Here is a 45,014-nt window from a genome sequence, read left to right on the forward strand (position 1 = left end):
TCTTCATTTTGATAACGTGAATTCACAAAGCTTATTTGTAAGTGATTACGATTATTTGTCACAACATCAACCATATTACTACTCTTCTCTGCAATAATAGAGAGAATATTTTGTTTATCACTATGGCTTAATAAACGAAAATAATTATGAGCGAGTTCATTACTCAAAATAATCATACCATCGCGAATACGTAGAATGCTGATACCAACAGGTGCTGACGCAACTATTTTATGATTAAATTGTTCATGTTCTTCTAAACGTGAAGCATTATTTTCCGCTGGAGAGAATATTTTTCTCTCAAAAACCCAAACAAAAAGAAAAATGAAAATCGCAGAAATAATATTTAGGATAAGTGCATTAAATATTGTAAATTTAAACTCATTAAGAATTTGTTTTAATGGCAATGAATAAACCACACTAAAAGAAGAAGGCAATAATTTTCGCTTAGCGACTAAATCACTGAAATCTTCGTCAAAACCGAAATAAGGCGCGTTAACTTCAGGAACTTGTTTTGTAACGCGATAATTATTTTCAGCAGGATAGCTTAATACACTATTATTTTTGCTATTTAATAAATGGATAGAAATAACACGATCTTTTGCTGGTGTGATATATTCTAAGCGTATTGCTCTTTCGATACCGATTAATCCAATAAATTTACCTGAAGCATAAACTGGAGACATAACATACAGTATTCCGCTGTCGCCTTTCGCATCAGGCACTATCCAATATTGATTAACTTCTTTGCCTTGCGCCCTTTGATTAATATAATTACGTGTATTTTCATAAACCATCTTTTTTAGCAACTCGGTATCGATAGGAGATGCTCTTAAAGGGAAATTAATCATACACATACTATGATTACCAACCATAAATACCTGGTTGATACCTAGCAAAGCCGGTGTATTATCTTTCCAATAATATAAAATGCTATTAAATGAACGAAAGTAATTATCAGTTTGTCCTTTAAATAACTCGCAATCGGCCATGTCATTAAGTTTATGTAGGGAAAATGGTCCTTCATAAAATAATGCATTATTCATCTTAGGATTTAAATTAAGTTGTTCTTGATGGCGTTCAGCTAAATATTGGAGATCACGAATAGTGCTTGAAGTTTGCCGAAAAAAACTCTGCAAATTAGTATAGTTATTACTATATTCTTGTCTGATATCTGATTTGGTGTCATTAAAGATATTAATGAGGTAAAACATCGTTAGCAATGCACCCATCGCCCACAGCATTATGCCTAATATGCGAAATAGGTAGCGGGAAATCTTTAATGATGTTTTAAAAGACGAGAGATATCTCAAATAGCCACCTTAATCGGTATATCACAAAATAGTTATTCTAACAGATGTCATTGCATGTCTGAATGATATGTTTCGACCATTATCTCTGATTTATGGTTAGAACTCACACTAAAAGCCATAAAAAAAGCAGGCGAATTATGCCTGCTTTTATTATCTTATACAGCACAAAAATAAAATTTATTCTTCGTCTGTATCGTCGTCTTTTTCGTCTTCTGGTTCAGATTCGATAGCATCTGATGGTGTATTGTTCATTACTTCACTGATTTCATCATCATCTAATGCATCATCTTCATCTTCAACGCGTTGTAATCCAACAACAAGCTCACCTTCCGAAGTACGAATTAAGGTGACACCTTGTGTATTACGTCCAACAATGCTGACTTCTGAAACTCGTGTACGAACTAACGTTCCTGCATTAGTGATCATCATAATCTGATCAGTATCTTCAACTTGAATAGCGCCAACAACTTTACCATTGCGTTCACTCACTTTAATTGAGATAACGCCTTGTGTAGCACGGTTTTTCGTTGGGTATTCGCTTTCTACAGTACGCTTACCATAACCATTTTCGGTAACCGTTAAAATATCACCTTCATCACGAGGAATAATCAGTGAGACAACTTTATCATCACCACTTAATTTCATACCGCGAACACCTGTTGCAGTACGACCCATAGGACGAACACAATCTTCTGCAAAGCGAACAACTTTACCATCAGCCGAGAACAGCATAACTTCATTTGTGCTGTCAGTTAAATTAACACCAATTAATTCATCGCCTTCATTTAAGTTAACCGCAATAATACCGGCACTACGAGGACGACTAAAATCTTTTAATGGTGTCTTTTTAACAGTTCCGCTTGCGGTTGCCATAAAGACAAATTTACCTTCTTCATATTCTCTTACAGGTAAGATAGCCGTAATACGCTCATTTGGCTCAAGAGGTAATAAGTTGATAATTGGGCGACCACGTGCACCACGGCTGGCTTCAGGAAGTTGATACACTTTCATCCAATAGAGGCGGCCACGGCTTGAAAAGCAAAGAATTGTGTCATGAGTATTAGCAACTAAGAGACGATCAATAAAGTCTTCTTCTTTGATTCTCGCAGCTGACTTACCTTTACCACCACGACGTTGTGCTTCATAGTCGGTCAGCGGTTGATATTTAACGTAACCTTGGTGAGAAAGTGTAACAACAACATTTTCTTCATTAATCAGGTCTTCAATATTAATATCAGCCGTATTTTCAGTGATTTCTGTACGACGAGGATCGTTATATTGAACTTTTATCGCCGTTAGCTCTTCGCGAATAACTTCCATTAAACGTTCAGGGCTGGTTAGAATATGTAATAACTCACCAATTTGAATTAGCAACTCACGGTATTCGTCTAACAGTTTTTCATGCTCAAGACCCGTCAGTTTCTGCAAGCGCAGATCCAAAATAGCTTGTGCTTGTTGCTCTGTTAAATAGTATTTTCCGCCGTGTACGCCATATTGTGCCTCTAACCACTCAGGGCGAGCCACATTACTATCACCAGCACGTTCTAACATCGCAGAAACGCTACCTAAATCCCAAGGTTGCGCGATTAAAGAGGCTTTCGCTTCAGCAGGTGTGGGTGCTTGACGAATTAACTCAATAACAGGATCAATATTAGCGAGTGCTATAGCTAGTGCTTCTAAGATATGAGCACGATCACGCGCTTTGCGTAATTCAAAGATAGTACGGCGAGTAACAACTTCACGACGATGACGAATAAATGCAGAAATAATTTCTTTAAGATTTAACAGTTTTGGTTGGCCTTGATGTAACGCCACCATGTTAATCCCAAAAGAAACTTGCATTTGAGTTTGTGAGAAGAGATGGTTTAGTACAACCTCAGCCACTGCATCACGTTTAATCTCAACCACAATACGCATACCGTCTTTATCAGACTCATCACGTAATGCGCTGATGCCGTCAATGCGCTTATCCTTGACAAGCTCGGCAATTTTTTCAATTAAACGCGCTTTATTTACCTGATAAGGGATTTCTGTCACGATAATTGTTTCGCGATTCGTCTTCTCATCAGTTTCAATATCGGCTTGAGCACGGATATAGATTTTTCCACGCCCTGTTCGGTATGCATCTAAAATTCCTCTACGGCCATTAATAATGGCTGCCGTTGGAAAATCAGGTCCCGAAATATGTTCCATCAGCTCTTCAATAGTGATGTCTTCGTTATCAACATAAGCTAAACAGCCGTCGATAACTTCACCTAGATTATGCGGAGGAATATTCGTTGCCATCCCGACCGCAATCCCTGAAGAACCATTGACTAACAAGTTTGGAATACGGGTTGGCATAACTGCCGGAATATGCTCTGTTCCATCATAGTTAGGAACAAAATCAACCGTTTCTTTTTCCAAATCCGCCAGCAATTCATGGGCGATTTTCGCCATACGTACTTCGGTATAACGCATTGCAGCAGCGGAGTCACCATCAACTGACCCGAAGTTGCCCTGCCCGTCAACCAACATGTAACGCATAGAAAAAGGCTGTGCTAACCGAACTATTGTTTCATAGACAGCACTGTCACCGTGTGGGTGATATTTACCGATTACATCCCCTACAACACGGGCTGATTTTTTATAAGGCTTATTCCAATCGTTTCCTAGTACATTCATCGCAAAAAGAACACGGCGGTGTACTGGCTTCAGTCCGTCTCGAACATCGGGTAATGCGCGTCCTACAATAACAGACATCGCATAATCCAAATACGAGCTTTTCAGCTCTTCTTCGATATTGACTGGTGTGATTTCTCTGGCAATGTCGCTCATGGAGCCACTGTCCCTCATACTACGGATTCAAAGGTATAGAACTATACCACAAATCGCCAATTTTAGGAAAACTGAAACAACGAAATTCGTGACTCTTTTGCTATTCTCTTCGATTTCGCCGTCTAACGTTGGTAGAATCATAGCAATATGAAAATAGGAGTATTACTTTCTGATGAATGATAAAACAACCTCTTTACATGCTAACGTAGATCAGCATGAAATCGACAAATTCGAAAGTGTCGCATCACGGTGGTGGGATTTAGAAGGCGAATTTAAGCCTTTACATCGCATCAATCCGTTAAGACTTAACTATATCCAAGAGCGTGCTGACGGCCTTTTTGGTAAAAAAGTCCTTGATGTCGGATGTGGTGGTGGCATTTTATCTGAAAGTATGGCGTGTGTCGGTGCTGAAGTCACAGGGCTTGATATGGGCGCAGAACCGCTTGAAGTCGCTCGCTTACATTCCTTAGAATCGGGTATCGCAGTCAACTATATCCAAGATACCGTTGAAAATCATGCCCATGAAAATCCACAAACTTATGATGTTGTCACCTGCATGGAAATGCTAGAGCATGTGCCAGATCCGGCCTCAGTAGTAAGAGCATGTGCAAAATTGGTTAAACCAGGTGGTCATGTCTTCTTTTCTACGATAAATCGTAATAAAAAAGCCTGGTTTATGCTCATTTTAGGGGCTGAATATATTCTTAATATGGTGCCAAAAGGCACACATGATGTGAATAAATTTATTCGTCCTTCTGAATTGTTAAGTTGGGCAGATGAAGCTCAACTACGAACAAAAAATATGATTGGCTTACACTACAATCCAATCACAGATAAATTTCGATTAGCGCCAAATGTGGATGTTAATTATATGGTGCACACACAATCACCAGACGAATCTGATTTATGAAATAGAATGTTTGATTTGGTTTAATAAAACATCAAACGATCACATTTTTTAAAATTGACTTTGGAACATAATCGCCACTATTCGTGTTTCTTACTGCCTGTATTTATGCAGGATACAGGCAGTTGTTAAATTTTTTATCCCCCCTTTATCCACAGAAACAACTAAATTTGTGCACTTGATAAATCGTTCAATTACCTTTATCTTGTTATCACCATTTGAAACAACCCCTATATATTGTGTTTCCTGTTATTTTAAACCACAAGACTCCTTGACAACCATTGTCACCAGGAGTGTTTTTTTGCGGTATAAAAATTAAGGGAACCTTTAAAATCAAGGTGCATCGCTCATGAATCATAGCCTGCTCGTCACAAAACGTGATGGTCACAAAGAACGTATCGACTTAGACAAAATTCACCGTGTTATCACATGGGCCTCAGAAGGGTTAGAAAATGTCTCCGTTTCTCAAGTTGAGTTACGTTCTCAGATCCAGTTTTATGATGGCATCAAAACTGCCGATATTCATGAAACGTTGGTAAAAGCTGCCGCAGACTTAATTTCAGGAGAGACTCCTGATTATCAATATCTCGCTGCTCGTCTCGCTGTATTTAACTTGCGTAAAAAAGCGTATGGCCAATTTGAGCCACCAGCACTGTATGCCCACGTTAAGCACTTAGTCGAATTAGGCAAGTACGATCGCCATCTTCTTGAAGATTACACCAAAGAAGAATTTGAACTGATGGATAATTTTATTGTTCATCAACGTGATATGAACTTCTCTTATGCCGCAGTTAAGCAATTAGAAGGTAAATATTTCGTTCAAAACCGTATTACTGGCGATATTTATGAAAGCGCGCAATTTTTATATGTTCTTGTTGCAGCTTGTCTCTTCTCTCGTTATCCAAAAGAGACACGCATGGACTACATTGAGCGTTTCTATCACGCGATTTCGACCTTTAAAATTTCATTACCAACGCCAATAATGGCGGGGGTTAGAACACCAACTCGTCAATTTAGCTCCTGCGTACTGATTGAATGTGACGATAGTCTTGATTCTATCAATGCAACCTCAAGTGCCATTGTTAAGTACGTTTCTCAACGTGCAGGTATTGGTATCAATGCAGGTCGTATTCGTGCATTAGGAAGTGCTATTCGTAATGGTGAAGCCTTCCACACAGGGTGTATTCCATTCTACAAACACTTCCAAACAGCAGTAAAATCTTGCTCTCAAGGTGGTGTTCGTGGTGGTGCGGCAACCTTATTCTACCCATTATGGCACTTAGAAGTTGAAAGCTTGCTAGTACTTAAAAATAACCGTGGTGTTGAAGATAACCGTGTTCGTCATCTTGACTATGGTGTTCAGCTTAATAAATTGATGTATGAGCGTTTAATCAAAGGCCAAGATATCACACTATTTAGCCCTTCTGATGTACCAGGTCTATACGACGCTTTCTTTGCTGATCAAAACGAATTTGAGCGTTTATACGTACAATACGAAAAAGATAAAAGTATTCGCCAAAAACAAATTAAGGCGGTTGAGCTATTCTCATTAATGATGCAGGAACGAGCATCAACAGGCCGTATCTATATTCAAAATGTTGACCATTGTAATACACATAGTCCATTTGACCCGGCGATTGCACCAATTCGTCAATCTAACCTCTGTTTAGAAATTGCATTACCAACTAAACCATTAAACGACATTAAAGATCCTAATGGTGAAATTGCACTTTGCACATTATCTGCATTTAACTTAGGTGCGATTGAAAATTTAGATGAACTAGAAGAGCTAGCACGCTTAGCCGTACGTTCATTAGATGCGTTACTTGATTATCAAGATTATCCAATTCTTGCTGCGAAACAAGGAGCAACAGGCCGTCGTACTTTGGGTATTGGAGTTATCAACTTTGCTTATTACTTAGCTAAACATGGTGTTCGTTACTCAGATGGCAGTGCAAACAACTTAACGCACAAAGCTTTTGAAGCTATTCAATATTATTTATTGAAAGCATCTAATGAATTAGCAAAAGAGCAAGGGGCATGTCCTTGGTTTAATGAAACGACTTATGCTGATGGTGTTTTACCAATTGATACTTATAAAAAATCATTAGATGCGCTGACAAACGAGCCTTTACATTATGATTGGGAAGGCTTACGCAAAGAGATAAAAGAGTATGGATTACGTAACTCAACACTTTCTGCGTTAATGCCATCAGAAACATCATCACAGATATCAAATGCAACAAATGGTATTGAGCCACCACGTGGTTATATCAGTATTAAAGCCTCTAAAGATGGTATCTTGCGCCAAGTTGTTCCTGAATATGAGCGCTTGAAAGGGTCTTATGAACTTCTCTGGCAAATGCCAAGCATTGAAGGCTATTTGCAGTTAGTCGGTATCATGCAAAAATTTGTTGACCAAGCAATTTCTGCAAATACTAACTACGATCCTGCTCGTTTTACTAGCGGTAAAGTTCCAATGAACCAACTGCTAAAAGATTTACTACTCGCTTATAAATACGGTGTAAAAACACTGTACTACCACAATACCCGCGATGGTGCAGATGATGTACAGGGTGATCTTGAAGAAGTCGTTGAGACGGCAGATTCAGATTGTGAAGGCGGCGCGTGTAAAATTTAATTGAGGAAGCTATGTCTTATACTACTTTTTCACAAGTTAAAAATGATCAACTTCAGGAGCCCATGTTTTTTGGGCAGCCTGTTAACGTAGCGCGTTATGATCAGCAAAAATATCCTATTTTTGAAAAACTGATAGAGAAACAACTTTCCTTCTTCTGGCGTCCAGAAGAAGTCGATGTTTCCCGTGATCGCATCGACTACAATGCATTACCTGATCATGAAAAACATATTTTTATCAGTAATCTAAAATATCAAACTCTGCTTGATTCAATACAAGGTAGAAGCCCTAATGTTGCTTTCTTACCTTTAATTTCTATTCCAGAGTTAGAAACTTGGATTGAAACATGGTCTTTCTCTGAAACAATTCATTCTCGTTCTTATACACATATTATTCGTAATATTGTTAACGATCCTTCTGTTGTCTTTGATGATATCGTTGAGAACGAAGAAATTTTAAAACGAGCACGTGATATTTCATCTTATTATGATGAACTTATCAGGCTCACTAACCTTTATCACATGTATGGTGAAGGTACATATCAAGTCAAAGGCAAAAATGTTGAAGTGACTTTACGTAAGTTAAAGAAACAGTTGTACCTTTGTTTAATGAGCGTTAATGCATTAGAAGCCATTCGTTTCTATGTCAGCTTTGCATGCTCTTTTGCGTTTGCAGAACGTGAACTGATGGAAGGTAATGCCAAAATTATCCGCCTTATTGCGCGTGATGAAGCATTACATCTTACTGGTACACAACATATGCTTAATTTATTACGCTCAGGTCAGGATGATCCTGAAATGGCTGAAATTGCAGCTGAGTGTGAGCAAGAATGCTATGACCTTTTTGTTGAAGCCGCTGAACAAGAAAAAGAATGGGCTGAATACCTATTCTCTGAAGGTTCAATGATTGGTTTAAACAAAGAAATACTTTGCCAATATGTTGAATATATCACGAATATTCGCATGCAAGCCGTTGGCCTTAAATTACCGTTCAAAGCGCGTTCTAATCCGATTCCATGGATTAATGCATGGTTAGTTTCTGATAATGTTCAAGTCGCACCTCAAGAAGTTGAAGTGAGTTCTTATCTTGTCGGTCAAATTGATTCTCAAGTTGATGCTGACGATTTAAGCAGTTTTGAACTGTAATAAAGAGAAATATTTCTAATATATTATGGCTTCTCATAAAGTGACCCTGCATCAGCAGGGTCTTTCTACTCCGTTAGAGTTTTGCTCTGACTCACATCCTTCTCTATTAGATGCTTTAGAGCACAAAAAGATAGAGGTCGAATATCAATGTCGTGAAGGATATTGTGGTTCTTGTCGTCTGCGCCTAGTCAAAGGCAATGTATGCTATCGCAATGAACCTCTTGCGTTTATACAGCCTGATGAAATCTTACCTTGTAGTTGTCATCCCACTTGCGATATTGAAGTCGAAATATGTTCAAAATAAATCAAAAAGCTTCGTTCAAATAACGTTATAAATTATAACTGATATAAATAGATTAATTCTTCTTATATTGACTATTTTTTCCTATCAAGAATGCGTATCTTTAACTAAGGTTAAAGAACAAGATCAAATAGGAGAGCAGTATATTATGAAACTTAAATCAATTTTACCTCTTTGCGCTATTGCAACTTCATTAATTTTACTTGCGGGTTGTTCTTCACCTCAAAAAATTGAAACCGTTGATGGCCGAACTATTATTTCTCAAAGTAAACCAGAAATTGATAATGATACAGGTTTAGTCTCTTATAAAGATGCTGAAACGGGTAAAGTTGAACAAATCAATCGTGATCAAGTCAGAACTATCACTGAATTAAAAGATTAATGTTTACTGATCTCTATTTATACTCTTTGTTTATCAGCAGTTGGTTTTTTGATTGATATTTATTTTTTGATACCTTGTCTTACCCCATCGACACCTCAAAATAATTTTTATTTTGAGGTGTTTTTTTATCTATAACTTATGTGCGTAAAGATTTATTTACGAGTTACGTAATTAAAATTTGACAGAAATTTACCATTCTTATACTCTGCATTTAATAAATAAAACAGTCTGAAAAAACAGAGGATTTTGTGAAAAATCGCACTATTGGTAGTGTTTTTATTGTTGCAGGAACAACAATTGGCGCAGGTATGCTAGCAATGCCACTCGCCGCTGTTGGGATTGGTTTTACCACTATGTTACTATTGCTTGTTGGATTGTGGTTATTAATGAGCTACACCGCACTATTATTAGTCGAGGTTTATCAGCACAACGATGCGCACACAGGACTTGGTACCATTGCTAAGCGCTATCTAGGTATAGGAGGCCAAATAGTAACCGGGCTTTCCTTACTTTTACTCATGTATGCTTTAACAACCGCGTATATCAGTGGAGCTGGTGAATTACTCTCATCAACTGTCTCTTCTTGGATTGGCCACAATATCACTCACTCACAAGGTATTATTATCTTTACAGTGATAGGGGGTGCTGTTGTAGGAATTGGTACAACATCTGTTGATATGATAAATCGCTTACTCTTTACCGCTAAAGTGATTTTTCTTGTCTTTATGCTAGTCGTGATGATCTCACATGTTGAAACAGTAAACTTAACGACTATGCCAGTTAAATATGGGCTTATCCTTTCTGCTATCCCTGTTATTTTTACATCTTTTGGCTTTCACGGTAGCGTGCCAAGTATCGTAAGTTATATGAATGGCGATGTAAAAAAACTACGCATTATCTTTATCGTTGGTAGTGCCATTCCATTAGTTGCTTATATTTTATGGCAATTAGCCACATTAGGCGCAATTCCTACTGATACCTTCATGGGTATAATGGCTCAACAATCAGGTTTAAATGGATTACTCACTGCAATCCGTGATGTTGTTGCAACACCACGCGTTAATATTGCGGTAAATCTATTTGCTTCGTTAGCACTTGCAACATCTTTCTTAGGCGTCGCATTAGGCTTATTTGATTATTTAGCCGATTTATTCAAGCGCAGCAATCATGCTCGTGGGCGTCTACAATCCAGTCTTTTAACCTTTTTACCTCCTTTGGTCTGCGCCCTATTTTTCCCTAACTTTGTTCAGGCATTAGCGTATGCGGCAATTGCTCTTGCGGTATTAGCATTATTACTCCCTGCGCTATTAGTTTGGAAAGTAAGACAAGAACAACACTCTCAGCCACATTATCATGTGAAAGGCGGTATTCCCGCTTTAGTTATTGTCTTTATTTGCGGGCTTATTGTTATTGGTATTCAAGTTGCTATCACTTTTGGATTATTACCAAAAGTAGGCTAATTATTTCTAATTACATATAATAAAAAAGCAGATGTTAAATATTTCAACATCTGCTTTTTTTATTTATTCAGCGATTCGATTAAAAACTTAATCCAGCACCGACATAAAATCCATCAGCAAGTTTGTTATTGCTTCTATTATGTGCATTATCAATTTCAATCACACGATAACCCGCATTCACATGTAGCGGTTTAAATACCGTATATTTTGCACCAACATCGGCTTCATAATAAGACTTACTACCTGAAGTTAAACCTTCAGGAGAGGCATAAGCTTCACCATATACATTTAAAGATGAAAGTACATCCCAATTTAAACCTACACCACCAGCTAATGCCGCACCATCATCACCATCTTTAGGGGATAAATAGAGTGCTTTACCGCCGACACTTGCTGAAAAAGGTCCAAGAGGAAGTGCAAATTTAGTTCCTAAACTACCAATTTGACCGTCATGATCACTGCGAGCCCAGCCACCATTGAAAGATAAACCAGAATTAGGATCACCTAATCCAGCACGAACATCAGTGTAATGTTTACCTGCTTGAACATTCATTGATACCGCATGAGCAGCTGTTCCTACCATTAACAATGAGCATGCAATCCCGGTCAATAAATATTTTTTCATAATAATAACTCCAGCAAATAATTGTCCTAACATGTAATTATACTACAGATACATCAAGTCAATTTGCATTAATTTGAAAGAGTACATACAGAAACTTCAATATATGTAAATAAGTTATGTCTATTGATGTCATAGGTCTAACTGGTTTTATTTGAGATAAAAATATTGCTAAAGTGGAAATCTAAATAAAATTAACCATAATAATAATAAGGCTGTTCAGTTCGTTTTATTCACACAGGCTATTTTTTTAGATCGTAACTGTTTTTATAAACTGGAGAATGTGATGGAAAAGAAAAAGCTAACAACGGCAGCAGGTGCACCAGTTGTTGATAATAATAATGTGATTACAGCAGGTCCACGTGGCCCAATGTTGCTTCAAGATGTTTGGTTTTTAGAAAAATTAGCTCATTTTGACAGAGAAGTCATTCCAGAAAGACGTATGCATGCTAAAGGCTCTGGTGCTTTTGGTACATTTACCGTCACACACGATATTACAAAATATACTCGTGCTAAAATTTTCTCTGAAATTGGTAAAAAAACAGAAATGTTTGCACGTTTTTCAACAGTAGCAGGTGAAAGAGGCGCTGCTGATGCTGAACGTGATATTCGTGGTTTTGCACTAAAATTTTATACAGAAGAAGGTAACTGGGATATGGTAGGTAATAATACTCCCGTATTCTATCTGCGTGATCCACTCAAATTCCCTGACCTTAACCATATTGTAAAACGTGATCCTAAAACCAATATGCGTAACATGGCTTATAAATGGGATTTCTTCTCTCATTTGCCTGAGTCACTACATCAATTAACCATCGATATGAGTGACCGTGGTCTACCTCGTGGCTATCGTTTTGTTCATGGTTTTAGTAGCCATACCTATAGTCTTATCAATAAAGATAATGAACGCTTTTGGGTTAAACTTCATTTCCGTTGCCAACAAGGCATCCAAAATTTAATGGATGATGAAGCTGAAACGCTAGTGGGTAAAGACAGAGAAAGTTCACAACGTGATTTATTTGAAGCAATTGAACGAGGTGATTACCCTCGCTGGAATTTACAAATTCAAATAATGCCTGAAAAAGAAGCATCTCAAGTCCCTTACAACCCATTCGATTTAACAAAAGTATGGCCACATGGCGACTATCCGTTAATTGATGTTGGTTATTTTGAACTAAATCGTAATCCAGCCAACTATTTCTCAGATGTTGAACAAGCGGCATTTAATCCTGCTAATGTTGTGCCTGGTATTAGTTTTTCACCAGATAAAATGTTACAAGGTCGCTTATTCTCTTATGGTGATGCCCATCGTTATCGTTTAGGTGTAAACAATCATCAGATCCCTGTTAATGCGCCAAAATGCCCATTCCATAATTACCATCGTGATGGTGCAATGCGCGTGGATGGTAACAGTGGTAACGGTATTACATATGAACCAAATAGTGGTGGAGAATTCCAAGAACAACCTGATTTTAGAGAGCCACCGTTATCTATAGAGGGTGCAGCTGATCACTGGAATCAACGTGAAGATGGTGATTATTTTAGCCAGCCACGTGCACTTTATGAATTACTCAGTGATGAAGAACATCAGCGTATGTTCACTCGTATTGCTGGCGAATTATCGCAAGCAAGTGAAGAAACACAAAAACGCCAAATCGATTTATTCAGTAAAGTCCATCCTGAATATGGTGCTGGTGTTGCAAATGCCATAAAAGCATTAGCTAAGTAGTCAAAAAATAAAAAGAAGCCTTGTGAGCAACTCGGCAAAAACAAACCTCCCAATTACTAATAAATTGGTAATTGGGAGGTTTTCTTTATTGCTAAAGAATAATCTTATTATTATTAATAATAATAAAATATATAAAGCATAACTAATTAGGGTAGCGCTTACCCTAATTGTTTTTCACCCACTCTTGCACTTGTTGACGAGAAATTTTAATTCCACCATTCTTTAGGCTTTCGGGTAATTGCAAGCAAGCAATAGGTCGTTGAAATCCGGCTAAACGGGAATGATACCATTGTGGGAGTTGATTAATTATTTCAATATCAGCATCGACCACTGCGACAGGCCGTTGACCAAATTCTGTATCCTCGATAGGTATAATAAAAGATTGGCTTACCTTTGGGTGCATATTAAGTACTTTCTCAATATCCTCTGGTTGAATGCCTTCTCCACCACTAAAAAAGAGATTATCTAAACGACCTAAAACACACCATTCATCAGCGATAAAGCGACCTTTATCTCGTGTCGAGTACCAACCATCCGCAGTGAGTGATAACGGTTTTAATTCACTATCAAACCAGTAACCTAAAGCAATGCTATCTGATTTAATCTGTATTTCATCATCAAGAATTCTGATATGTTTACCTTTTAATGGTAATCCTACACCAGCTTTGTTATCAGCACGTTTAGCGCAAACCGTTGATGCCATTTCTGTCATACCATAACCACACCAACAATGAATACCTCTTTTTTCAGCTTCATTTACTAACTCAGTGGGAATTATGGCTCCTCCTAACAATACAGACTTTAATGTAATTGCCTGTTGAGCTTCTTGCTGTAAAAAACGCCAAAGCTGTGTTGGCACTAAAGAAGCATGAGTACAATCTTGTAGTGCATCAACAAAAGAATGATTTTCTCGCACTACAATACAAGCCCCCCTTAATAACCAACGCCAAAGTATTCCCTGCCCTGATACGTGAAATAATGGTAATGAGAGTAACCAGCGCTCAGTTTTTTCAAATGGCATTAATGATAAAACACCTTCTGCACTATGAAAGTGTGCATCAAAAGTGTGGACTGTCGCTTTAGGTAATCCAGAAGAACCTGATGTTAAAATCAGCGTTGCCATTCTAGATGGTTGCCATAAAACATCAGACTCATTGTTGATTTGATGATATTGCTGATTGAGTTCAAAAATAATTGCAGAAGTATCAAGCGCTGTAGCGTTGAAATCTAATGGCGATGATGAAAAATCAGCATAAAAATCAATATTAAGATGCGGTAGTAATTCATCTAATAAAGAAGAAGGTAACTGAGGATTTAAAGGAAGCACTTTAGCGCCACATTGAAATAAGGCTAATAAGGCAAATAATAAATGAAGATGATTTTTACTACGCAGTAAAACAGTACTTCCTTCTTTTACACCTTGCTGATAAAAATCATATGCTAATTGGCTAATATGTAAACTTAATTGTTGCCAAGTGATAGGTTGTAAATCATGAATAATGGCCGTTTCATTAGGGGATATCTCAGCCCAATGTTGCCACGGCCATTGTGTAAAATGCACTACTGTTGCCATACTGTTTCAAGTTGCTCTAGTGAAATAATAGGAATATCCACATTTGGCCAAGGACGAATAAGTTGTTGTTTGATTAAATCAACAGTATCAAGTCCAGGTATTGTGTTTGGTGTTAGCCAATGCGCTATTCTTGCTAATTGAGATAACCCAAAGCTACTTTCAATACTCGAACTGATAATAGCATCAAGTCCTAAGGCATGGGCTTGCTCAACTAAAGAGCGACAACGTTCAAGGCTTCCCACTAAAGTAGGTTTAATAACAATCGTGCTAACACCAGGTTGCGTTTTTATTTCAAATCCTTCATCACGCACCGTTTCATCCCACGCAATATTTATTCCTGTTGCTTGAGAAAAAGCGAGTGATTCTTCAGGTGTTTTGCATGGTTCTTCTAAAAATGCAATACGATCTCGCCATGCTGGATTAACATATTTTGCAAATCCTTCGGCTTTTGCTGGTGTCCAACTTCTATTAGCGTCTAATCGCAATTTTAGATCAGGAATAGCTTCAAGAAGTAGATTAACCACAATTCCATCACGAACAGCTTCATATAAGCCTACTTTGACTTTGGCAACTTTCTCACCAGACATCGCATTTAGACTTAATATAAGATCATCAGGATCACCATTGCATAAAGGTGCAGCTTGATAGTTTGCTTCTTTAGGGAGCTCATCGGCTAATTCAGCTAATGCGCAGCTCATTCCAAAAGCAACACTAGGCAATTCACTTTCTTGTGGCGTATCACCCTGACACCATGCTGTTAACCATGTTTGTGCTGAGGCTTGTGCTTCTGATAACGTTTCACGGCTAAATTCAGGAAGTGGGGATATTTCACCCCATCCTTGTTTGCCATTTTGCTCTAAACAGACAAGAAACCCATCACGCGTTTTAAGCCGTTGATAACGTAAAACAACACCTGCCTCCATTGGCAGGCTGAATGAATAGAGTTTGGCGTTTCGCATTATGGATTACGTTTAAATTTAGTGAAGTCAGGTTGGCGTTTTTCATTAAACGCATTACGGCCTTCTTGTCCTTCATCTGTCATATAAAACAGCATCGTTGCATTACCAGCAAGCTCTTGAAGCCCAGCTTGACCATCACAGTCTGCATTTAATGCGGCTTTCAAGCAACGTAACGCCATTGGGCTATTTTCTAGCATCTCACGACACCAACGTACTGTTTCTTTTTCAAGGTCAGCATAAGGAACAACAGTATTAACAAGCCCCATTTCCAATGCTTCTTTTGCATCATATTGGCGACATAAGAACCAAATTTCGCGTGCTTTCTTTTGCCCTACAATACGCGCCATGTAAGAAGCACCCCAACCACCATCAAATGATCCCACTTTAGGACCTGTTTGACCAAAAATAGCGTTTTCAGCGGCAATAGTTAAGTCACACATCATATGAAGCACGTGACCACCACCGATAGAATAACCCGCTACCATCGCAACAACCGGTTTAGGGCAAGTCCGAATTTGACGTTGAAAATCTAAGACATTCAGATGATGAGTACCGCTTTCATCACGGTATCCACCGTAATCACCACGGATCTTTTGGTCACCACCAGCACAGAATGCTTTTTCACCTGCACCTGTTAAAATAATGGTTCCAATAGCATCATCATAACGAGCATCGGCTAATGCTTGGATCATTTCTTTCACTGTCAAAGGACGGAAAGCATTACGCACTTGCGGGCGGTTAATCGTGATTTTAGCAATACCATCAACTGATTTATGGTAAAGAATATCTTCAAAATCTTCAGAACAATCTTGCCATTCAATTGGGGCATATAGCTTTTCTTCGCTCGGGTAAAGCATAATTAGGTTCCTTTAACCAAAGAGGGATAAAATATGGTTTATCACCACAGCATAAGCATCAGGCTGGGCTTGATGGGCATTATGACCAGCATGTGGGATAGTTGTAACAGGTAGCGAATATTGCTGCGCTATCATTTGAAATTTCTCATCGTTTTCGCCACATAGCCATATAAATGGCAATGTTAATTGCTGTAATTCTGTCACTAACCAAGGCTGGTGGCCTAAAGAGAGTGTTTCTAAACTTTCAGCGATGCAAAAACCTGCATTATGGCGACGTTTTTCAACCAATAATTGCCGTTTTTCATCGGTAAGATCTGAAAAAACAGATTGTTGATACCACTGCGTTAATACTTTTTCTATTGGCTCTTCACGAAAACGTTGTGCCCAGCGTTTATCATGATAAATACGATCTTGCCGTTCTTTGCCATCATATAAACCCGGATTACCGCCTTCAACAATTAATCCTAGTAATCCTGTTGTATCACCAAAACATGCGTGATACATCGCAATTCTGCCACCGAGTGAATATCCAATAAGCCAATATTGAGTGATATTTTGCGCTTTAAGCGTTTTTGTTAATAACGCGCTGATTTCAATGAAATTATTAACACTTATCGATGCAGAATTTCCATGACGGGGTAAATCAATCACTAAAGAAGGATATTCATGACAAGCTGTAATGACAGGTTCCCATTCATGCCCTTCACCTAATAATCCATGTAACCAAACTAGCCACGGCCCATCATTATGTGTGTTATAGCGCTGACATGCTAAAGTCATGAGCAGTTACCTGTTTTACAAGCTGATTTAAAGTATTTGCACCTTGTGTTTCATCAACAATTAATTCGATGAGTGTTGTTTTAGCATCACCTTGCCAGCACCTTTCAATAACTGATAATAAGGTGAGCCAGTCTGTAGGAGACTCATAGTTCAAACCAAACATAGTTGCAGCATGTTTAAAATGCAAATCATGAGGCATACAGTAAAATCTTTCTCGTTCTGCGACAGGCGTTGGTAGCATAGAGAAAATTTGCCCACCATTATTATTCACAATAATAATCACATTGGGTGCGTAAACTTGCTGATGTAATGCTAAACTATTTAAATCATAAAGCGCAGATAAATCACCCAATATCGTTAATGTTGGTTTTTGTGTAGCGCGATGTATACCCGCAGAAGTCGAAAGTAACCCATCAATACCACTGGCGCCTCGATTACTCATAACAGGATAACCTGGTGGTAAAACACCAAGCGCATCAATTAAACGTACAATAAGACTATTGCCAACAAATAACTGGCCATGTTTAGGAAGTAATGTATCTAATTGATGAGCAACTTGTGCTTCGCCAAAAGATTGCGTTAATTTGCTTACATATTGATAAGTTTGTTTTGCAATAGACGTTAAATTTTGTGCCCAAGGTACATTATCAACAGCAGGGTGTGCAGTTAACCAATGTATGGGTGATAAGGTGAACTTTTCACCTCGATGATGACCAGGATCTAAACGACCCGGTATTGCATCAATTATCCAATAAAATGTGGGATCACAGCTAACTTGCCACTGGAGTAAACGTTTTCCAGTTAAGCTTGAGCCAAATTGAATAATAATTTCAGCTTCATTCAATATTGTTTTAGCATGTGGATTATTTAACCATAAATCGGTACAAGGTAATGGTTGCCCTGTCTGAGATAAAATATCCCCTAATAAAGGCCAACCTAATTGGGATGCCCAATTTGCAACTTCAATACCTTCATTAGCACTTATACGCCCTGCTATCACCACACCTTTTTTTTGTCGTAATAAAGGCCATTGAGGGTGCATGGTAATAGAAGGTAACGAGGTTTCTTGTAACCAAGGTGTATCACTTTGCCACCATTGACCAAGTGCATCACTCCAAGGACAAGGTTGTAAATCATCTTTACCATAAAGCGGTTCAGCAAAGGGACAATTCACATGTAGTGTGCCATGATTAAGTGTATTCATGGCATTATCCAGCGTAGAGACTAACCAGCTTGCTTGAATATCAGCAGTAGGTCGTGGTAGAGCAAGTGTTTTTGATGGATGCGTTGCGAAAATGCCTTGTTGACGAATAGCTTGATTTGCACCGCAATCTATCAATTCAGGGGGTCTATCTGCGGTTAAAAAGATAATTCGCTCACCAGTTAACCCTGCTTCGATAAGTGCAGGATATAAGTTAGCAACCGCAGTACCTGACGTCACTATAACAGCTACAGGCTCTTTAGACGCTTTCGCTAACCCTAGTGCTAAATGCCCTAAACCACGTTCATCAAAATGAGTATGACAAATGAGTTTATCATTAGCAGCGGCTGCCAATGTTAAAGGCGTCGAGCGTGAACCTGGCGCAATACAGACATGGTGTAGGCCATGACGAGTCAACGTTTCAAGTATAACTTTAGCCCACTGACGATTAAACAAACTATTAGACATTCAACATTCCAAACAACGAAAACCTGTAATGACATTCATAATATCTATTCCTAGATATATTTTCTTAGCCTAGTTCAATGAACAGTTATTTTCGTTAAAAAAATCGTTAAAAAAGCACGAATTAACGTGCACTATTGAGACCCATTACCCATTCAATATAGATTAGCTGTATTTTTATCATGATATATGGGCACTATATTATTACATCAAAGAATAACACCAATAGGATGACAACTCGCGATGATTATTAAAAAGTAGCACTAATTGACGGGTTATTATTAACATGCCATGAGTACGACTTATCACTATTAGTAAATTAGTTACTCTATAACAAATTCTTTTTCAATAACGGACTGTTTTTCTTGAAGTAATGTACGCAAACCAGCCGCTTTATTTTCGATTTCAACCCACTCTTGTTCTGGATCAGAACCAGCCACAACACCTGCGCCAGCATAAAGTGTCAGTGTATTATCATGCAATTCACCACAACGTAAACTCACTGCAAATTCTGTTCTTGGCAGCCCCAAAAATCCTGCGGAACCTGCATACCAACGTCGTTCAAAAGGCTCATGTTGACGAATAAATTCACGCGCTATAGTGCGAGGTAAACCACATACTGCGGCAGTAGGTTGTAAACGACTTAAACAATCAACATCATTATTATCAATAAGCTTACCGTGAATATAACGGCGTAAATGTTGCACTTTGCGTAATCGAATAACATCAGCAGGTGAAACATCAATCCCTTCGATACCCCCTTGTAGGCGCTGACAAATATCATCAACAACAACTAAATTCTCATGCTGATTTTTTGTATCATTCATCAACCAATTGGCTAATTTTGTTGCTTGCTCGTCATTATCAGAGCTTGCTACTGTTCCTGCTAAAGCTTCTGTATAAAGCATAAAATTATCACGAAGATAAAGTCTTTCAGGTGATGATCCCATAAATGCATCCGTGGGTGAAAAAGCTAACATATAGTGATAGCACTTATGATTAACATCACGACTCGCATTCATAAATTGAATTGCTTTTAAAGGACTTTCTAGTGTTAAACAAGTAGCTCTTGCTGGTACGACTTTTTCAAATAAGCCTTGATTAATTTCATCTAATGCAATATTGAGATAATTTTTCCACTGCTCTTGAGACAATGAGTGTTCGACTGAAATAACAGAGCTAGAAAGAGGCTCTATATTAAATTCATTATTCAGTGTGTTCAGAAAATCTAGCACACTTTCCTTATCATCATTACCCAGTAAATTAAGATGCACAGTACAATGTTGTTGATGACGTCTTATTTCTATTCTAGGTAAAAAAAGATAAGCATCATCTCCATATCGCTTATCAATGTGTCCAGGAATAATGGTATCCCACGCATTAAGTCCCCAAAAACGTACATTTTCAATATCATTGAATTTCTTTTTCTTAGAAATCAAAAATTGTTGAGCATCACGAATATGGTTAAAGCAGCATAATTGCCCACAAACGGCGACTTCTTCTGTTTCATCACGATGCTGCCAATAAAACTGTGGATAATGCGTTTGAGCTGCAAGCCAAGCAAGTAATGAAAACGAGATTTCTGATGGCAAAGCGATAGTGAGATGTAAAAGTTCATCTGATGCTGTCAAATTTATTTTTTTAACTTCTTCACAAAGAGTTAAAAACACCGAACTAACATTTTCCATTTCAATTACCCATCATAAATCAAAAAGAAGATTATACGTCTCTGCAAAAATTATCAAAGTACTGATTAATTATAACATTTGTCATTTATCAAACTTTTGTAGATTTCATGTTACAAAGTAGAAGAGTTAATCAATTCTCTCAAATAGCGAGTACGTTAATCACAACTTACGTTATATTAAATATAAGAGAGGTTATATGAATACAACTATCTTTGAAGATATTGATAAGGTAATTGAAAATATTCAACTTCCTGAAGTCGCACTGAGTTTAATTCTTGGGAAAGATATAAATGGGGGACGTAGTCCTGGTATTTTTACCGCTTACGATCTTAATAAAATTAAAGCTTATGTTGATAAAGCATTAATACTTCCTTATGAATTAGATTCTGTTATTGATTTCCTTGGCTATGAAGATATGGGTATAGCCAAAATATCTGCAAGTAGTATACAAGAACTTTTTTTAAAAATGCGTGAACATGCATTTCAATGGAATAAAATAGAATATTCAATAAAACAACAAGCGATCGATTTAGAAATAATAGGGAGAGAAATAACGGGAACAGGCGAACAAATCATTTTATTTATCAGCCAAATGCCATTATTAGAAAAAATAAATAACAGAGTTGGTAATTTATCCAACGAAGAATTAAACCATATAAAGTATACAGGCCAGGATAAAAAAATATCAGATCATTTAATTACCATATTAGAAAGTATGCATCAAGATATTAATAGAGAACATAAAAAAACGTTAAAATTAAAAAATATGATATCAGATTTTAGAATAAAAATTATCGGCGGTGAAGATAGTAATGGTGTTTTATGTAATTCATTTTATTATGATATTATTGCAAAGAAAAAATTAGCTAATGATTTCTTTAATCAAGATAACTCCCTTCTTCATGAAGAAAAAAAATTTTTAGAAGATGAATTAGATTTGCTAAAAAAAGAATACCAACATTTTGTAAAACTCGCTTTTACGGGTCTTGCCTTTGGTATTATTGGTGTCATTATTACAGGTGGTATTTTTGGTTCAAAAGCAGAAGATATACGTAAAAAGAAAAATGAAACTATTGGAAAAATTACAGATATTAATGAAAAAATAAATTCATTTTCCTTACTTGTTAATAATTTAGAAAAATTTGAAATAGAACTTAATGAAATAGAACAATTTATCAAAGATGCAAATATGGCATTAGAACATCTCGAGTATATGTGGCAGGCAACATTAACTGAAATTAAAGCCTCATTAACGAATTTAAAAAAAATTGATAATGCAATGGAGTTAATAAGATTTAGTATTTACTTTGAAAAAATGATATCACCTTGGTATATGGTTGTCGGATATTCGAAAGAGATGATAACCATTTTTGATGAAGCACTTTCTAGTTTTTATACTGAAAAATAATAGAGGAATAGTTATGGATAATATAATCTCTTATTTAAATAACTTTGAATATAAAGATTTCCTCAACACAACCAGAAACATTAGAAGAATAACATCTAAAAATTTAAATGATTTTGAAATCAGTGAAGCATTAATTTCAATATCATTAAAAAATAATAGATTATTTAATGATATAATGAATTTTGCAATATTCATGAAAACTAACTTAAGACAAAAGCTACTCGAGGGAACATTAAAAGCAATTAAAGAAATTGATTATGAAGTTTATGAAAAAGCCCCTTCAGATCAATCTGTTAATCAATTAAATAATGAAAAAATGTTAATTGAGATTATCTACAAAGAAGAAATTAATGAATCAATAGAGTTGATTAAAAATCATAGTGATATGATAAAAGATCATCTTTTATCATTTAAAATTGATGCTTTAGTCAATCAAATTAATAAAATAATAAGTAAAGAAGAAAAATCACTTTCTGAAATAAATAAAGAAATAATATTCTACAGAGATATAATAAAAAAAATAAATGGGCAAATCGACATTATTACTAAAAGTGAAGAAATTATTCATAATGAAAGTTTACTTAGTATTTTTAGCTCAGCGCTACCAACTAAAAAAACTATTTCAGATCTAAAAATAGAAAAATCTCAAAAAAATGTATTGACACTTTTGATTGATTTATTAAGTAATTTTTTCTCTCATTTAGAGTCAAGTTTTTCTTATAAAAAACTTGTAGAGACTCGCCATAAATTAGTCAAAGAATATCTTTATAATATAAATGAACGGTCAAAAGCAGAAAGCAAAAAAAGAAAGCATTCTCTTTTACTCTCCGAATATCATTCTATTATTAATATAAAATTTTATATTGAGATATTAACAGATCAAATTAACGTACTCGACCAATATTGGTTATATTTATCACAATGCCTTATAGCATTAAAAGATAATATAATGAACGCAGAAAAAATACTCTATCCGCATATACAATTTTTAGACAGATTCTTACATCATCATGAGTAAATATTTATTTCTTCATTAAAAAAGCCTGATTAAATTTATTAATCAGGCTTTTTATTCTATTACTTAATAGCTAATTAATACGCGATAAAGGCAAAATTAGTCAATTCAAGTAATGGCTGTGGCCATACACCTAATGCAATGACGATGATTGCACAAATTAGTGCAACAAAAGAAGCCATATTTTGAGATGTTGTTGATATAGCGGGTGTGTTGTCATTATCTGCTTTACGCAAGAATACAACTGCAGCAGCACGTAGATAGTAGAATAAACCAATAGCACTACCTAATACAACAGTACCTGTTAGCCACCATAATTGAGCATCAATACCGGCGATAACAACATATAACTTACCGATAAAACCTAAGGTTATTGGTACGCCAGCAAGTGATAGCATCATTAAAGACATCACTAATGCACTAACAGGACGACGCCAGAATAACCCACGATAATCTTCTATCGATTCAAGCTCACCTTTGTTATAAGGACTTGATGCAACAGCGATAGCACCAAACGCACCTAAACTTGCGAATAAATAACCTGCTAAATAAATCTCAGCAGTACTTTGTGCAAGAGTTGGATTAGATTGTAAAACAATTAGCGCAACGAGCAGATACCCTAAATGTGATACAGAAGAGTAACCCAGTAAGCGTTTTACGTTCTTTTGCATGATAGCCATGATATTACCAAAGAGAATTGAGGCAATAGCCATGAAACCTAAGATCAAACGTAATGTTTCACTATCTGCAACAGGTGCTTCAAAGAATAAACGCATCACAACAGCAAAAATACCAATTTTACTTGCTGTTGCTAAGAAAGCGCCTGTTGGTGCTGGTGCACCTTGGTATACATCAGGTGTCCATAATTGAAATGGAAATAGCGATAGTTTAAAGCCGATCCCCACCAGCATCATACCAAGTCCTGCAAGTACGAGTGGTTTTTGGATATGACTATCACTTAAGCTTTGCCCTATTGCTGCAAAAGAAAGAGAACCTTCTGCTGCATAAAGTAACGCCATACCAAATAACAAGAACGAAGAAGCCGCCGCTGAAAGAAGCATATATTTTATGCCAGCTTCCAGTGAAGGACGTTGTTGGAATGCATAACCAATAAGACCAAATAAAGGTAATGTCAGTAATTCAATTCCAATAAACATAGAGGCAAAATGATTAGCGCTAGAAAGTAAAATACCCCCCATTACCGCAATCGATACCAACATGTAAAACTCTTCTTTGTTATCTTGATAGCCTTCTAACCAAGGATAAGCAAAGGTGATAGTTCCTAAGCCTGCAATTATTGTTAACGCAGTAAAGAAACTTGAATATCCATCGACATGGTAAAGTGTTGTGACATCCATTACGCCAACTTCATTAACGTAATAGAGTGATCCCAACGCGATGATAAAACCAATCGCTGTTAACGTGGCAATAGTAAAATGATCGCGTCGCCACGCAATGGATAGCATTACAACCACCACCGTCAATCCGACGATCAATAGCGGTAGCAGTGCGATCAGTTGTTCTGGATTTATTGTCATGGCGAATTACGGCCTTACTGTTGAAAGAGAAGCGGAATACCAAGTCTGTAGATTTTCCATTGCTGAGGCAGAGGTATCTAAAACAGGTTGTGGGAAGAAGCCCAAAATAACCAGTAAGACAACCAATGTAATCAGAATGAAGAATTCTCTCAGATTTAACCCTTTATAGGTTCTTTCTGCTGTTTTCGGTGAACCATAGTAAGCCTGTTGCATCATCCACAGCGCGTAAACAGAAGCACAGACTAAACCAAAGACCGAAATAATGGTGATCAGTTTAAAGTGAGCGAAAGTACCAAATAAGATCATGAACTCACCCACAAAGTTACCTGTACCCGGCATACCTAGTGAAGCAACCGCGAAGAACAGAGAAAACGCAGGTAAGAAACGGATGCTTTTCCACAAGCCACCCATTTGATTTATATCACGTGTACCTAAACGCTCATAAAGCATACCACACATAATAAATAATCCAGCTGCTGACAAACCATTGGTGATCATTTGAATGATAGCCCCTTGGTAAGCCAATACTGAACCGGCATAAATCGCAATGACGATAAAGCCCATGTGAGAAATACTACTATAAGCAGCGAGACGTTTAATATCCGTTTGACGGAATGCTAATAGTGCTGCATAGAAAATAGTGATTAAACCTAACCACATAGCAACAGGGGCTAGCAATGCCGATGCTTCAGGGAATAGTGGCAAGTTAAAACGTAACAAACCATAAGCCGCTGTTTTAAGCAAAATACCTGATAAGTCAACGGAACCTGCTGTTGGTGCTTCAGCATGTGCATCTGCTAGCCAACCATGAACAGGAACAATTGGCATTTTTACTGCAAAAGCAGCAAAAAATCCCAGCATTAAGATAAACTGTAGTTCTGATCCTAATACGGTATGAGCCTGTAACAAGGTGTCATAATCAAACGTCCAAATACCTGTTTCTTGGCGAAAGGCAATTGCTAAGCCAATAATAGCTAGCAACATTAATAATCCACTCGCCTGAGTGTAAATAAAGAACTTGGTCGCTGCACTGACGTGTTTCTTATCGCTACTTCCTTTGTGTCCCCATAAAGAGATAAGGAAATACATTGGGATCAACATCATTTCCCAGAAGAAGAAGAATAAGAACAAGTCAGTTGCCAAAAAGACGCCCATCACACCCGCTAAGATCCACAGCAGATTGAAATGGAAGGCACCTTGTGATGGTTGATTTTCACTCCATGAAGAGAGCACCGCTAAAATACCTAGAATAGCAGTTAATACAACCATTAACAGTGACATTCCATCCAATGCAAATTGGATATTAATGCCTAAAGCAGGTATCCACGGCATAAAGAAGAACTCAGTCCAGCGTGGAGCACCATCAGCACTAATGAGTTGATAGTCGCCTTGCAACCAAAGTTGCACAGAAATAACAAGTGTTAATCCCATCGTCAGCAACGCAACCCAGCGAGGGACTTGCGAGCCGATTCGTTCAGCCTGCCAACTTAGCAGGCCACCGATGAAGGGAATAAGTATTAGCCAGGGTAATAACATGGCGCAATGTGTCCCTTAATTAAACCAGAAGCAGCAGAGCAATGATAAGCACTGCACCTAAACCGAGAGAAGCCGCATACCAACGCGCTAATCCATTTTCACTGAAACTCAAGCCTTTATTGGCACCTTTGAATAGGCAACCAAACAGATTAAAGAATTGGTTAACAGGATCATTTTGGATAAGCCATGCCATACCTTTAAAAGGTTTGACAAACAGCACGTCATACAGCGCATCAAATCCCCAAGCATGGAACCACCATGTTGAGAAGAAACGCCCTGTTTTGGTATGTGCAACCTGAGAAACAAGCTGACGCTGTTTCAGATATAACCATGCTGCAATGGCAACGCCCACAATCGCAATCACGCCAGAGAGGATCTCTAATACATATTTACCATCATGTGAGACCGTACTTTCTGGGAATACTGCGCCTAAAGGCTGGGTTATCAACGCACCAATAAAGGTAGACAAAATAGCCAACACTGCGAGAGGGAAGGTATGAGTAAAACCTTTAACTTGGTGTGCTTCGGTTTTTGTTTCACCATGGAATACGATAAATATTAAACGGAAAGTATAAAGTGACGTAAATAATGCGCCAATTAAACCTGCTAACATTAAGTTAACATGACCGTTTGCATATGCACCCCATAAGATTTCATCTTTACTGAAGAAGCCTGCTGTTAAAAGAGGTAATGCCGATAATGCGCCACCCCCAATGAGGAAACAGGCATAAACAAATGGGATTTTTTTACGTAATCCACCCATCTTAAAGATATTCTGCTCATGATGGCAGGCTATGATGACAGAACCTGCTGATAAGAACAGTAATGCTTTAAAGAATGCGTGAGTCATTAAGTGAAAAATTGCGCCATCCCATGCTTGTGCACCTAAAGCCAAGAACATATAACCAATTTGACTCATGGTTGAATAAGCAAGAACGCGCTTGATATCCGTTTGTACTAACGCAGCAAAGCCGGCTAATACTAACGTGACAGCACCCACAATACCGACTAATTCTAAGATATCTGGCGCCATTAAGAACAATGCATGGCTACGAGCAACAAGATAAACACCCGCGGTTACCATCGTTGCAGCGTGAATTAATGCAGATACAGGTGTTGGACCTGCCATCGCATCCGCTAACCAAGTTTGTAATGGAAGTTGTGCTGATTTACCTACTGCACCACCTAATACCATTAACATTGCCCAGTTGATAATGCTAGAGCCTGCTGCTATTTTTTCAGGTGCGATCACTGCCATTTCACGGAAGCTCAATGTGCCTAGCTGATCAAACAGTATAAACATACCAATCGCTAAGAACACGTCACCAATACGCGTAACGATAAATGCTTTCATCGCTGCTGCGCCATTAGCTGGGTTGTTGTAATAGAAACCAATTAAAAGGTAACTACATAAACCCACACCTTCCCATCCCATGTACATCAGCATCATGTTATCTGCGAGTACTAAAACGACCATACTTGCGATAAACAAGTTGGTGTAAGCAAAGAAGCGAGAGTAACCCTCTTCTCCTCGCATATACCAAGATGCATACATATGAATAAGAAAACCCACACCGGTGATAACACCTAGCATTGTCAGTGATAAACCATCAAGAACCAGTGTAAAAGGAATACTAAAATTCCCTGCTGACATCCAGTTCCATAATGTTTCAGTCTGTGTGACCTGCCCTTGAGCAAAGAAGTCCATCCCAACCCAAAGTGTCACTAAAGCAGATAATCCAACCGATCCTGTACCAATCCATGCTGATACATTTTCAGACCAACGACCACGTGAGAAAGCGAGCAGTAGAAATCCCAGAAGTGGTAGCAGAATGGTTAAATAGAGTATATTCATCCGCGCATCTCACTTACTGTATCAATATTGAGGTTTTGGCGATGACGATGAAGTTGTAACAACAATGCCAAGCCAATACTTGCCTCTGCCGCTGCCAAGCTGATAGCCAAAATATACATTATCTGACCATCAGTTTGACCCCAATAGCTACCACCGACAACAAATGCCAGCGCAGCTGCATTAATCATAATTTCTAGTCCGATCAACATAAACAACAGGTTGCGGCGAAGTACTAAGCAGGTAAAACCTAACACAAATAGTACCGCAGCCAAGATCAAACCATGTTGAAGAGGTATCATTTTTGCTCCCCTGCATTTTCGTTTTCGAAGAGATCGTCATGGCTCTGATCACGACCAATGTGATAAGCAACAATTAATCCTGACAATAAGAGCATTGAGGCTAACTCAACAGCCAGAATATAAGGCCCAAACAAGCTAATACCGACTTCTTTTGCTCCTATTAAATCTCCTGTGATATCACCTTGAGTCACGCTACTGATTGCATAAATCAGTACCACTAACAAGATGAGAGATAAAATAGCAGGTCCAATCCAAAATTTTGGTTTTAGCCATTTTTTCTCTTGTTCAACTACGGATTTACCTAAGTTGAGCATCATCACCACGAATACGAACAGCACCATAATGGCACCTGCGTAAACGATAATTTCTAAGGCACCCGCAAAATAAGCACCTAATGAGAAGAACACCACTGAAAGTCCAATTAACGAAATAATCAAATACAACAAAGCATGTACTGGATTGGTATGTGTTATCACTCTCAGTGTTGCAAGGATTGAAATCAGTCCTGCAATATAAAATGCAAATTCCATGAATATCGCTCCTTACGGTAACAGGCTTTTGACATCAATAGGTTTAGCTTCATCATCAGCATCACCTTTATCTTTGCCATTAATCGCCATACCTGTTTTACGGTAAAAGTTATATTCAGGATATTTACCTGGCCCTGAAATCAACAAATCGTCTTTTTCATAAACCAGATCCTGACGCTTGAATTCACCTAACTCAAAATCAGGTGTCAATTGCAGAGCCGTTGTTGGACACGCTTCTTCACATAATCCACAAAAGATACAGCGAGAAAAGTTGATACGGAAAAATTCAGGGTACCAACGACCATCTTCACGTTCGGCTTTCTGTAATGAAATACAACCTACTGGACAGACTGCTGCACACAAGTTACAAGCAACACAGCGCTCATCACCATCAGGATCACGCGTCAACACAATACGTCCACGGTAACGTGGTGCAACATTGACAGGTTCTTCCGGGTACATCTGTGTTTCGCGTTTGGCAAAGGCATGTAAGCCTATCATCCAAATGCTTCGTACCTGGGTGCCGAAACCAGTCAATAACTCTTTTAAAGTCATGGTTCAATCACCCCTTATTGAGCGTTGTAAAGTATCACTGCGGCAGTCACCAGCAGATTGATTAAAGTTAACGGTAAGCAAATTTTCCAACCAAATGACATAACTTGGTCATAACGCGGACGCGGTAACGACGCACGAATTAGAATAAACATCATCATGAAGAAGGCTGTTTTCAGTGCAAACCAAATAAATGAAGGTAAGAAAGGACCTTGCCAGCCACCAAAGAATAACGTCACGATTAAACCTGAAACCGCAACAATACCGATATATTCACCCACAAAGAATAAGCCGAATTTCATACCAGAATATTCAATGTGATAACCATCAGCGAGCTCTTGCTCTGCCTCTGGTTGGTCAAAAGGATGACGGTGACATACCGCAACCCCAGCAATAGCGAACGTAATAAAACCAAAGAACTGAGGAATAACATTCCACATATGTTCTTGTGAATTCACGATATCAGTTAGGTTAAATGAGCCAGCCTGCGCGACAACACCTAGAAGGGATAGCCCTAAGAAAACCTCATAGCTAACTGTTTGTGCTGAGGCACGCATTGCCCCTAACAAAGAGTATTTATTATTACTTGACCAACCTGCAAATAACACGGCATACACCGCAAGACCTGCAACCATCAAGAAAAACAAAATACCAATGTTTAAGTCAGCAACCACCCATGTTGAGCTTACTGGTACAATCGCAAACGAAAGCAGTAATGCTGAAAATGCGATAACAGGGGCAATGGTAAAGATAAAGCGATCAGCAAATTTCGGGATCCAGTCCTCTTTAAAGAACATTTTGATCATATCCGCAATTAACTGTGCTGAACCTGCATAACCAACACGATTAGGCCCATAACGGTTTTGGAATAACCCTAATAGACGACGTTCACCCATACTCATGAAAGCACCACAGGTGACAACGACAAGAAGGATAACCACCGCTTTTAAGACAGTGAGTAAAATCTCAATAACTTCAGGAGATAACCAGCTCATTATGCAATACCTCGCAGATGACGAACCGATACACCCACCAGCGATGGAGAAATTCCCGCTAAACCTAATGGTAAACCAATTTGCCCTTGCGTCAGATGAGCACTGATTTTCACAGGTAAAGTGAATTCACGGTTTTGGTAAATAAACATCGCTTGTTGCCCTTGAGTCAACGCTAATGCTTCTGCATCCGTTTCACTCAGTGTTAAATAAGCAGCGTCCATACGAGATTGGATAACGTCAGAGCGTTGTGATAGCTCTTCACTGCCAAATAAACGGTAGCAAGGTGCAACTGTCCATTGATTTTTCTCAGCATTAAAGGCCGCTGGAATTTCAGTGAAGTAACCTAGTGTGTTTTCACCACATTCAATTAAACGCACACCAGGATCACCAAAGCGTAAACTGCCCCCCACCTCTGCTTGGAATTTATTCCATGCTTGAGGTGAGTTCCAACCTGGCGCCCATGCAAATGGAATCTGCTGACGAGGAGCAGTAGGGCTGTTATTCCCTTCCATTGAGAAAGCAAATGGCGTATCGATATCTTTTGGTTGACGCTGTTCATGTACAGAAATATTCGCCAACATAGATGTACGACCGCTGTAACGATGTGGTTCACGAGCAAGTTTTTGTCCACGAATACGGAATGATGCGTTTGGAGCAGCATCTACAATACCCGTGAATTGAGGGAGACGAGAAGCACACAGCTCAATCACATGATCTAACTGAGTCCAATCAAGGCTTCTTTCATGCCACTGTGAATCAACAGCGCTTAACCAGCGCCAGCTTTCATGCATCACAATAGATTTATCGTAGAATGAAGGCTCAAAAACTTGGAAGTAGCGTTGTGCTCTACCTTCTTGGCTTACCATAGTACCGTCACTTTCTGCGAAAGAAGAGGCAGGGAGAACCAAGTGCGCTTTTTCCATGATGTCAGTTTGCTGATGGTCGATAACAATTAAGTTATCCACTTTCGCCAATGCATCATCAATCGCATCTGCATCAAAGTGACGATAAAGATCGTTTTCCATGACAACAACAGAATCTGCTTGACCACTTCGCATAATTTTTAATGCATCATCAAGTGGTTGAGCATTCATCATGGCAAGACCCATGCTATTGGCATCATCAGCAACAAAAGAAAGTCCAACATCATTACCTTTCGCTTTTAATGCAAAGGCAATATTAGCAGCCGCTTTAATGACATCTTCACTACCTGCGTGACTACCACTGATAATCAATGGTTTTTTCGCTTGAGACAGCGCTTGAACAACCATATCAATCTGTTTATTCAGCGCATCATTCATGTCATCAACTGCAGGAGCTTCACCATTAATACTATTTGCGATAGCAAAACCAAGGCGCGCTTGATCAACAACAGGTGCACGATAGCTCCATGCTGCAACATCATCAAGACGTGTCTCATCAACATGAGTGACAAACAGTGGGTATTTAGCACGTTGTCCGATATTCATAATCGCGGCGATTTGCCAATCAGCTACTTTTTGAGCTGCTGCCATTTCACGCGCTTTACCTTTAACAGCTTGACGCACAGACAACGCCATACGAGCACCGGTTTGTGTTAAATCTTCACCTAACACAAGAACCGCATCATAACTTTCAATTTCACGTAAAGAAGGAGTATAAACGCCCCCTTTTTGTAAAATATTGAGCATTAACGTTAAGCGTTTTTGTTCTGATGCTGAAATACCACTATAGAAGTTTTCTGCACCAACAACTTCACGTAATGCAAAGTTACTTTCAATGCTTGCTCGTGGTGAACCAATACCGACGATACGTTGGCTTTTCTTCAACATATCAGCAACAGCTTGAGTTGCTTGAGTTGCATTGATTTCTAACCAGTTACTTCCTAAACGTTTTTTAGGCTGACGCGGTCTGCTCGCTAAATTGACATAACCATAACCAAAACGGCCACGGTCACACAGGAAATAGCGGTTTACTGTACCGTTATAACGATTTTCAATACGACGTAATTCACCATAACGTTCACCAGGGCTTGTATTACAACCCATACTACAACCTTGGCAAATGCTTGGTGCAAATTGCATATCCCATTTACGGTTATAACGTGATGAATGTGTTTTATCGGTAAATACACCAGTAGGGCATACTTCAATTAAGTTACCAGAGAATTCGCTCTCTAATGTGCCATCTTCAACGCGTCCAAAGAAAACGTTATTGTGAGCACCAAAGACGCCAAGGTCAGTACCATCAGCATAATCTTTGTAGTAACGAACACAGCGGTAACAGGCAATACAACGGTTCATTTCGTGAGAAATAAACGGTCCTAATTCTTGGTTTCTATGTGTACGCTTCGTAAAGCGATAGCGACGCATAGTATGACCCGTCATTACCGTCATATCTTGAAGGTGGCAGTTACCGCCTTCTTCACAAACTGGACAGTCATGAGGATGGTTTGTCATATACCATTCAACAACGCTTTCACGGAATTTTTTCGCTTCTTCGTCATCGATAGATATAAACGTGCCATCGGATGCTGGTGTCATACAAGACATCACCAAACGACCGCGAGTATCCTCAGCATTTTGATATTGCTTAACCGCACACTGGCGGCAAGCGCCAACGCTTCCCAGCGCTGGATGCCAGCAAAAATAAGGAATATCTAAGCCTAAATTAAGACAGGCTTCTAACAGGTTCTCAGACCCGTTAACTTCATATTCTTTGCCGTCTACATGAATCGTAGCCATAGTCAGCATGCTTCCCAAAGGCCTGCATTGCAGGCGTTAAACCTAGAATGTATCGTGAAAAACTACCAGCGGTGTTTCAGTAAATTAGGCTGAATACCTCTGATAAGGTTGGCATTGGTATAATCTTCTTGAATGATGCCAGCCTCAAATTCTTCACGGAAATATTTAATAGCGCTTTGTAAAGGCTCGACAGCACCTGGCGCATGAGCACAGAATGTGTGTCCTGGGCTTAGTGAACGACATAAATGTTCAAGTGTTTCGATATCGCCAGGGCGACCTTTACCTTGTTCAATCGCACGTAAGATTTCGACACTCCATGGCAGGCCATCACGACAAGGTGTACACCAACCACAAGATTCACGAGCAAAGAACTCTTCTAAGTTACGGGTTAATGAAACCATATTAATTTCATTATCAACCGCCATGGCTAACGCAGTTCCTAAACGGCTACCTGCTTTACCAATCGTGCCAAAATCCATAGGGAGATCGAGATGATCTTCTGTTAAGAAGTCAGTACCTGCACCACCAGGTTGCCACGCTTTAAGCTTAAGTCCATCACGCATACCCCCTGCGTAATCCTCAAGAATTTCACGTGCTGTGGTGCCAAAGGGTAATTCCCATAATCCTGGGTGTTTAACACGACCAGAGAATCCCATTAATTTAGTACCAGCATCTGGGCTTTTGCCTTCACTTAAGCCGATATACCAATCCTTACCATGCTCAACAATCGCTGGTACATTGCATAATGTTTCAACGTTATTAACACAAGTTGGTTTACCCCATGCTCCTGATGTCGCAGGAAATGGTGGTTTAGAACGAGGATTAGCACGACGCCCTTCTAGGGAATTGATAAGTGCCGTTTCTTCACCACAGATGTAACGACCTGCACCTGTGTGAACAAACAACTCAAAATCGATACCTGTTCCAAAAATGTTTTTACCGAGGAATCCTGCCGCTTTTGCCTCTTCAATGGCATGACGTAAATGCTTAGCCGCCTCGATATATTCACCACGAAGGAAAATATAGCCACGGTAAGCTTTTAGTGCGTGAGCGCCAATAATCATTCCTTCAATTAACAGATGAGGAAGTTGTTCCATTAAGAGACGGTCTTTATATGTACCCGGCTCCATTTCATCTGCATTACAAAGAATGTAACGGATATTCATGCTTTCATCTTTTGGCATCAGGCTCCATTTTAAGCCTGTTGAGAATCCAGCACCGCCTCGGCCTTTTAGACCTGCATCTTTTACAGTGGTTGTCACCTCATCAGGAGACATCCCTTTTAATGCTTTTTCTGCCGCTTTATAACCGTTTTTAGCACGGTATTCATCCAGCCATACTGGCTGACGATCATCACGTAAACGCCACGTTAGCGGGTGCGTTTCTGCGCTACGAATGATCGGTTTTGCTCCTGAAATTGCTGTCATGGATACTGCTCCAGTAACTTTTCAATCTCTTCAGGTTTTACAAAACTGTGAGTATCTTCATCTACCATCATGGTAGGACCTTTATCACAGTTACCTAAACAACAGGTGGGTAGCAGTGTAAAACGACCATCTGGTGTTGTTTGACCTGGGATAATATTAAGGTGCTGTTCAATAGCCGCCTGAATGCCTTGATAACCTGTAATATGGCATACCACACTGTCACAAAAACGAATGATATGACGACCAACAGGTTGACGGAAAATCTGGCTATAGAACGTAGCGACGCCTTCAACATCGCTTGCAGGTATCCCAAGAACATCAGCAATCGCATAAATTGCACCGTCTTCAACCCAACCACGGTTCTTTTGCACAATTTTCAGTGCTTCAATAGAGGCTGCACGAGGATCTTCATAGTGATGTTTTTCTTTTTCAATTTCAGCGCGTTCTTCTTCAGTTAACACAAACGAAGCTTTCTTTGAAACGGTGACATCAATAATTTCGATCTGCACAGCATCATCTTTTTGGTTTAGTTCATTTTGCATGATTACCGATCCACATCCGACATTACAAAATCAATACTTCCCAGATAAACAATCAAGTCAGAGACTAAACTACCGCGGATAACCGCTGGAATTTGCTGAAGGTGAGCAAAGCTTGGTGTACGAATACGCGTACGGTAGCTCATCGTACTGCCATCACTGGTTAAGTAGTAACTGTTGATACCTTTAGTGGCTTCAACCATCTGGAATGATTCATTTGCTGGCATAACAGGGCCCCATGAAACCTGTAAGAAGTGGTTAATCATGGTTTCAATATGCTGTAACGTACGCTCTTTTGGTGGTGGCGTAGTCAATGGATGGTCTGCTTTAAATGGACCTTCTGGCATATTTTTATAACACTGTTCAAGAATACGTAAACTTTGACGTAACTCTTCAACTTTCAGCATTACACGATCGTAACAGTCGCCATTACTTGCTACAGGAATTTCAAATTCAAAGTTTTCATAACCTGAATATGGGCGCCATTTACGTACGTCAAATTCAACACCTGTTGCACGTAAGCCTGCACCGGTTACACCCCACTCTAATGCTTCTTTCGAGTTATAAGAGGCGACACCTACTGTACGGCCTTTTAAGATACTGTTTTCTAGTGCCGCTTTTACATATGAATCTAGACGTTTTGGCATCCAATCTAAGAATTCACGTAATAAGCGCTCCCAACCACGAGGTAAATCATGCGCAACACCACCAATACGGAACCATGCTGGGTGCATACGGAATCCAGTAATCGCTTCAACGATGTTGTACACTTTTTGGCGATCGGTAAAAGCAAAGAAGACAGGTGTCATTGCACCTACGTCTTGAATAAAGGTACTGATATAGAGTAAATGGCTGTTGATACGAAATAGCTCAGATAACATCACGCGAATGACTTTCACGCGTTCTGGTACTTCAATACCTGCCAATTTTTCAACAGCAAGAACATAAGGCATTTCGTTAACACAACCGCCAAGATATTCTATACGGTCTGTGTATGGGATATAGCTGTGCCATGATTGGCGCTCACCCATTTTTTCTGCACCGCGATGGTGGTAACCCACATCAGGAACACAGTTAACGATTTCTTCGCCATCTAGCTGAAGAATAATACGGAATGCACCATGAGAAGATGGATGGTTAGGACCAAGGTTTAAGAACATAAAGTCCTCATTCTCAGTACCGCGTTTCATTCCCCATTCTTCTGGTTTAAATTTCAGTGATTCCATCTCGAGATCCTCTTTTTGCTTTGTCAGCACATAAGGATCAAATTCTGTTGCACGAGCTGGGTAATCTTTACGCAGTGGATGCCCTTCCCAATCAGGAAGCATCATAATACGACGTAAATTTGGGTGTCCATTAAAGACAATCCCAAACATATCCCACACTTCACGCTCATACCAATTCGAGTTAGGGAAAATCGATGTGATAGTCGGAACATTAAGGTCATTTTCACTTAATGCGACTTTCAGCATGATATCCTTATTACGATCGAGTGATATCAAGTGATAGAAAACCGAAAAATCAGCCGCAGGCAAGCCTTGACGATGTGTACGCACACGCTCATCAAAACCATGCATATCAAACAGCATGACATAAGGTTTTGGTAAAGATTTGAGGTAGTGTAACACCTCAATAAGTTGTTCCCGCTTAACCCATACTACTGGCATGCCAGTACGAGTTGGCTGGAATGTAAACGCATCAGGTCCAAATTTTTGACGCAGTTCATTGACGACCTGATCATCAATATGATCGGTCGTTTCCCACGCTGGACCTGCGCTTTTTTGCGCTATCTGATCGGTCATTTCTATTCACCACAACTTTGATCAGGGTTACTTATATCGCAACACATTGCTCTGGTTACGTCTTAGGCAAAAGCCTTTAAATTTCGTCTGGTGTACGCAGATTTTTCACCGCGATACGTTCACCGTGCTTTCTTTCTCGTTCTGATTGCATATTGGCACGATAAACACCTTGGTCGCCGACAACCCATGACAATGGGCGACGTTCTTTACCAATGGATTCTTGTAATAACATCAATGCCTGCATATAAGCTTCAGGACGCGGTGGGCACCCAGGAATATACACATCAACAGGAATGAATTTATCAACACCTTGAACAACAGAATAGATGTCGTACATACCACCAGAGTTTGCACAAGCTCCCATGGAGATAACCCATTTAGGCTCTAGCATTTGATCATATAGACGCTGAATAACAGGTGCCATTTTGGTAAAGCAAGTTCCGGCAACCACCATAAAGTCAGCTTGACGAGGTGAAGCACGTAATACTTCAGAACCAAAACGTGCAACATCATGAACCGCAGTAAACGACGTCACCATTTCAACGTAACAACAGGAAAGACCAAAGTTATATGGCCATAAAGAGTTTTTTCTTCCCCAGTTCACAACGTCATGCAATGCATGATCGAGTTTTCCCATGTACACGCTGCGATGAACGTGAGCATCTAATGGGTCACTGACTATTTCCTGTGATTGCAGGGGATAACGGTCATTCTCACCGTTAGGATCTATGCGGGTGAGCGTATAATCCATTTCTAATGCCTCGCTTATTACTGCTGCGGATGTTTGCCGCTGGTTAATCTGACATGGCTTTTACCCGCGGTTTCACGGCGAGAACGAACTGGAGTCCAGTTAAGAGCACCAATACGTACCAAATAGAATAAGCCAGCTAATAAAATAGCGATGAAGACGGCTGCCTCAATAAAGCCTAACCAGCCAACTTCACGAACGGAAACAGCCCAGGCATAAAGAAACAGTGCTTCAACATCGAAAATGACGAAAAACATGGCAACTAAATAGAATTTAGCCGACATGCGCAGACGAGCGCTGCCAACAGAATCAAGGCCAGATTCATAAGGAACATGCTTTGCCCTTGCCTGCGCGCGTCCGCCTAGATAGCGGGCACCCAGTAACATGAGCGAACATAACCCCAATGCGCCTATGAGGAAGACAGCAAATGCCCAATGGTGGGCTATAACTTCGGTGGTTGTAGACATACTCATTGCTTACTCATCAAAGGTGGTGTCAATTAACCAACTCTTATCCGGCGGTTTACACCACATTTATATTTATGAAAAAAAGAGAGATACAATAGACTTGCTAATTAAAAAGATGATAGCAATCTATTAATACCTTTTTATATTTTGGAAAACGTTGCGACAACGCACCCAATTCCCCAACGTGATTTAACAAAATAAACACTCATTTTTAACATCAGAATATAACTCGATGCTAAAACGTGTCAGTGAATCGACACTCTTTTTGCTAACACGCTTAGTCTAACCGATAATTCGATTTTACTACACCAGTATCGCAGGAAAAACCTGACTCTATATAGGGAAATGTGCCTTATTTTCTTGATCAAACTCACAAAATAGTTGAAAAAATATATAAACAGTTTAAATTTTATCCAAATTTTAACAAATTAACTTTTTAATAATGTGTTGAAGGTCAAATATCTCTTTTTATTTATTCATTTATTCTAAGTAAACCTAGACAAACCTTTTATTTATTAACAAATCCTACAAGCGTGTAACCGAATCTCAGAGTGCACATTTTTTTAACAAAAAATTATTTTATTACGCCAATTTGCCCTCATCACAAAATATACATTAACTTAGATGAATATTATCGTTATGTAATTATATTGATCTTGATCATAAAAAAACGAAAGCAAATGTATTATCTACATCGGCTTCCGTATAGACTTATTTTATCCTGATAATTAATGAACAGGATAAAAAGGCTTTATTTATATTTTCAAGTTAACAATTTAACATTGTTACTCAATTTCAACTGAACTGACATCTTCAGCTGCAGTGACTGTATAAGGTGTCTTTTTATTTTCAATTGCGTTAAATACCGTTAATACCGCTTCATTTTGTTCATCAAAATTACGATATAACCAATATTGTGTTTCTGGTAAGCGAGGTAAACCTTCACTTTCACCAATAATACGTAGATCTGCATTTTGCATTTCAAGTGGGCGTGCAGTGATACCAACTTCTGCATTTACGGCTGCACGAACAGCAGATAAAGAAGCGGCTTCATATGCAATACGCCATTGAATGCCAGCATCATCTAGTGTGTTTGTTGCAATTTGGCGGAATGGATTGGTTTCATCCATCATAACTAAAGGAATTGGCTCATTCGTTTGCAATTGGAAATCAGGGGCACAATGCCATAATACTGGTGCAGTACGTAACGCTGTACGCGGATGGTGGCCAATACGAGCTGTTGTTAACGCTAAATCAATTTCATGGTTATCAAGCATTGTCTCGATGAATTGAGAGCGTTTTATACGTACATCAACAGCTAAGCGTGGATAGACCGATGCAATACGATTAAGTAAAAAAGGTAATAACGTATCAACAGAATCATCTGACGCACCAATACGTAACTCCCCTTCTGCATCGCTATATGTTAATGAAGCTGTTGCATCATCGTTAGCACGCAAAATTTGACGAGCATAACCTAATAATTGTAGGCCATGTTCTGTTAACAGTTTATTACGACCATGTCTGGCAAAAAGTTCTCTACCTACTAATTGCTCTAAACGTTGCATCTGCTGGCTTACAGCAGACTGTGTTCGACATACGGCTGCCGCCGCTGCTGCAAACGTATTTAAGTCTGCTACAGCAACAAAAGTTCTAAGCAGATCGAGGTCGAGATTCATTATCGGACGATTTGCATTAATCATTGTTTATTCTTCACTTATTTTTGATTTTTAAATTACATATACCTGGTGTTTTTTCTCAAAAAGCCTCAAGGAGACCTTTGGTTTAGACAGTACCTCACTCTGAAAATGAGTGCAAAGATATACTGAATACTTTACATTTGTTTCTTTTGGTTTACACCTCCTTGCTAAAAAGGGATTACATACGTTAGTAACAAATTAAATTTTATTATGATTTTAAGTATTCACAAGGAAGAACTGCATACTCTCATCACAACTTAGACATAGATCATACTAATAGAGTTCTTTCTTATAAAATTTAACATTTTTAAATATGATTTAAATTTTCTTAACAATACCTAAGCATCTAGGTATTGTTACTTATTAAATAAATTTAAAAGTTGAATTTATTTAATAAGTAAACTCATTGATGGTTATAGGATAAAGCAAATTTAACCATATTATTTAAAAATTTAATATATTAAGGCAGATAATACAAATCCAATAAAATTATTCAATGTTTGTTTATGAGACATTTTCTTAATCTATGCATTACATCTCTTTTTACTCTTTTTTATCCTAATTCCCATATAATTAACATACTACAAACCCTCTCCTTAACAAAATAATACTTCAAATCTTGTTTGAAAATTAAAATATAATGCCTACTTAAACAATACAAACAGTTATCGAAATAACATTCTTAGAATAAACTGACCTTTTATACCAAAAATAACCCAACATCTTCAAAAGTTTGCAACGTAAGAGTAGAGTGATAGATCTATTTTTTTGTAGATCAGCCTTTCCATTTATAACTTCTATTTCTATATAGATATAAATGATAGATATAAATGTTGCTATGTTGATATAAGTCATACCCATTAGGTAAACGTGCTATGAATCAAATTAAAAAATCAAATAAGCTTGACCATGTATGTTACGACATTCGAGGTCCCGTTTTGCAAGAAGCAAAACGTCTAGAAGAAGAAGGCAACAAAGTATTAAAACTCAACATTGGTAATCCTGCACCTTTTGGTTTTGAAGCACCAGATGAAATTTTAGTCGATGTAATTCGAAATCTGCCAAGTTCTCAAGGCTATAGCGACTCAAAAGGGCTTTTCTCAGCACGTAAGGCCATCATGCAACATTATCAAGCCCGTGATATGCGTGATGTCACCGTTGAAGATATTTATATCGGTAATGGTGTTTCTGAATTAATCGTACTGGCAATGCAAGCACTATTAAATAATGGTGATGAAATGCTTGTACCCGCCCCCGATTATCCATTATGGACAGCGGCGGTTTCTCTTTCTGGGGGTACTGCGGTTCATTATCTTTGTGATGAGGAACAAGGCTGGTTTCCTGATTTAGATGATATTCGGAGTAAAATAACTAAAAATACTCGCGGTATTGTTATTATTAATCCTAATAATCCAACAGGTGCGGTATATAGCAAAGAAATTTTGATGGAAATTGTTGAAATAGCCCGTCAACATAACTTAATTATTTTTGCTGATGAAATCTACGATAAAATTCTGTATGACGATGCGCAACATCATTCTATCGCAGCAATGGCACCTGATTTATTAACTGTGACGTTCAATGGCTTATCAAAAACATATCGTGTTGCAGGTTTTCGTCAAGGTTGGATGGTATTAAATGGGCCTAAAAAACACGCGAAAAGTTATATTGAAGGTTTGAACATGCTTTCTTCAATGCGTTTGTGCGCTAACGTGCCTATGCAACATGCGATTCAAACTGCATTAGGCGGTTACCAAAGCATCAGTGAATTTATTTTGCCTGGTGGGCGTTTATATGAGCAACGTAATCGCGCGTGGGAGCTTATCAACCAAATACCGGGTGTTTCTTGTGTCAAACCAATGGGTGCATTATACATGTTCCCTAAAATCGATTTGAATCGTTATAGCATTAAAGACGATCAGAAAATGATCCTCGATTTATTACTGCAAGAAAAAGTGCTCTTAGTGCAAGGAACTGCCTTCAATTGGCCTCATCCTGATCATTTCCGAATTGTCACACTACCTCGCGAAGACGATTTAGAGATGGCTATCCAAAAATTTGGGCGTTTTATCGTGAATTATCACCAGTAAGTAAAATACAATTCAACGACAATGAAACACACTATAATCCCTCATTATAGTGTGTTTTTATTTTCTCTTTGATGGCTATTTACAACACAGAATTATCCACTCACAATAGGCACATCAATCACGCAAAGGGAGATCTCATGAGTTATTTTTTTGCCCACCTTTCTCGTTTAAAACTCATTACTCGCTGGCCACTTATGCGTAATATTCGCCAAGAAAATGTTTCTGAGCACAGTTTACAAGTTGCTTTTGTTGCACATGCATTAGCCGTGATTAAAAACCGCATATTTGAAGGTAATGTCAACGCAGAACGTATTGCATTACAAGCTATGTATCATGATGCAAGTGAAGTTATTACTGGTGATATGCCTACGCCCATTAAATATCACAATCCTCAAATTGCTCACGAATATAAGAAAATCGAAAAATTTGCCCAGCAAAAATTAATTGAGATGTTACCTAAAGAGCTACAAGATGATTTTCGCCCGCTTATTGATGAACAATTACACAATGACGAAGAAACCTTTATCGTGAAACAAGCTGATAGTCTGTGTGCCTATTTAAAATGTCTTGAAGAATTAGCAGCAGGCAATAGCGAATTTAATCTAGCTAAAAATCGATTAGAGAAAACACTTGCTGAAAGACATAGTCCTGAAATGGACTATTTTATGAAGGTATTTGTACCCGGCTTTAGTTTATCGCTTGATGAAATTAGTGAGTAATTAAGTAAAACATTTTTATAGAAAGGTGAGTGCTAACAATAATCACTCACCTTAAAAATTGAAACTGCACTTTAATTTTTTTTGATTTAATAATATAAATCAATCTTTATTTTCAGCTCCATTTATATTTTCAGCTCCATTTATATTTTCTGTTTTATCTGTATTTTCTGTTTTATCTGTATTTTCTGTTTTATCTGTATTTTCTGTATTTTCTGTATTTTCTGTATTTTCTGTTTTATCTGTATTTTCTGTATTTTCTGTATTTTCTGTATTTTTCATTTTCTCTATATCTTTCATTTTCTTTAAATTTTCTATTTCCTCTGTATCTCCTGCTAAAAGCTTCAATGTATTAGATTCAAAACTTACGACCATATCTTCTGTTAATTTATTTAGTCTATCAATTTTACTATTATCTTTACCAATAACTAAATTTCTTATTCCTTTCATACCACGAATAAACACATTGCTTCTATTGATACTTTTCTTTTTTTCCATAGCAAGCTTTATTATATCATTTTTATTTTCATCAAGTTTTAGTGTTTCCATATGATTTAAAGCTTGATCGATTGCATAATTAACTATTTCCAGTCTACTTTCTGAGTTAAATGTAGCAGCAAACTCTGGACCTTTATCTTTTATCATTTTCTCAATAATACTTTCAGCTTGTTCTAAATTAACATGAATATCATTATTATTAAGATAATTTTGAGTTATACTCTGGAAGATATCATGTGTATTTAAATCACTTTTATTTCTAACAATATTTTTATTTTTAAAATCATTAACAAGTTCAAAAAGACTCTCTATTTTTTTGTCGAACTTACTTGACTCCATTGTTTTTAATATATTTCCCACTCTATTAGAAATGTTTAATTTGTTTTTTCTAGCGTCTATATATTCATGATACTTCTCATTTAAATAATCCTTTACATAATCAACAGAATCATTTTTATTATTATTTTCTAATATAGAAAAAATGATTGCCTCATCAGCATGTTTTAATCCTAATGAAATAGAAAAATCACTCATTGCCTTTGATGATTTATTATGAAATTCAGGTGCTAATGAGATAAAATTATTATATTTTGATAATATCTCATTCCCCGTGCTTTCTTTATTATTAATCAAAGTATTTGCAATCAATCCTTTAAAAACAGTATGATGTGTGGAAATAGCCTTGTTTATCTGTTTTAAATCATCGCTAACACTTTGAGTTATTTTTTTATTGTTTTCATTCGAAAGAACATTTTTTTTATTACTCACTCTTGTTGTTGATTTACCGTGAATATTTTTTTCTATTATTAACTCTTTTATTTTACCTCTTAATACTTTATTACTTTCTTCTGAGATACGACTATTGCCCTTAGTGTTAAAGTTTACACTACTATTTGATATGGTGCTTATACGTCTGTCACCTTGACTATTATTGCCATTGTCACTATTACTTGGAGTGACAATGCCATTGTTTATATTTACTGAATTTACGCCCATTATATATCTCTCTTATTAAACTATTTTCAATTCAATAATATGACTATACTTTTTTTTCTAAGAAAGATTTTAAAAAAACACACATTCATCAACATTGCATATACAACACATAAAAAATCATCATCAAATAAATAAAAAACGTCGTTTATTAATTAATAAACGACGTTTCAGCAAAGTATAAATATTGATATTTAGAATGGAAATAAGAGCGGGATCAGAAATACACTTATCGCCATTACAATAATCGTAAATGGCACGCCAATTTTCATAAAATCAGCAAATTTATAACCACCGGGCTCAAGAATAAGTGTATTTACGGGTGATGATACTGGTGTCATAAATGCAGCAGATGCCGCAACGCCAATGACCATGGCAAAAGGTAATGGCGATACTTCCATTTGATTTGCAGCTGCAATTGCAATTGGCGCCATTAATACCGCCGTTGCCGTATTCGAGATAAATAACCCAATGGATGCACAAAGTATAAATAAACACACCAACATCACTTGAGGGCCAGCACTACCCGCAACATCCATTAAACCGTTTACAATAAGCTCTATACCACCTGTTTTTTGTAATGCTGCTGCAAAGGGCATCATTCCTACAATTAAAATAATACTTGGCCAATGGATAGAGCGATAAGCGCTTTCCATATCGATACAGCGGAATTTACCCATTAATAGACAAGCAATAAGTGCAGCAATAAAGTTAGGCACTTCATTTGTCACCATCAGTGCCACCATCAG

The 45,014-nt window shown here is 38.0% G+C and carries 35 protein-coding genes and 1 pseudogene; 11 read left to right on the forward strand and 25 right to left on the reverse strand.

The features are described from left to right. Together M983_RS02785 and gyrA are read right to left on the reverse strand one after the other, a co-directional pair. Positions 1 to 1,211, reverse strand: a pseudogene (locus M983_RS02785) (two-component system sensor histidine kinase RcsC); the annotation flags it as partial. 276 nt (positions 1,212 to 1,487) lie between these two features. Then, positions 1,488 to 4,127 (reverse strand): DNA topoisomerase (ATP-hydrolyzing) subunit A, encoded by a 2,640-nt coding sequence (gene gyrA / locus M983_RS02790; protein ID WP_066746686.1) that lies wholly within the window; start codon positions 4,125 to 4,127, stop codon positions 1,488 to 1,490. 172 nt (positions 4,128 to 4,299) lie between these two features. On the opposite strand from gyrA, the gene ubiG reads away from it, so the two are divergent. From ubiG to tyrP, 6 genes are all read left to right on the forward strand, one after another. Beyond that, positions 4,300 to 5,037 (forward strand): bifunctional 2-polyprenyl-6-hydroxyphenol methylase/3-demethylubiquinol 3-O-methyltransferase UbiG, encoded by a 738-nt coding sequence (gene ubiG / locus M983_RS02795; protein WP_066746688.1) that lies wholly within the window; start codon positions 4,300 to 4,302, stop codon positions 5,035 to 5,037. Positions 5,038 to 5,383: 346 nt separating this feature from the next. Further along, the gene (gene nrdA / locus M983_RS02800) at positions 5,384 to 7,675 is read left to right on the forward strand and encodes a class 1a ribonucleoside-diphosphate reductase subunit alpha (RefSeq protein ID WP_066746690.1); all 2,292 of its coding nucleotides are present in this window, start codon (positions 5,384 to 5,386) and stop codon (positions 7,673 to 7,675) included. An 11-nt stretch (positions 7,676 to 7,686) separates the two neighbouring features. Continuing rightward, positions 7,687 to 8,817, forward strand: a complete 1,131-nt coding sequence (nrdB, locus tag M983_RS02805; RefSeq protein WP_066746692.1) for a class Ia ribonucleoside-diphosphate reductase subunit beta — start codon at positions 7,687 to 7,689, stop codon at positions 8,815 to 8,817. Positions 8,818 to 8,842: 25 nt separating this feature from the next. After that, positions 8,843 to 9,121 carry a class I ribonucleotide reductase maintenance protein YfaE gene (yfaE, locus tag M983_RS16955; RefSeq protein ID WP_074388136.1) on the forward strand — a complete coding sequence of 93 codons (279 nt, stop codon included), beginning with the start codon at positions 8,843 to 8,845 and terminating at the stop codon, positions 9,119 to 9,121. 145 nt (positions 9,122 to 9,266) lie between these two features. Then, on the forward strand, positions 9,267 to 9,500 hold the full coding sequence (locus M983_RS02810; protein WP_066746694.1) for a YgdI/YgdR family lipoprotein: 234 nt from the start codon (positions 9,267 to 9,269) through the stop codon (positions 9,498 to 9,500). Positions 9,501 to 9,808: 308 nt separating this feature from the next. Then, on the forward strand, positions 9,809 to 10,960 hold the full coding sequence (gene tyrP / locus M983_RS02815) for a tyrosine transporter TyrP (RefSeq protein ID WP_425415160.1): 1,152 nt from the start codon (positions 9,809 to 9,811) through the stop codon (positions 10,958 to 10,960). A gap of 79 nt (positions 10,961 to 11,039) precedes the next feature. Here the strand turns inward: tyrP and M983_RS02820 are convergent, their stop codons facing one another. Beyond that, positions 11,040 to 11,585 carry a YfaZ family outer membrane protein gene (locus M983_RS02820; protein WP_066746790.1) on the reverse strand — a complete coding sequence of 182 codons (546 nt, stop codon included), beginning with the start codon at positions 11,583 to 11,585 and terminating at the stop codon, positions 11,040 to 11,042. A 283-nt stretch (positions 11,586 to 11,868) separates the two neighbouring features. On the opposite strand from M983_RS02820, the gene M983_RS02825 reads away from it, so the two are divergent. Then, the gene (locus tag M983_RS02825) at positions 11,869 to 13,311 is read left to right on the forward strand and encodes a catalase (RefSeq protein WP_066746698.1); all 1,443 of its coding nucleotides are present in this window, start codon (positions 11,869 to 11,871) and stop codon (positions 13,309 to 13,311) included. A gap of 163 nt (positions 13,312 to 13,474) precedes the next feature. Here the strand turns inward: M983_RS02825 and menE are convergent, their stop codons facing one another. The 6 genes from menE to M983_RS02855 form a co-directional block, all read right to left on the reverse strand. Then, the gene (gene menE / locus M983_RS02830) at positions 13,475 to 14,884 is read right to left on the reverse strand and encodes an o-succinylbenzoate--CoA ligase (protein ID WP_066746699.1); all 1,410 of its coding nucleotides are present in this window, start codon (positions 14,882 to 14,884) and stop codon (positions 13,475 to 13,477) included. Then, on the reverse strand, positions 14,872 to 15,843 hold the full coding sequence (gene menC, locus M983_RS02835; protein WP_066746702.1) for an o-succinylbenzoate synthase: 972 nt from the start codon (positions 15,841 to 15,843) through the stop codon (positions 14,872 to 14,874). The genes menE and menC overlap by 13 nt, the downstream gene beginning before the upstream one ends. Then, complete coding sequence (menB, locus tag M983_RS02840; protein WP_066746704.1) at positions 15,843 to 16,700, reverse strand: 1,4-dihydroxy-2-naphthoyl-CoA synthase; 858 nt, start codon at positions 16,698 to 16,700, stop codon at positions 15,843 to 15,845. Before menB ends, menC begins: the two co-directional genes overlap by 1 nt. Before the next feature lie 12 nt (positions 16,701 to 16,712). Beyond that, positions 16,713 to 17,480, reverse strand: a complete 768-nt coding sequence (gene menH / locus M983_RS02845) for a 2-succinyl-6-hydroxy-2,4-cyclohexadiene-1-carboxylate synthase (protein ID WP_066746707.1) — start codon at positions 17,478 to 17,480, stop codon at positions 16,713 to 16,715. Next, positions 17,455 to 19,149 carry a 2-succinyl-5-enolpyruvyl-6-hydroxy-3-cyclohexene-1-carboxylic-acid synthase gene (gene menD, locus M983_RS02850; RefSeq protein WP_066746710.1) on the reverse strand — a complete coding sequence of 565 codons (1,695 nt, stop codon included), beginning with the start codon at positions 19,147 to 19,149 and terminating at the stop codon, positions 17,455 to 17,457. Before menD ends, menH begins: the two co-directional genes overlap by 26 nt. A gap of 320 nt (positions 19,150 to 19,469) precedes the next feature. After that, positions 19,470 to 20,834 carry an isochorismate synthase gene (locus tag M983_RS02855; RefSeq protein WP_066746713.1) on the reverse strand — a complete coding sequence of 455 codons (1,365 nt, stop codon included), beginning with the start codon at positions 20,832 to 20,834 and terminating at the stop codon, positions 19,470 to 19,472. A gap of 196 nt (positions 20,835 to 21,030) precedes the next feature. Between M983_RS02855 and M983_RS02860 the strand changes: the two genes are divergently transcribed. Together M983_RS02860 and M983_RS02865 are read left to right on the forward strand one after the other, a co-directional pair. Then, entirely contained in the window at positions 21,031 to 22,242 is a 1,212-nt protein-coding gene (locus M983_RS02860) for an alpha-xenorhabdolysin family binary toxin subunit A (RefSeq protein WP_066746716.1), read from the forward strand. A 13-nt stretch (positions 22,243 to 22,255) separates the two neighbouring features. Further along, on the forward strand, positions 22,256 to 23,260 hold the full coding sequence (locus M983_RS02865) for an alpha-xenorhabdolysin family binary toxin subunit B (protein ID WP_066746797.1): 1,005 nt from the start codon (positions 22,256 to 22,258) through the stop codon (positions 23,258 to 23,260). A 74-nt stretch (positions 23,261 to 23,334) separates the two neighbouring features. On the opposite strand, the gene nuoN is transcribed toward M983_RS02865, so the two are convergent. The 14 genes from nuoN to hexA all read right to left on the reverse strand — a co-directional run bounded on the left by nuoN (position 23,335) and on the right by hexA (position 39,971). Next, positions 23,335 to 24,795: an NADH-quinone oxidoreductase subunit NuoN gene (gene nuoN / locus M983_RS02870; protein ID WP_066746719.1), complete on the reverse strand. Its 1,461-nt coding sequence runs from the start codon at positions 24,793 to 24,795 to the stop codon at positions 23,335 to 23,337. Between the two features lie 6 nt (positions 24,796 to 24,801). After that, positions 24,802 to 26,331: an NADH-quinone oxidoreductase subunit M gene (nuoM, locus tag M983_RS02875; protein WP_066746722.1), complete on the reverse strand. Its 1,530-nt coding sequence runs from the start codon at positions 26,329 to 26,331 to the stop codon at positions 24,802 to 24,804. A 19-nt stretch (positions 26,332 to 26,350) separates the two neighbouring features. Then, a complete protein-coding gene (gene nuoL / locus M983_RS02880; RefSeq protein WP_066746727.1) occupies positions 26,351 to 28,186 on the reverse strand; it encodes an NADH-quinone oxidoreductase subunit L in 1,836 nt (611 codons plus the stop codon). After that, positions 28,183 to 28,485 (reverse strand): NADH-quinone oxidoreductase subunit NuoK, encoded by a 303-nt coding sequence (nuoK, locus tag M983_RS02885; protein ID WP_066746730.1) that lies wholly within the window; start codon positions 28,483 to 28,485, stop codon positions 28,183 to 28,185. The genes nuoL and nuoK overlap by 4 nt, the downstream gene beginning before the upstream one ends. Beyond that, positions 28,482 to 29,015, reverse strand: coding sequence for an NADH-quinone oxidoreductase subunit J (gene nuoJ / locus M983_RS02890; protein WP_066746733.1), 534 nt, complete (start codon positions 29,013 to 29,015; stop codon positions 28,482 to 28,484). Before nuoJ ends, nuoK begins: the two co-directional genes overlap by 4 nt. 12 nt (positions 29,016 to 29,027) lie before the next feature. Beyond that, positions 29,028 to 29,570, reverse strand: a complete 543-nt coding sequence (gene nuoI, locus M983_RS02895) for an NADH-quinone oxidoreductase subunit NuoI (RefSeq protein ID WP_066746736.1) — start codon at positions 29,568 to 29,570, stop codon at positions 29,028 to 29,030. A 14-nt stretch (positions 29,571 to 29,584) separates the two neighbouring features. Continuing rightward, the gene (gene nuoH, locus M983_RS02900; protein ID WP_066746738.1) at positions 29,585 to 30,562 is read right to left on the reverse strand and encodes an NADH-quinone oxidoreductase subunit NuoH; all 978 of its coding nucleotides are present in this window, start codon (positions 30,560 to 30,562) and stop codon (positions 29,585 to 29,587) included. After that, the gene (nuoG, locus tag M983_RS02905) at positions 30,562 to 33,294 is read right to left on the reverse strand and encodes an NADH-quinone oxidoreductase subunit NuoG (RefSeq protein ID WP_066746746.1); all 2,733 of its coding nucleotides are present in this window, start codon (positions 33,292 to 33,294) and stop codon (positions 30,562 to 30,564) included. The genes nuoH and nuoG overlap by 1 nt, the downstream gene beginning before the upstream one ends. Positions 33,295 to 33,347: 53 nt before the next feature. Continuing rightward, positions 33,348 to 34,712 carry an NADH-quinone oxidoreductase subunit NuoF gene (gene nuoF, locus M983_RS02910; RefSeq protein WP_066746754.1) on the reverse strand — a complete coding sequence of 455 codons (1,365 nt, stop codon included), beginning with the start codon at positions 34,710 to 34,712 and terminating at the stop codon, positions 33,348 to 33,350. Further along, on the reverse strand, positions 34,709 to 35,254 hold the full coding sequence (nuoE, locus tag M983_RS02915; protein ID WP_066746759.1) for an NADH-quinone oxidoreductase subunit NuoE: 546 nt from the start codon (positions 35,252 to 35,254) through the stop codon (positions 34,709 to 34,711). The genes nuoF and nuoE overlap by 4 nt, the downstream gene beginning before the upstream one ends. Before the next feature lie 2 nt (positions 35,255 to 35,256). After that, the gene (nuoC, locus tag M983_RS02920) at positions 35,257 to 37,053 is read right to left on the reverse strand and encodes an NADH-quinone oxidoreductase subunit C/D (RefSeq protein WP_066746763.1); all 1,797 of its coding nucleotides are present in this window, start codon (positions 37,051 to 37,053) and stop codon (positions 35,257 to 35,259) included. Positions 37,054 to 37,129: 76 nt separating this feature from the next. Further along, the gene (locus tag M983_RS02925) at positions 37,130 to 37,804 is read right to left on the reverse strand and encodes a NuoB/complex I 20 kDa subunit family protein (protein ID WP_066746765.1); all 675 of its coding nucleotides are present in this window, start codon (positions 37,802 to 37,804) and stop codon (positions 37,130 to 37,132) included. 17 nt (positions 37,805 to 37,821) lie between these two features. Continuing rightward, the gene (locus M983_RS02930) at positions 37,822 to 38,274 is read right to left on the reverse strand and encodes an NADH-quinone oxidoreductase subunit A (RefSeq protein ID WP_074388137.1); all 453 of its coding nucleotides are present in this window, start codon (positions 38,272 to 38,274) and stop codon (positions 37,822 to 37,824) included. Positions 38,275 to 39,053: 779 nt separating this feature from the next. After that, entirely contained in the window at positions 39,054 to 39,971 is a 918-nt protein-coding gene (hexA, locus tag M983_RS02935) for a transcriptional regulator HexA (RefSeq protein ID WP_066746770.1), read from the reverse strand. 872 nt (positions 39,972 to 40,843) lie between these two features. Here hexA and M983_RS02940 point away from each other — a divergent pair. Further along, positions 40,844 to 42,058: a pyridoxal phosphate-dependent aminotransferase gene (locus M983_RS02940; protein WP_066746773.1), complete on the forward strand. Its 1,215-nt coding sequence runs from the start codon at positions 40,844 to 40,846 to the stop codon at positions 42,056 to 42,058. A 137-nt stretch (positions 42,059 to 42,195) separates the two neighbouring features. Further along, entirely contained in the window at positions 42,196 to 42,777 is a 582-nt protein-coding gene (gene yfbR / locus M983_RS02945; RefSeq protein WP_066746776.1) for a 5'-deoxynucleotidase, read from the forward strand. Positions 42,778 to 42,876: 99 nt separating this feature from the next. Here yfbR and M983_RS02950 read toward each other — a convergent pair whose 3' ends face one another. Beyond that, positions 42,877 to 44,268: a hypothetical protein gene (locus tag M983_RS02950; RefSeq protein WP_066746787.1), complete on the reverse strand. Its 1,392-nt coding sequence runs from the start codon at positions 44,266 to 44,268 to the stop codon at positions 42,877 to 42,879. A gap of 191 nt (positions 44,269 to 44,459) precedes the next feature. After that, on the reverse strand, positions 44,460 to 45,014 hold a 555-nt coding region (locus M983_RS02955), incomplete at its 5' end, for an SLC13 family permease (RefSeq protein ID WP_157091916.1).

Source organism: Proteus myxofaciens ATCC 19692, from assembly GCF_001654855.1.
In the GTDB taxonomy this organism is placed as follows: Bacteria; Pseudomonadota; Gammaproteobacteria; order Enterobacterales; family Enterobacteriaceae; genus Proteus; species Proteus myxofaciens.

Bases quoted from the DNA above. Each gene is read 5' to 3' on its own strand.
- gyrA (WP_066746686.1), bottom strand. From the start codon at position 4,127: ATGAGCGACATTGCCAGAGAAATCACACCAGTCAATATCGAAGAAGAG.
- ubiG (WP_066746688.1), top strand. From the start codon at position 4,300: ATGAATGATAAAACAACCTCTTTACATGCTAACGTAGATCAGCATGAA.
- nrdA (WP_066746690.1), top strand. From the start codon at position 5,384: ATGAATCATAGCCTGCTCGTCACAAAACGTGATGGTCACAAAGAACGT.
- nrdB (WP_066746692.1), top strand. From the start codon at position 7,687: ATGTCTTATACTACTTTTTCACAAGTTAAAAATGATCAACTTCAGGAG.
- yfaE (WP_074388136.1), top strand. From the start codon at position 8,843: ATGGCTTCTCATAAAGTGACCCTGCATCAGCAGGGTCTTTCTACTCCG.
- M983_RS02810 (WP_066746694.1), top strand. From the start codon at position 9,267: ATGAAACTTAAATCAATTTTACCTCTTTGCGCTATTGCAACTTCATTA.
- tyrP (WP_425415160.1), top strand. From the start codon at position 9,809: ATGCTAGCAATGCCACTCGCCGCTGTTGGGATTGGTTTTACCACTATG.
- M983_RS02820 (WP_066746790.1), bottom strand. From the start codon at position 11,585: ATGAAAAAATATTTATTGACCGGGATTGCATGCTCATTGTTAATGGTA.
- M983_RS02825 (WP_066746698.1), top strand. From the start codon at position 11,869: ATGGAAAAGAAAAAGCTAACAACGGCAGCAGGTGCACCAGTTGTTGAT.
- menE (WP_066746699.1), bottom strand. From the start codon at position 14,884: ATGGCAACAGTAGTGCATTTTACACAATGGCCGTGGCAACATTGGGCT.
- menC (WP_066746702.1), bottom strand. From the start codon at position 15,843: ATGCGAAACGCCAAACTCTATTCATTCAGCCTGCCAATGGAGGCAGGT.
- menB (WP_066746704.1), bottom strand. From the start codon at position 16,700: ATGCTTTACCCGAGCGAAGAAAAGCTATATGCCCCAATTGAATGGCAA.
- menH (WP_066746707.1), bottom strand. From the start codon at position 17,480: ATGACTTTAGCATGTCAGCGCTATAACACACATAATGATGGGCCGTGG.
- menD (WP_066746710.1), bottom strand. From the start codon at position 19,149: ATGTCTAATAGTTTGTTTAATCGTCAGTGGGCTAAAGTTATACTTGAA.
- M983_RS02855 (WP_066746713.1), bottom strand. From the start codon at position 20,834: ATGGAAAATGTTAGTTCGGTGTTTTTAACTCTTTGTGAAGAAGTTAAA.
- M983_RS02860 (WP_066746716.1), top strand. From the start codon at position 21,031: ATGAATACAACTATCTTTGAAGATATTGATAAGGTAATTGAAAATATT.
- M983_RS02865 (WP_066746797.1), top strand. From the start codon at position 22,256: ATGGATAATATAATCTCTTATTTAAATAACTTTGAATATAAAGATTTC.
- nuoN (WP_066746719.1), bottom strand. From the start codon at position 24,795: ATGACAATAAATCCAGAACAACTGATCGCACTGCTACCGCTATTGATC.
- nuoM (WP_066746722.1), bottom strand. From the start codon at position 26,331: ATGTTATTACCCTGGCTAATACTTATTCCCTTCATCGGTGGCCTGCTA.
- nuoL (WP_066746727.1), bottom strand. From the start codon at position 28,186: ATGAATATACTCTATTTAACCATTCTGCTACCACTTCTGGGATTTCTA.
- nuoK (WP_066746730.1), bottom strand. From the start codon at position 28,485: ATGATACCTCTTCAACATGGTTTGATCTTGGCTGCGGTACTATTTGTG.
- nuoJ (WP_066746733.1), bottom strand. From the start codon at position 29,015: ATGGAATTTGCATTTTATATTGCAGGACTGATTTCAATCCTTGCAACA.
- nuoI (WP_066746736.1), bottom strand. From the start codon at position 29,570: ATGACTTTAAAAGAGTTATTGACTGGTTTCGGCACCCAGGTACGAAGC.
- nuoH (WP_066746738.1), bottom strand. From the start codon at position 30,562: ATGAGCTGGTTATCTCCTGAAGTTATTGAGATTTTACTCACTGTCTTA.
- nuoG (WP_066746746.1), bottom strand. From the start codon at position 33,294: ATGCTGACTATGGCTACGATTCATGTAGACGGCAAAGAATATGAAGTT.
- nuoF (WP_066746754.1), bottom strand. From the start codon at position 34,712: ATGACAGCAATTTCAGGAGCAAAACCGATCATTCGTAGCGCAGAAACG.
- nuoE (WP_066746759.1), bottom strand. From the start codon at position 35,254: ATGCAAAATGAACTAAACCAAAAAGATGATGCTGTGCAGATCGAAATT.
- nuoC (WP_066746763.1), bottom strand. From the start codon at position 37,053: ATGACCGATCAGATAGCGCAAAAAAGCGCAGGTCCAGCGTGGGAAACG.
- M983_RS02925 (WP_066746765.1), bottom strand. From the start codon at position 37,804: ATGGATTATACGCTCACCCGCATAGATCCTAACGGTGAGAATGACCGT.
- M983_RS02930 (WP_074388137.1), bottom strand. From the start codon at position 38,274: ATGAGTATGTCTACAACCACCGAAGTTATAGCCCACCATTGGGCATTT.
- hexA (WP_066746770.1), bottom strand. From the start codon at position 39,971: ATGATTAATGCAAATCGTCCGATAATGAATCTCGACCTCGATCTGCTT.
- M983_RS02940 (WP_066746773.1), top strand. From the start codon at position 40,844: ATGAATCAAATTAAAAAATCAAATAAGCTTGACCATGTATGTTACGAC.
- yfbR (WP_066746776.1), top strand. From the start codon at position 42,196: ATGAGTTATTTTTTTGCCCACCTTTCTCGTTTAAAACTCATTACTCGC.
- M983_RS02950 (WP_066746787.1), bottom strand. From the start codon at position 44,268: ATGGGCGTAAATTCAGTAAATATAAACAATGGCATTGTCACTCCAAGT.